Raw genomic sequence first — 57,671 nt, 5'->3', positions numbered from 1 at the left:
AGCATGGGGGCTTTCTAAATAGAAAACCCCATGCTTTTAATGTGAATGTTTATTCAAGCTTATACCCAATGCTTTCCGAAATTTTTATAGCTGCTTGTTTAATAGATTGGATCACTTCATTCAATCTTTCCTCATTTAATCTGAATTTTGGTGAAGCACAACTTATAGCAGCTACCGCTTTACCATGACGATTAAAAATGGGAGCAGCTATACATTTAAGGCCTATTTCAATTTCTTCATCATCAATCGAGTATCCTTGTTGACGAACAGATTGAATATGTTCTTTGATTTCCACTTTATCTGTCATTGTATACTGCGTAAATTTTTTTAAATCATTATTGGATAAAAGCCATTCAACATCTTCTTCCTCCTGAAAAGCAAGAATGGCTTTCCCAACTCCTGTACAATGAATCGGAGCTTTTTTCCCAATCTGAGAATAAATTCTTAATGCATGTGGACCATCCATTTTCTCAACGTAAATTACTTCCCCACGATCATAAAGAACTAAGTGGACGGTTTCTTTTAAATCTTCGACTAGTTTTTTAATAATTGGCCGAGCAATCTCTACAATATTAAACTGATTACTCACGACAGTTCCAAGTTCAAACAGTTTTATGCCTAATTTATATTTCAAATTATCAGGATTTTGTTTCAAGTAGCCTCTGTATTCTAGCGTTTTGATAATACCGTGCACCGTACTTTTCGAAAGTTCTAGCTTTTCACTTATTTCTTTCACGCTTAGTTCTCGATAGTTGTATAAAAATAATTCAAGGACATCGGCTGCTCTTTCAACCGATTGAATATACCGTTCAGCCATATTGATTATCCTTTCAAACGACATTATGTATGAGATTTAATATAATAGTATTTTTATCATACCGATAATTCAATTATCTTGTCAATTATACTTGATTTTATGGTGGTCCTCATTTGTCTGTAAGTAATATAACAGTTTAAAATAAAGCATATCAAAAACACTTTAGACACCTTCTCGATAGTTACTAAACGGTTAAAATTGCCGGTGGTAAGAAAGGGACAACAACTGTAAAACTTTCCTCAATAACTATTTCTTTTATCTTAGTTTCTTATTATTAATGATCCTAAACGTGTTACCTAAACTCTTATTAACATTTCTTCCTCTAATTCTTAAAGGGTAAATTCAGGGACATACTATAACCTTCACCATATTTCTTGAAAGCAATAATGAATTATATCGCAATGCCAATCTCCGCGACTGCATTCTTCACTGGCAATCAAAAATTTACGAATCGAGCTTTTCCAACAGATAGAAAAAAAGGCCAATTAGCAACGTGATATGCTAGTTAGCCTTTTTGCGCGCAAATCTTACGATTGTCCCCTATACAAACCGTTCCCCTTGTTCCTTAATTGCTGAAGAGTGTTGACATTTAGTAGTATTTAAAATGACTCCCTCCCTGTTCTGATAATTAAGAACGAATCGGTTTTAAATAATGTTATAGTTTATATCCTTGATATTTGAAAATTATGCTACAGGGTTAACTTCTAATTCCACTTTAATTTTGATGTCTTTCCCTACAAGTACGCCACCTGTTTCAAGTGCTGCGTTCCAAGTTAGACCAAATTCTTCACGGTTAATTTTAGCTTCTGCTTCAAATCCGTAAACTTCTACACCCCATGGGTTTGTACCTTTACCACCAAACTCAACATCAAAAGTTACTGATTTCGTTACGTCTTTAATCGTTAAGTCACCAGTTACTTTGTAATCATCTCCATCTTTTGTAATGTTAGTTGATTTAAAATCAATCGTTGAGTAATTTTCTACATCAAAGAAATCTCCTGATTTTAAGTGGTTATCACGATCTTCGCTACGTGTGTTGATGCTAGCAACGTCAAACTTGAATACTATTGAAGCTGTAGTAAGATCTGTTAACTCTGCCGCTTCTACTTCTGCTGTATACGTTTCAAAAGTCCCTTTTACTTTAGATACCATCATGTGTTTTACTTCAAATCCAATGCTTGAGTGTGATTGATCTACTGCCCATTTTGCCATTTTAAAATTCCTCCAATATGTTTTGTTTTTATCTCGAATTCGAGGTATTTACTCGAAAAATTGTTTACCCAGTCATTTCAAAAAAGTCCCAGGTAAACCAGTAGAGATATTGTTTATTAGATTAATATAGTTCTGAGATATATTTTGAATTAAGTTATCTTTAACTCGAGATAAATTTACCATATATCCATTTCGATTGTCAATGCTTTTTAGAAAAGTTTTTTTATAGTTATTTTATTCGTGCAAAAAGCCCATGGATTAGTGTTGTGTCTATGCTTTTTTTGTGCTTTCTAAAGATTTTATTCGGAACATTTTTTTAAGGGCACTGAATTCAATTTTTGCTAAAAAATCTAGTAAATGAGAAGCCCCTTAGCTAAATAGTGGAACACATCTATGATAAAATGCGAAATTACCATTTTTATTCAAATAACGGAATGTATGTCCGCTCCATGCCCTACTATGATATATTTGTTTAAGCGCTAAATATTAGAATAATAGCTACAATTTAAATTCATATATAGAAAGTAGATTTTGTATGAAACCATTTTATACTCGTATAGTGCGTTTACTATTTGGACTGTTTTTATATTCACTTGGAATCGTGGTTACCATGAATGCGAATATAGGATATGCCCCGTGGGATGTTTTGCACGTTGGATTGTCCAAAACGATTGGAATGAGCATCGGCACCGTTTCAATCATTGCTGGAATTGTAATTGGAATTATAACAGTAGTGTTAGGTGAAAAACTCGGACTCGGCACCCTGTTAAATATGGTGCTTATTGGATTGTTTCTAGACATGCTGATTGCTTTTGATATAATTCCCGTCGCTAGCAATTTCTTGCTTGGAGTGCTCATGGTCATCATTGGATTGTTCATTATTGCTATAGCATCGTATTTTTACATTGGCTCAGGATTCGGAGCTGGTCCAAGGGACAGTTTGATGGTGGCACTCACTAGAAAAACGGGCTTACCCGTTGGTGTCTGTCGTGGAACAATTGAGCTTTTGGCGGTCTTTGCCGGATGGAGACTCGGAGGAATGGTTGGGATTGGAACGATTATTTCTGCGTTAGTCATTGGATTTTGTGTTCAGTCAACCTTTAGATTGCTTAAGTTTGATGCAACAAAAGTAAAACACGAAACATTAGACCAAACAATTAAATTACTTATTGCCATTAAAAAAGAGCCATTGAAAAATACAGACCTACCTGGAAGTCATTAAGTTCTCAATGAAAAAGTGCACCACCATTTTGATACTAACCAAGATAACAAAGTACCTACGTTGGCACAGAACAATTTATAATCAGCATCTTCCATATTTAAGAAAAAACCCCTGTTCCAGGCCCCAATTCTACGATTGTCTTAGCCTTTTCAAAGTTTATCGACTCTATCCTATTTTTTGCTAATATCTCCGAGCTTGGTAGTCGTGCTCCTATGTATCTAGGTTGTTTAACAAATTCGTTTAGAAATGTGATTTAAAGGAATCAACTTAGGAGCATACGTATGAGAAAAACAATACTCTCGGTAATTTTCACAGCAATTATAGCACCAATTATTGTATATAGGGACGGTCCTCACGGTTCATTTTAAACAGGAGAACCGATCCCCTTCTTCATGGTTAAGTATGTTTCAAAGAAACCGTTAATGAGTTCTGCTTTGCTGGGTTTAGTTCCGTTTTTAATGAAATGGTGAGGCTTCATTATTGCTAAATTTTCCTGGTTTATTCAAACAGCTTAATGAAGACCTTGGCAATATTGAAAAGCACCACCCATTTTTGGATGATGCTCTTTTCGTTATAGATTTCTCTTTAATTCTTCAATTTCCTTTTGATCAAGCTTTGTAATTTTAGCGATTAGTTCTATATTTAATCCCTCTTTTAACATTTCAAGGGCTACCTGTCTTTTTTCTTGCATTTTGCCTTCTTTTAATCCTTCTTGTAATCCCTCTTTTAATCCCTTTTCACGCCATGAATTCGGTAGTTTAAAAATTTGATCTGATTCGTGTTGATCCAATTGTTTAATTTCTTCCATCAGCTTTTCCTCCTCATGTTTATTTAAGGATAAATATGTTTCAAAGAAGCCGTTAATGAGTTCTGCTTTTGCTGGGTTTAGTTCCATTTTTACTAACATCCGCAAAAATTCCTTTTTGACTTGGACTCTTTCCTTTTCAGTATATCCCATCTTACTAAGAAGCGCTGCAGCCACAGGATTACTCGTTTGAATATACGAACGCCAATTCATTTTCTTAAGTTCCAGCATTAAAAACTGAAAAATCAATACATGAAAAAAAGGAAATGAAACTGTAAATTGGTTCTGTTCATTCCGTTTTTGATCATACGAAAAGATAGCGATAGGTAAAACTGGTTTCCTATATCTATTATAGAGGAGACTGAAATAATGATACATTCTTTCATGAAAATTTGGTTGTCCATAGCTTTGTGGCTCAACATGGATGATAATAATTGTTTCCTGTTTTTTTAGCTTTGTTTCAATGATAATGTCAGCTCTTCGACTCTCGCCTTCAAGTAAATCGGTAAACATTTCTTCAGACAAAGGCTTCAGCGCTGAAAAATCGATTGATTTGTGGACCTCTGGAAAAAAAGCTTCTAAGAACTCTTCGAAAAAGGTCTGAATTAGCTGTTTAAATAATTGATCATGGTGGATATACGTGTTGGGAGTTTCACGGATATGCATTTCTTGTACAAGTGCCATTGTAACACATCCTTTTGAGGAATTAATGAATTGGGGAATTTTGCATCTGGGGGGCTGATTTCTTCTTTTATAATAACACATAAGGAACAAATGTTCTATATTTGTTTTCTACTATTACTTAGCATTAACAAGAAACGATACACCAATCCGAATTTTCGGATCACTCACGAAAGTATTTTGCCATGATTGCATTAATTACACTTCCTTTAGCTTAAAAGTGCTTTACTAAAGCTTCGAAATTTGAACAAAACTTCCGAGTGCTACCCTATGATCAAGTCCCCATGAATTCCTGGATTCCCCCTAAGAATCCCCATGAATTACACAAAACAAGACACCCCCCATAATGGTCGGTGTCTTACGCTTACCTATACTGTTTTGATAATCCCTACTACCCTACTTTTCGGAACGGTTGGGTCGTGTTGGACGACAAAGGCTCTCGAGAATTTATTCAGATAAGTTTCTTCATGTGATTTTGGCGTAAGAATGATTAGTTTCCTTCTCAATTCGTGGGCATATAATTCAAATACTTTTACTTTGCGATTCTCATCTAAAGCACTATCGAATTCATCCAAAACAATAAATCCTGGAGTGCTTTGCAGGTTTTGCAATAGGGCGAGCGCAAACAGCAAGGAACTCAGTGACTCCTCACCACCGGAAACTCCTTTACCGACTCGTCCACCTCGAGCTTTTGTGCTTACATCCTCCATTTTTCCCCGGTGACCTTCTTTTCGGGCTTTAATGAACAATTTAAACTGAGTACGCTTTTTTCTATCCTCATAGGACTCCCAGCTTATATCGCCTTCGAATTGAAATTGTCCCATGTAAGATTTAAATCGTTGCTGTAGCTCAAGGACACGCATATTGATCGTTGTTTCTAGTTGGTCCTTTAAGCCTTCCATTCGTTCCTTATCTTGATCAAGTAAAATTTTCGTCCGCTTGTAATCATTATCCAATCGCTCGTACTCTTGTTTTACCGTTTCGTAATTTTCCGGAGCAGCTGGGTCGATGCCGGTTTCGTTCCGAGCATGATCAAATCTCACTTTCCCGTTTTCGCAGGCCTGCTTTATGTTTGTTACAGAAGGTAGTTGTTCAATTGAGAAATTCATAGATACTTCATTGTAGAGAGTTGGAATCATTTGTTTCATCTCTTCCAAATCCTTAATGATTTGAACTAACTCCTGTTTTGCTCCATCTTGTTCTTCTATACTTGATCCCTTTTGCTTGTCTATCATTAATATTTTTCGATTAACCGCTGCAATCGCATCATCTAAATGATCAAGATTTCTATCAAGTTTATTTATAGTTTGTTTTATCTCGTCAAAATCAGTTTCTAGTTTTTCAACTTTAGTTTTTTGTAGCTTTAATTGTTCCTTCACTTCTAATAATTGCTCCTGTAACCGGTTCCGTTCCTCATACTTATCTTTCATTTTCCCAAGCTCAGCATATATGGCTTCTTCTTCTTCTAAAATTCCCCGATCTTGTTCCTGTTTCAATTGGAGCCGGACGAGCTTTTTCTCTTCCGCTTCCAAGTGTTGAATTTCATCCTCTATTTTCCCTTTTTCTACTTTTTCTTCAGCTAAATTCTTTTTCCTCAACATACGCTCATGCTCAATTGTCATGAACGCTTCCGATTCCTTCACCTGGTGAATGATACTATTTAGTTCTTGAATTTGCCTCGTATCCATTTCAATATCCTGCTCTATTTGGGATAGATCTTGACGAAGCGCAACCAGTACATTTTTAACTTCAAGTTTTCTTGCCATTAAAGCTTTGAAACTTAAAATATAACGATTTTTTTCCTGAGGACCTCGAAGCCCCATTGGATCCATTAAAATACCATTTTTAATGGAAACGGTGCCTTCAATGAAAAACTGTTCAACCCACCACAGTGCTTTCATACCATGAACTAATTCATTTTCTCCAAGGCCCTTTTTCACTTTTAAATGGAGATTTGGCAAACTGGTCATCATGCGTTCTGGAACAATCGACCTTAGCGGAACATGATATAAATCATTTGGTGGTAAAACAAACTTACCATCGAAAAATATCGTATATTTTATCGCATTAAAGAGCTGTTCCGCTTTAATCGATGCCTCTTCATCCAGTTCCAATAATTCACGAAGTGCATAAGCCTTCATTTGTTGAGCTCGGAAAAACTTCATTGATTCCAATTGGCGTAGTGATAAATCCCGATTTTCCTCCAACAGCACTAATTCCTCAGCCAATTCATTTTCTTTTCGATTTTTGACGAAGAGGTTTTCTCTATTTGCTGACACCTTCGCATTTAGAGCATCGATTGTTGATTGGACCGCATGGCTGCTTTGATATTGTCGTAACCGTTCTGAATGGAGGCTGTGGCCTTGTTCATCATTTTCGACTTGTAAATCTAACCGAGCGATTTGCTCTATTTTTTCCTGACGGTCATTTTCTCGAACCTTCAACAGCTGCTGATTCTTCTCCAACTCTGCATTGGCTATCTCTTCTTCTCCTGCTAACTTCACTAAAGCCGCTTTCACTTCTTCTTCCGTTCTCGAAATTTGATTTTTTCTTTTTGTAATCGCATCTAATTCTTGGTCAAGTTCTTCAATTCGTGCTTGAAGTTCCATTATTTTGAAACTCAGTTCATCACGTTTAATCGTGTTGGAGTCAATTTCATGATTCAATTGGTGCTGTTGTATTTTGTATTCTTCTAATTCCTCCAGGTTCCTCTCTTTTAAAGCAATTTTTAGTGTTAAATCATCTTTTGCCTCTTCCATATCGTCAATTAGTTGCGAGGTTAATTCACCTAATCTATCTTTTTCTTTTTTATAGTGCTCTTCTAATTGTAATAATGCTTGAATATAGAGCTTGCCGCCGTCATTAAGACGATTTTGATTATCTAAAAATCGATCTAACGACGTTTTTTTCATCGATAGCTCTTGCTTCATTATTTTTACATTCGACTCTGCACTCCGTAGTGACTCTTCTGTATCTTTTACTTTTTCCATACTTTCTTCCCAATCACGCTGGACTTTATCAATCCCATGCATTTCACTAAAAATCCGAAAACGCTCCTCGGGATACATGACGGCAAATTGGTTTACCTCTTGCTGGTACCAAATTAGATAATAAAGGTCAGGGTCCACCTTGTATTTATATTGGAGGTCTTTTTTATAGGTCGAAAAACTAAAAACCCTATCTCCTGATGTATACCTAACTGTATCTTCCCACTCATCGATCAAATCACCTGTAGCGATGATGAACTCTTTTTTCATCGGCTGTCCCGGATCTTGAGTGATTTTCAAAGTAAACTCAATAAACGACGGCGCATCAATTCTCATTATTCCTTCATTTTGAAACAGCAAGGAGATCTTAGCCTTCCAGGTTTGGTCAAGTGGCAGATTCCGAGATTTTAACCCTTCCACATCAACTTTGGATGAATACAAAACAGCTCCCATGCAAAAGGTAATCGTGGATTTGCCAGCTCCATTGGGTCCGGTAATCATCACATGCTCATCGGCACCTGACAAATCTAAAAGGGTAGGAGGATAATCCCGAATTCCGGAGAAAGTGAGTCTCAAAGGAATCATTCCGCTTCTCCTTTCTGATATAAGTTATACCGTTTAAAAAACTTCAGCACTTCCTCTTTATTTAATTGATTGGATTGACTAAATTCTGTCGTTCTTCTTAGGAAAGAATCAGAAAACATATGAACTCCAATTGCCGTTAACTGATATGCTTTTTCTTGAGAGTTTGTCTCATAGTCTTCAATGGCTCCAATTTTTCTAAGTGGATCAATATTGATTAAAATTCTTTGGTTGGCCTTCGTTGTTTCATGGCCAAATGCCTCAAGTATTTGATCAAATAACGTAAATTCATGCTGTAATACCTCTTGCTGATAAAACATATATAAAAGAATCGAAAGACTTTCTTTCGATAACGTACTTCGTGCAGCACGAGCTGGAACCCTCATCATCACGATGACTTGGTCACGGCGATCATCATAAATGACCTTCATATAGCGACTAACGGCTTGATTTACCCTTGTCATAAAAGAAAAGAATCTTTGATCATCGCCCTGAATTTGCAAAAGCTTCTCCACTTCTTTGCGGGAAAGCCCAAAATTCCCTGAGCGAATCGATGCCGAGGAGGAGAACAAAATATTCATAAATGCAAATTCCTCCGACTCAGTTAGCATCCCCTTTAAGGATTGCATCACATTAAGTGGATTAAAGTTTTCCTCAGCCTGCAGATCGTTTGGATTACTCACTTTGTTCTCTTCGTGCATTGCGTTTTCGGATAATGTTTTTTCCGTCATCTGAATTCATCCACTCCCAACTTCGTTCATATTTAGGGATATCTATCTTTTCTGTCGGATTAGATATGGTTATTTTTTTATTACCAACTAAAGCGGCAATGGCCGTCACCGCATTTACAGCATCACTCCATTTTGTGGAAGTGGCTTCGATCACGACTTGTTCCATCGGTGCAGCTTCATGTTCTTCTAAAAAAGCTTCAATCGCCGCGGTCTCAATCATGGATTTGGTCATTAGCCATTGTGATTCCCCCATAATTTCGTTCAGCTCTTGCTCCAAAATATGCTCAGATTCATACTCCACTTCCTCTTCGGGATCATCGAACGGCATAACCACTGGTTCATACGTTTCTAAGAAATTTACCGCTTCATCAATCGCGATTGGAGAGATTGGGGCAGCAAATTTTACCGGCATCCATAAACCATCTCTTGCTTCGTCTTCATATTGTCCTTGTTCCATAAAGCTAAACAGTTGATACACATTCGGAATATCCGAATCAAGGGGTGGATCAAACATTTTCACAATAAATTCACGAACCTTTTCCGGTTGAATAGTCGAAGATAAGGGGGTTTTTTGCATATGCGTAAACTTTAAATATTTATTAATCATGCCTAAACTTAAGTTTGTTCCTTCAGCAAGTGAAGCTGTGCCTTTTTGCATTAAATTGGAGAGAACAAGGCTCTCCTCCAATGTTTGGAATTGTCGGAAGCGTTCCTGTATTTTTTCCTCTAATTCTTGCATCAGCTGATGAATCAATTCGAGCTGTGGGAGAGCGTTTCGATCTGCGAGCATTTCCAATTCGCGTTCTTTCATTAACTGAATAGCATCCTCGACATTTCGAATCATGCTGGCAATCTTATTCCCACCGGAGATTCCACGATCATCGTATGCTTCACTTAAATCAGCATCTCGTCTCGCTTGAAAGAGGGAACGTCCAATATCATCGTTCATGTAATAAGCCATTGCATCATTGGCTAAACGAATTAACGCATCCATCATTCGTTTACCTGTATCACGCATTTTAATCTGCCTCGATTGTTTGGAGATCCAGTTATATTTCACCAGCACATTAATGACTTGTTCCACCCTTTTTTTCGAAGGTGGTTCTGGATCTCGGTAACGGTTTCGATAGCGATAATAGACGGTCTCAGCGTTATCAATCGGATCGTCTAAACCCAGGGCAGCCTCGTTTATTAACTGGATGATTTTTAAAAACCGAAGAATCTCTATCGGAGATTGAAATGAACTTTGCGAGCCTAGTTCACTTAAAACACCTGATAAAGTGGCGATATCCTTCATCGATTGAAGTAATTCAGGAGCCGATTCGGTTGCCTGAAAAATTGAAATTAATGACGGACCCATTTTTCCCAAACGTCAGCACCCCCTAATACTTCCTCTTGCTCCATCTTCTTTATTTTTAGAAAAGCTTGCATATATAGTTGGTAATCTTGCCAGGTTACAAGAACCTCCTGCTCGGCAGTGATCCACTTAGGTTGTAACTTGGTTTTCGTTTCAAATATTGTTTCGTATATTTCTTTTGAAATCTGTAGGCCATCAGGGTCATAATCAGTCCAAATAATGGCTTGCTGGATTGTACTATTTTTTAGTAGCTGAATGATGCATTGCTTATGTGATGACCGAAGATGCCCATCAATACAAAGCATTAATGAATGGGTATTGTGTAGAAACTGCTTTTGTGAGGCGATTCTTGTTAAGATCGCTCGATTTTCGACAAGCCACAAGGTTGTTGCGCTCGTGGAGTATTGCTCCTGGGAAATGGATAAGTCCGTCAACGCATGGACTGGTCCATAAGAATAGGAAGAAAAGTTGCCTGTTAATTGCCCGGAAAAATAAAGCGGAGTAATCTTACCAAGGCTAGTCAATCCAAGTAAAGCTGCCGGACATTGTGATTGTTCTTCTAAGATTTCAATAAAATCGTCTTTATTTTTATCAAACTCTTTTGATCCACCGATTTCTTTAAAATAGTTGGCACCGATTTCCTTCCAATCAAATTCCAATTTCTGAAGACAGATTTGAAGAAATGCCACGTTAAAATGAAGAAATTTTATATTCTTTATCATTGGCCAATGGATAGGAAAAAGATGTGAATTTTGTAACTTAGGGGCATCTTGGTTAAATAGTTCATTTATAACTGATATGCATGTTTTTATTCCATTTTCCCGTTGCTCTGAAATGGGAAAGGATGGTTTTTGATTTATTTGAATGAATTTACTTTTGATTCGATTTAGTTCTAGTTCCCATTCATTTTCTTTTGCCCGTTGTAAATCTTGCAGATATTGGTATAAACGATATCCCATTCGATAATGCTGTGAGTCCGGTGTTCTCCCATCCTTTTTGAAGCGGATTTCCTTCATGATCCAGCCTTGCTCAAACCATCTGATTGTGTTTGGATCATGATCATTCCAATGGATTTTCTTTGTCGGAGTTAAGTTAGCTTTTAGCAATTCGTCTTCTGCATGTCCCGATTTGTTACGATATTTCGAAAGGGTAAGGAGGCCAACGATCCTGAACGTCCTCTCTGTCTTTTTTACAATTTGTATATCCGTTAAATAGTTATTTGCAAGACTAGTTGGGATTGGGTTAAGTCGTTCACCACTTTTTAGAATATATTTTTCAATAAAGGATTGTTCTTCCAGATTCATCATGTTAATACCCCATTATTTTCTCAATATCTTTTATTTTAGCAAAATAATAGAGTATGGGGGATTGTGAATCAAAGGAAATTCCTTGATTGGAAAATAAATAGTAATTAATCAAAACCAAAAAACCAAGATGCTGAGGATGTTAGTAGGATGATTCACTCTCTGAAAATATCATTTATTCACTAATTACAGAAGAAAAGCCAATTTTCCAAAGTAGGAAGATTGGCTACACTCTTTTGATATCATTACATGCCATTATTTAATGGATTCTGGCTTCAAGTCGACACCTGCAATGACTTCATCAAAGTGCATCACATCAAATTTCATATAATCAATCATTTGTATTCACCCTGTTTCTAGTTTCATGATCTATTTATTTTCTACCTGTTTGCAAACCAAACTGCATAATCATATATAGCCTTTTTGCCCTCATCATTTAATTCAACAGCTTCTAATTCACATAATGGAAAAAGTATTTTCTTCCTACCTAATCTTGTGTTTGCAATAATTCCATACTTGTCATCAATATCATCTATTGCATGTACTTTTAATCGATCTCCTTGTTGAAAAATCGAATCATATTCTTGAACTTGAACTAATACAGCTACAAAAGGAAATATGACTACTTGCTGGATATGTGCCCTCCATGATTCTAAGATATCACCTTCATTTTCCAAATCCCCAATTATTTTTAAAATCCTTATATTTACTTCATTATCGTCATCCCAGATCATTAAATCTCCCCTTCCATTTTCATAATTTGCGTAAGCACCTTTATCATTCATACATTATTATACCTATCAAAAAAGCACCCACACAATTCTCTGTGCAGATGCAAACATTTAATATTTAATTTTCGCTAATTTACGATTAATCTCCACTTTATAAAAATCCTCTGAGTCAACTTTCGACCACCTGTTTCCTTTTCATTAATAACATCCGAAAAGTAGTTCCTAATGCGTTGGAAAGGGAATAGAGGAGTTGTTCGTGGCAACTCCACTTGTGTTAAGCGTTCAGTAATTGGGTCCGAACCCCCAACTTAAACGGTAAGATGAGTGGGGGAATATTATATAAATTGAATTGATCCAAACTCACCATGTGGATGATATTGTGATTTGAATTTCTTATAGTCAGAATCAAGTTTTAAAACCGATAGCTCATAAAGCTGCTTATCATCTTCTTTATATACATTAAAAAAAATAAGTTTATTTATTAGTTTTTGGCGTCTTTTTTCTTTCTTATTATTCATGTGAAACACTCCTTTAATCATTGAATGTTTATTATTTTATCGATTTACGAGCTCTTTCCGTTTAAGCTCCTTTATCTAGAACGACTTATATATTCATTGTTTGTTTTGTTATCCCTATTTTAAAACATATAATTCATATCTGTCAAGTATGAATTAAAATCAAACTGATAATTCAGCTTTTCAATTTGTTTGGTAAAGCGCTAGCAAAATGGTGTTATACAGGGACATATAAAGACGAATTCGCAAAGGAATTCGCCTTGTATTTTAAGTATTAGACCATTTACTGCACCAATTAGCAGGACTAATTACAACCGTTTTTGCTAGTTGTCAACGATCCCATCATTTTTATTTTTTAATGGCCTCATTAATCATACCTGCCAGCACCGTAGCTCCTTCGGATGTCAGGTGGACACCATCTGGAACAAAATAACCGGGCTGGTTTGCACTTGTTGTATACCAGTCCACCAGGGTCGTTTGTGGTGTGCTTAGTACAAAATTGGCGAGGATGTCATTAACCTCTGACTCCCACGGTCTAGGTACCCGTGTATTGACAAATATGACCTGTTTTGGATTTCCAAGAGATTGATACAGGGCTTGCAATTGATCCAAAGTAAACGGGCCATTGGTCCCAAGCTGAATAATAATCACATTCCCAAGGTTCCCATTCAACTTCAAATTGGATATTTCTGGAACCGTTTGAATCAATTGTCTTCCGACTCTTCCGTCTATGAAAATCCCCGGGATCAACTGTCTTAAATAGGGTTCTAAATTAATCATGACGGAATCACCAATGGCAGTGACTTTGGTTTCTTCAGTAATTTGCTCTAATGGAGGTTCCGGTGTTGGTTGAGCACGTGCCATAGCTGATAGTGATGGCGCTTCTGGAGGTTTGATACTCTTAGTCGCTTCTGTAGGGGGAGCTTTCAAATCGATTCCAACATTTGGATTAGGCAAAGCCAAAAAAAGAATTCCGACCAGGATCGCTATCGTACTTTTCACCATCACCGGACGGGAAATTGGACCATAACGAATCGGATTTTCAATCCAGCGATAGGATACAGCAGCCAACCCGATTGTCATAAGGACTTGGAAAGAGAATCGTGACCATTGAATTCCAGCAATATTACTGACAGGGCTACTCAGTATGATAACGGGAAAATGCCAGAGATAAATTCCGTAAGATCGTTCCCCTAACCACTGCAGCGGTTTCCATGAAAACAGTTTCCCTAACATACTCGTTGGTTGAGTAATGACGCCTATTAAAATTGCGGTTATGATCGAGATTAGAAAAAGTCCACCCTGAAACAAAAATGAGTTGTATTCATTCATTCCGAAGATAAAACCCAACAAAATAAGAAGACAAACGGTACCAAGTGCATCCAATAGCCATCTTTTCTTTTTAGAAAGAGGCGCTTTGAGTGTTTGACTTGGAAACAATATGGCCAAAGCACATCCAATTAACAATGCAAAAGCCCTTGTATCCGTTCCAAAATATACACGACTTGGATCCGCGCCTGGTTGGTAAAGCCCTGCCATCAAGGAAGCTGATCCGACAGCTATTCCTAAAGAAACCGCTAGAAGCCATTTGGAATTCGATATCCATCGTAGGCCAAACCACAGGAGCAAAGGAAACAACAAATAAAATTGTTCTTCTACAGCTAAGGACCAAAGATGTTCAAACGGTGAATTTAGACCAAAGCTCTGAAAATATGAAACCTCGTGAAAAATATACCACCAATTACTAACATAAAGGACTGCAGCCAAACTATCCTGCCGAATAACAGGAAGCTGATTTGGATGAAGGAAGTAAGACAATACAATGACAGCAATAAGCATAGTAAACAGTGCAGGCAAGAGGCGCTTGGCTCTTCGAATCCAAAAATCTTTAAAATCCAACCGATGCAACTCGTTCCATTGCCGCAGTAATATTCCTGTAATCAAATAACCCGATAGTACAAAAAACATCCCCACTCCAAGCAATCCCCCAGGTGCCCATGAGTAATGAAGGTGATAAATCATCACCACCGTCACCGCTAAGGTTCGAAGACCGTCAAGTCCATCTATGTATTGTCTACGTTGCAACTCATCTCCCCCTTTGCTTCATTTTATGTTCGATCGATATTGACCATGTACAAAAAAATTCACTCAAAAACTGCTTATATGGAATAATGTAAATCGTTCTTTGTTCTTATATTTAATAAGAGTTCTAGTACTTCTCGAATTTTTCTTTTCACAACCTAAAAATACCCCCATGCAGACCTTGAACGATCTGAATGGGGGTATTAATAATAAACGACAATTTTATTTTGGAAATCCTCATAAGATGCTAACATATCCATTATTTTAACGTTTTCAATTAACCATCGCTCTTGAAAAGCCCTATTATTTAAGAAGAAGCAGTCTCTTCAGCTATTTTCATCCATCTTTCGTGTTGCCTCATTTTTTTCTTTTCTTCATTATCAAAAAATAACCACTGCTGCTATGACCAAAAAAAAAAGAACCGGATAAAGTATATAGGTGAGATTATGTCGCGGAAAAGCTGCTCTTTATAAAATCCGTAAGTACAATTGAAAAAAAACAGGGATTCCAGCAGTCCTCATTTTTAACTTTCGCGCCCTATTCTTGAATGAACAAAAAGCTTATTTTCGCTGGTATTGTAGAACAGAGAAAAACATATTTATTTTCCTAATTCTATACAAAAAATGTGCAGGGATTAATAGATATTTCAATCTGAATTTTCCCTTGACCATATCCGGTTTAAAAAAGACAGATTTTTTTTAAAAATACACATTTAAATGATGCTCGAATACGCTAGGTAAATAATACAAATGATTCTTAAGCTTGGAATGAGGGTTAGTATGATACAACTATCGGGGATCCCTTTTCAACAAAGCGGTATGTGGCCACCTGGTTATATTGAAAGTGTAATCATTCTAAAAATGCATGAAGCTCCCGCCGTGTATTCTTATCAATCCATGGATGAATTATTGTTCGAACTCAAGTTACGAAAAAAAATCATAGAAAGTGCAAGATCCATGAGCCGAGGGCATGCGCGGTTTGCAAGCTTTGCCAAATCCCGTTGTAATCCCCGATTTTGGCATTTGACAAATACCGGAGGATTCTGGCTGAGGTATGATGTAAAACCATCTGATGCTATTCGGGACATTTATAAGAACAGTTCACTATATGCGTTTGAATGTGCCACAGCAAAAGTGATTATTTATTACGATGCTATTCTAAATAGTATTGATGAACATTTATTTAATCAATTATTCCAAAACCTCTATTTATACAGTTGGCATTTTGATCCTGATTTCGGAATACATTCTTTTTATTCTGATCATTTAATACCAGGAGATGTTGCCTATTTCAATAATCCAGACTTTAATCCCAAAACCCCTTGGTGGAAAGGAGAAAATGCCGTAGTTCTCGGAGATGGTAAATATTTTGGACATGGGTTAGGAATAAGGAACGCTGAACAAATGATACAAGCTCTGAATAAAAGGAGAAAGCCGGGGAGTAATCAATCAGCCTACCTGACAAATATAGTCACAAGCCTATCTTTTAAACAGTTGACGAATTTTTTGATGTTACAACAAAGGTTTTCCGATTATAAAATTAAGCATGCCGTTATACATCATAACGAAAGTTCGATTTCATTTGCTCGGTATCTGTTCTATTTAAATAAGGTGAACAATCGGATAACCTAATTTGTTTGTATTATTCTCCTTAACAGTTGTGTTTTTAACTAACTCTTTTATTCATTAATCAACTTTAGACAGCCCTCTTGCTGGAATTTCTTACTTACGTTAGTTTAAGTACGGACCTTTACGATAAGACACCATATATTACGAGTGTCTAGAATTTCTTAAACTGTATTCGATCATTATTGTTCTATCTTAATTAAAGCATTTATAACACTCACGCAGCTTTATTACCATTCTTTAATTGTTTTGCATCTACGTACCGGCCATAATAAGTTGCAATAATAATAATTAGACCTCCCATCCAACCAATTGCTGAAAGATGTTCGTTACCTATTAAAATAGCAAATAAAGCAGCAAATAATGGCTCTGTCCCCATTAATAACCCGACTCTTGTTGGAGATGTCTTACGGATCATTGTTAACTGAATATAAAATGCAAAAAGAGTGCTAAATATAGCTAAATAAGCAGTTAAAGACCAAAATAAAATGGAATTAGGTAAAGTAATTGAATGAATGCCATTGAATGATACTGCCATAATACCCAAACAAATAGTAGCAACACCTAATTGGATTGTGGTTAATGCACCTGAATCCATCTCTTTTTTATCTAGTGTTAATTTACTAGTAACTGTCATTTGAACAGCTCTTAAAATGGCTGCAAGTAATACAAGCATATCCCCAATATTAAATTGATATCCATGTTTTAAAGTAATCATTCCTGTGCCTACCATAGATAGAAAAACAGCTACAAGGATGCCTTTATTTAATCTATTTCTAGAAACAACAGAATCTATCAAAGGGGTAAAGACCACGGTTAAACTGATAATAAACCCTGCATTAGCAGCTGTAGTATAATTAACACCATAGGTTTCGGAAACAAAAATACCCACTAAAAATAAGCCAATAATAATTCCTGTAATCCAAGTGTTTTTAGACGCATTACGTAAATTCTTCCAAGTGAAAAGCAACATGACAACAACGGTTAATAAGAACCTTATAAATAAGAAGGAAAAAACATCATAGTCCTCTAATACAATTTTTGTAACTGCATAACTTGATCCCCAAACAATTGCAACCAACAGCAAAGAAAGGTCGGCTATTATTTCTTTTTTCTTATTTTTTCTTTCCAATAATAGATCCAAAATTTCGTGCACCTCTCTCTTCATGATTTAACTCAAGGTTTGATTAATACTATTAAAAATAAGGCTGTGTTAAAGCTCATTGTTGTTTTTTTGCACAATGTTGATTGGAGTGGAAGGCACGAAGACTCCTGCGGGAGCAGCGGGACAGGTGAGACCCCACAGGCGCTTAAGCGCCGAGGAGGCTCACCGCCCGCACCGCGGAAAGCGAGTGCCTGGAACGGAAATCAACATTCTAGTTTAACAGAGCCAAAAATAAAGAAAAGCTCATATACTATACCTAGTATATGGCTTTCTTTACCTTTAATTTTTTATACTATTCTTTAGTGAATGCTACAACTAATACATCTCTATAAGCTTCTTGTCCAGATGAATCCACTTGAATTGCCGTTGTACCGTGCATTGTTTCCTCATCATTTGCCAATATAACATCTAAAGGTTGATTGAGCGTAACCCTACCTATTTCTTTTTTCTCGTTATTATAAATTGTAGATTGGCCACCCACTATATTATTACGTCGAACCATCATTATTATAATGTAAGAAACACCATCACGATGAATTCCTTCGGGTGTTGGTAAGCCAGCAACACCTTCTTGAGCAAGAATCCGATATGGATGTATTTTGATGTTCCAATTTTGTCTTTTATTTTCAGTTTGATTAAAGACTTCTGCACACCATTTCAAAAATCCAGTAAAAAATTCATTCTCCACAACATATCCCTCAAGTGGATCAAATTGTCTTTCAATCCCACCATTAAGCGAGTTAATATATGTTGGCTGGCTATAAGGCTTATGAGGAAGAATGGAAAGGTCACCATTTTCTGATGTATAGAAAAATTCACTAAAGCGTCTATATCTATAGTTTCCATTATCACCCATGTAATTATCGAGTGTCAATGTATTCCAACTGCTAGAAAACTCATTCCAACTGTCCTTAGAAAAGAATTCTTGTTCCTTTAGTTTCACTCCATCAATAAAAACAGCACCATCAGTTTTAATCTGTTTAGAGGCCTCATTCTTCAGATGATTTTTATCAGTACTAATTAGAAGATTTTTTAGCGCTATACTCATTAATATTCCACCTATCTTTTTAATATTTTTTTATTAATATATTAAACTAATGAAGGAATTTTGATTCGTAGTCGATTTGCCTCTTCTTTTTCCCAATTGTCTCGATCCCGAATATAAATTGGTTTATTTGCACAGTAGGATATAATTTCTAAAGTATGCCAGTCTAAACGATAAGTTATAGTACCAGTAACCTTCTTAGATACATTCAATATAAACATTTCGGCTGCTTCCTTTAATGTTTCATACCATCTTCCTTCAATAGCTTCTCTTACCCAAATTTGTTCAACACTTAATTTCTCACGAATTGTCTCAGCGCCTATACATGCAGTTTCTAAATGGCGATATGCATCAAGAAGAATATGTGCTGCAGGCATTTCTCGAACTTCAAGAACTTTTTCACCACCTGCAAGATGCTCTAGTCCCGTAAAACGCCCCAATCCGTAAGCACCTACTTCTTTATTGAGGTATTCTATCATTTGCAATAAAGGCAGCTTAGTCTCATTTACACAGGTTGGAATTCCACCTTCAAAAGTAATAGATATTTGACTTGGTTCCTTAGTTGATTTTGATGAACTCCATCTATATAGTGTTTCAGGTGTTCTAAAATCCTCTGGATCATCCAAAAGACCTGACTCAAATTCTCTGCACCATAGATTTGAGTCCCCACTGTAGCTTCTTTTACTAAATGATTCAATACCGAATTTATTGAGATTTTGCGCTTTTTCCTTTCTGGAAAGAGCACTAAATTCATACGGGGTGCCATAATATCCATTAAAGTCTAATTGTTCAATTGCACCATTTAAGCGTCTTAAACTATTCTGTGATTGATTTGCTGTATGAAGAATTACATCACAATTTAAATGAGCTGCTAAATTCACCGCCTCTTTTGCAATAAGTGGGCGGGTAAGTGAAGAACTAATAGGGTGTACACCAAAATATATTGATTTTGAGGCAATAGCTGGAACAATAAAATCTTGAACAAACTCTTTTTTTCTATCCACTATAATTGACTCTGCACCTAACTTAGTTGCAAGATGTTTTATTTCTTCATAATCAAGGTCGTCTCCTAGATCAACTGATAGAGCAGTAATATTAGTGCATTTTTGTTGCGAAAGAAGATATAAAAGATAAGAACTGTCTAATCCCCCACTAAAAAGAGTCAGTACTCGAGATTCTGGAGTAATCACTTCACGTAAGTCTTCAATGCTACGTATTCTTTTATTTTTATTCAATTACCTCACCTGGTCCCTCGTTAAATTTTTTATAAACTGTCTTTTGAATTGAAGAATAATCCAGAACATTTCGTTTAATAATTTGCTCCTTTGAAAAAAAGACTGACTAATAAAACATAGGCCATTGGTAAAGAAACCCTTTTAGAGAATAGTTACAATGGAAAAACAAGAAAAAGTGACTCTTCTTTCAACACAAAAATTATAAACTAAACAACACCATCCTTTTACGTTTAGTTATTTTGGCTTTTAAAAAAATAATGTATATTTCCAATAGAATATAATATACACGACACGGAATAACAACCATATTTATACATTTTTACAATATTTTACTATAACTTCACAAAAAGTTTAAATTAACTAAATAGCACTGATAGAAAGTGGCTTATTCATATAAATTCTAAACGTACACCTTTAAGTTTAGTGACGCGTGTTTTTATCTGAAATTGAACTCTTCTCATTTTTAAATTAACTAAAAATTCACATAAAAGTTAATTGTTTTTTACAATCCTTCCTTATGCTTTAGGAGAAACCTGATAGCGGATTGGGAGGGAAAAGAAAGAGTGGGTGAAACTTTGAATAGGAACGCATTGAAAAAAGCAGTTACTGCTTTTGTTCTTACGACCACAATATCGGCGGGCTTTGTTATGGACTCCGGGAATTCGGAAACGCCAGGCGTACCCAAAAACACCAAGAATACTAAGAACCGTTTCATTCAAGTGCAAATACTCGGACTTAACGATTTCCATGGGCAATTGAACATAACTCGCAAATTTAACGGAAGGGAGTCAGGCAGAGTGGAATATCTCGCTGCCTATTTGAAGCAAAGGAAAGCGGAAAACAAAAACACACTTTTAGTTCATGTAGGTGACATGGTTGGCGGAAGCGCACCCGTATCTTCTCTTCTGCAAGATGAACCGACGATTGAAGTGTTGAACAAAATGGGCTTTAATTTAGGAACGTTAGGGAATCACGAATTTGATCAGGGTGTGAAAGAAATGATGCGGTTGATCAACGGTGGGACCAACCCGGAGGCTAGGCACTTTGAAGGTGCACAATTCCCTTATGTCTGTGCCAACGTAATTGACGAAAAGACAGGAAAACTGATTCTCCCTCCCTTTGAAATTAAAAAGTTTAATGGCATACCCATAGGAATTATCGGTGTTGTATTGAGCGATACACCCAAAATAGAGTCTCCGAATCAATTAGCTGGAGTAAAGTTCACAGATGAAGTGAAAGCAATTAATAGAGCGGTGGCAGAACTCAAAAAGCAAGGAGTAAAGGCTATCATTGTACTCGCCCACAATGGCGGCAGTCAGTCCACCCCAGAAGCAACCGCTACTGGAGAGATCGTTGATATGGCCAAAATGGTAGACGATGAAGTAGATGTGATGTTTGCCGGACATACCCACCAGTATCTAAATGCGGTAGTGGACGGAAAGCTGCTTGTTCAAGCTTATTCTTATGGAACTGCTTTCTCCGACGTCGACTTGGAGATTGATCCTGAAACTAAAGATATCGTGGCCAAAAAAGCTGAAATTGTGACCGTCTATCAGGACGCTATCAATCCAGATCCGGAAATCAAAGAAATGATAAAAAACTATGAAGCTAAAGTTGCCCCCGTCGTCAATAATGTAGTGGGAACGGCTGCAACCGACATTACAATCCCTCGAAACGAAAGCGGTGAATCCGCTTTGGGCAATCTGATTGCCGATTCGCAACGAACAGCCATGAACTCTGACTTCGCATTTATGAACCCTAGTGGAATTCGAGCTGACCTTCAAGCTGGAGAAGTCACTTGGGGAGAGCTTTTCACCATTCAACCCTTTAAAAACAACCTTGTCAAAAAGACGTTTACCGGCTATCAAATCCGCTGCCTCTTGAATCAGCAATGGCAGCAGCAGGGAATAGTGCGTATGTTGCAAATTTCCGGTTTAAAATACACGTGGGACGGAACAAAAGGAGATGGAGATAAAGTCATTGATATCTTCCGTGCTGATGGGACCCCTATTTACTCTGAAGCAAAATATACTGTTACAATAAACAGCTACCTGGCTAACGGCGGTGACAATTTCTCCGTTTTACTTGAAGGGACACACCAAGTAGATGGTCCGGTTGACCTCGATGTGTTTGAAAATTACCTGAAGCAGTTGAAGCAACCATTTTCTGCTTCGATAGACGGACGGATCCTTAAAATTCCTTAAAAAAATGCCTCTGTTAAAGCTCAACGTTGATTTTTCGCACAATGGTGATTGGAGTGGAAGGCGCGAAGACTCCTGCGGGAGCAGCGGGACAGGTGAGACCCCGCAGGAGCGTTAGCGACGAGGAGGCTCACCGCCCGCCCCGCGGAAAGCGAAGCGCCTGGAACGGAAATCAACATTCTATTTTAACAGAGCCAAAAAAATAACAAATAGATGAAAAAAGAGCCAATCCATAAAGAAATTGGCTCTTGATCATTTATTTTCAAATTGATATTTTATAAAAAACCTAATCTATCAGTCCTAAATTAAACAGTAGCTTGTACTTCTTTTTCTTCATCCAGCTGTTCACTTGAAGCATTTTCTACTCTTGAAGCTATTACCGTTACAATGACATCATCGTCACTATGGTTAATCGTAATATTGCTATAGTTTTTTCTAATTTCACCTATTTTAATAGCATGGTTGATCTTAATATTAGTGATATCAACCTCAATTGACTCAGGGATTTCTTTTGGCTTAGCAATTATATTTAATTCATGCAGAGCTTGCTGGAGAACTCCTCCATTTTCAACACTTTCCGAAGAACCCGTCAACATCACATGCACTTGCGCATGTACCTCAGTTGACAAATTGATATGTAAAAAATCCGCATGAATCACTGCTCGATTTATTGGATTCAATTGATAATCTGCCAGGATGACATTCTCCTTATTTCCGTTAACATCTAATGAAATAATTCCATTTCTTCCTACGTCCTTAATGACCTTTAAGAAATCCAAATTATTTACTGCAATTGACTTACTTTCTTCATGCCGTCCATAAACGACTGCCGGGATATTCCCCTTCTCTCTTAAGTGATGTAATGCTGACTTCCTTAAATCTGTCCGTTCCTTTGCAATTAACACATTGTTCATTGCAGTTCACCTTCCTGATACATTAGAATTTTAGACATAAGTATAAAATTTCTCTGTTATATAGGAATGTCTAAGCGTAAAAATTTCTTTTTACTTATCTAGTATAGAAACAGATTTTCAACTTTAGCAAACATTTAGACTTCCTCATTAAATATTGTTAGTTAAAAAGATAGAGTTGTCCAAAGGCAATGGAAAAGGTATGATGTTTGGACGATTTACGGAAAGAGCACATTTTTTAACCATTAATCCTTATTTTCCAAATCATATGATTATAGCCTTCGCCCCAATAACTCTTTAACAAATAATCTGGTTCTCCAAATTTCTTCTTCCAGATTTTCTGTGCATTTGTATATCCACTATCTAAACAAAATTCTTCTATACCCCTATTCTTTAGGGTAAGATACATCTCATTCAAAAGTAAATTCCCTACCCCTTGTCCTTGATATTCGGGAAGAACAAATACGGTTCCTACCTCGTTAAGGCCCTCAAACGCTCCATCTGTGCAACGAATAATCAGATCACTAACAGGGCCATATTCGATTGAACCGATTATTTTATCATCATCTAAAGCTATCAAAAAATACCGATTCTCCCCATTGCTATCGAGATCACTTTGCAAGTATTTTTTCTTTGTTTCAATTTCATTTTCAATATCATCGGTTCGTTCCGCTATACCTTCTTTAGCGTACGTGTCTGAAATTACAATCCTAAAAAATTGATTCAACTTCTCATTGTCTTCACTTGGTCTTCTTATATCAACACAATGCACTACGAACCCCACCTTGGTTTACGTTTTGCTGCCTTTTAATTATCTTTTTAACACAAACTTTGAAGAATGTGTATTAGTTTTTCTTCGTTATCCTACTCTTTTCTTTTCATTTATACTTGTCTGAGTTCTGATTAGCCTGGTTTTCATTGGCCTCCTCTTAAGAAAAACTTGTAACATCCATATAAATCGTGTAAGATTAAATCGTACGAGATTTATTTACATTACATTTTTTAGGAGGATACCAACAATGACAACAATCTATGATTTTACTGTGAAAATGACAAATGGTGACCAGAAATCACTTAAAGAATACGAAGGCAAGCCATTACTTATTGTCAATACAGCAAGTAAATGTGGTTTAACCCCCCAATTTAAAGGACTTCAGGAATTATATAATACGTACAAAGAACGTGGTTTCGAGATTCTAGGTTTTCCATGCGATCAATTTAACAATCAAGAATTTGAGAATATTGAAGAAACAACTGAGTTTTGCCAATTGAACTATGGGGTAACCTTCCCGATCTTTGCAAAAATTGATGTGAATGGTGAAAACGCAGATCCTTTATTCACCTTTTTAAAAGAGCAGAAAAAAGGCCTTCTTTCAAAAAATATTAAATGGAATTTCACGAAATTTCTAGTTGATAGTGAAGGTCGTGTTGTAGAACGCTATGCGCCCACCACTGTACCAAGTAAGATTGAGGAAGATTTATTAAAATTGTTTTCGTAAGGATTTATGAAGATCAGGGGTTAGCTTGCGAATGATAATGGTTAACGCTCTGCAAGGTTTATTTTAGGAAAGGAGAAGTTATGGAAAACTTTATGTTGTTAAAAAACCAACTATGTTTTGCGATTTATGAAACATCGAGTGAGTTCACTAAATTATATACGAATGTCCTCCGCCCGTTCGGTTTAACCTATCCTCAATACCTTGTCTTACTAGCGCTTTGGGAGAAGGATGGAGTATCGGCTAAGCAACTCGGAAAAACGCTGAATTTAGGTACAGGAACGTTGACACCGATGATCGCCCGGATGGAAGCAAACGGCTGGCTGCGAAAAGAAAGGTCAAAAGAGGATGAGCGTGTGGTTAATATTTACCTACAAATGAAGGCACAGGAAGCAAAACAGACGATCATCCAAAAGGTTGGCGAAGAGATCCAAACTTGTAAGATTGAAATTGAGGAATATGAACAACTATTGAAGCAATTGAATCAATTGAAAGTTAAGTTGAGGGAACGGTAATGATTTTCCATGTGAAAAACTCCTACTGTAGAAGAAAGCTTAACAGGATCTTTCTTCTGCATTAGGAGTTTTTAGTATTTGTAAAATATTTTAGCCTTTATAGTGTTTCGGTTTCTAGTCGGAATCCTTCCAAAACCACGTCCTCATCGATTTCAAGCAATAGACATCGTTTTCCCTGATACATAATATATTTTACTTTGTTTAGTTCCTTCGGGTTGATCGATACATCTGCTACGCTCGTATTGATTTTAATCTTTTTTGGAATTAGACTACTTGCTTTAAATTCATGTTTTTCATCATCTACGACCGCTTTAAAGGCATGTTCCACTTTGGCGGTGTCAACATTTTCGACCCCGCTTACCGTTAAGATGCGTTCAACGTCTTTATAATCTAACTTAGGAGGTTCGCTTTCTTCTTGTTCTTTATTGTCTTGTACCATCTTATCGATTTCCTCATAAACATTGGAAATGACTTTAGTATCCACTTCGTCTCCCATCACATTGATTAGGATTTGTTCGAAGCAGCCTTTATTTTCCATCGCGGTTATTATGCCTTCACAATTAAGAACGTCAAAGACAAATGTTTCATCCGGTTCATTGACTTTTCCAGCACAATAAAGAATATGGTTTACATCTGCAGCATTGTCGGTAATAGCAGGGAACAAAAAGCCTGACAAAGGCTGGGCTAAGTTAATGATTGGATCAAAGGCGTTATTAGGTTTGAATTCTTTCTCGATATAATCAAACAGCAAGGCCTTTTTCGGTTGGTCCGTTTTGTTTTGACTGCAAAGGATAAACTCATTGGAATAAACTGCATCATCCCCGCCTTCTTCAGATTCGGAGTTTCGTTTGCTCGTCGGTTTTCGAAGTTCTCCACGAATAAACGTAACCATTGTATCGAATTCATAAACAGTATGAGCATACATCTTCTCAACAATTTGAAGCATATTTTCAATCCAAGCCTCGGTTGTATCGAGATGTAGCCCTTCGTAAAGAATGGTTTGTGCGCTTTCATTAATATCCCGTTGAAATCTCAGCTCGAACAGTTTGGTATCAAGCTCACCTGTTAATACCTTTTTAAAATTTGTCAAAAATAATTCTTGTGACTCTTGTTCTAACATTTGAAATGGTTGACAAATATGATGGTAAATCTCACCAGATTCTTTCTTAACATAAACATTAAAGATTTCTCTAATTTTCATAATATGATCATTATCTAACTTAAATTGCTTCCGAATATTAGCGATGTCTTTTTTATTCATTCGACTCAACTCCCATCCCTGATTATACTGTTCAGAATGAAAAATAGTAATACTTGATATTTTTTCAATTTTGATAGCAGGAAGATTCAAAGTTTCTTCGATAAGAATACTAAAGTTTAATAGAATGTAAAACAGGTCTACGGATCACTAAAACATCACATTTAGCTGACCGAACAATGGCTTCAGATACGGAACCAGTCAAGAAACGTTCAACAGCATTCAGCCCCGTAGCACCGCACATTATTAAATCTGACCCCGTTGAGTCAGCAATCTCTCCAGTGATGATTGTCTTTGGAGACTGGGCGCTATAGCGCCTGTGGGGTCTCACCTGTCCCGCTGCTCCCGCAGGAGTCTCGCACCTTCCGCTACAATCAACTTCTTTATCAACGGTTTTCATTTCACAAAAACAATTTAAAAAACAACAATCTTTTTAGAAAGGTACCTTTACTTAAAAATGAATTGTCTATGAAATCAATTCGACCAAGTTGACTACTTTTTTGTATAGAAAAACCCCCGCTTCGTTAACTTGATTAACAAAACAGGGGTTTTCAATAATAGTGATTAATCTAATTTTTCCCAATCTAACTTTAGCAGATCTTTGAGGATATTTACTTCCTCTACACCTATTTTTTTTGCAATTTTTTTCTCAAGCTGCGCTTTTAGGGCCTCATTTTTTTTGTAGCATTCTTCTCCTAAAGCTGTTAACTGAATACATTTTTCTTTCTTGTTGTTTTCTGCATTTTTGATTTCGACTAAGCCTTTCTCAGAAAGCTTTTGGATAAACTTATGTATTGCCTGACGAGAAATTTCTACATTTTTTGTAACATACGAAATGCTCGGCTGTCTTTTATATATTCTTGCCATGATATACCATTCAGAATTAGAAATATATATATCGCTTTGATCGTTCCATGCTTTCTCTGAGATTTTTCGGACCAAACTGTGACGCTCACTTAATAGGTCTATCAGATCTAAATTTTGTAATTCAGAGTTTGAAATCAAAGAAACCACTCCAATCATAATCTTCGTCACTTACTATACAAAAACCACTATTGGATGTCAACTTGGTTAACAATATAATACACTTAGCATAAGTGAACCAGAGGAACCGTACTAGGAACTCACAAGAAATGGTAAAATAGATATATAAAAGTTGTCATCGGAAAGAGTGATTATATTGGAAGCTATTTCTTTTAAGGCGTTTGCGCTCACGAATGAAATTGATTTGAACAAGATTGCAATTTATTGCGGAATACCAAAAAAGTTCACCTGGGAACAGCCCTTGATCCTAAAGGGGCCTATTCTTCAATCTATTCTTAAACAGAATGTGGACGAGCTACAAATGGTGCTTGTTTTTTCGTTCGGAAGCATTGTCTTTATTAATCTCACGGACAACGATACAATTTCTGGTTTTTTTAACTATATCCGAGGATTCGAGCCCGAAATTGATATTAAAAATACTAACAGATATTCGGACGATTACAGTCTTCATATCAGTGATAAACAAATAATTGAGTTAACTGATGAATATGTGATTGTACCAGAATTTGAAGATTTTTACCCTGAAATCATTTCCACTGTGCTCGCCAAATCGGTGGCGCTCGAGAAGACAGAGGAGCACTTTGGTGGTATTTTAGACAAGCTTGAAACGATGATTGACAGGCTTGAGAAAGGTAAAATGAGGATTGGAAACAAAGAATTAGCTAGAACAACGGCGAAAATTGCCCGGCATCAGTATAATACACTCGCTTATATTATGATTCTTGATAAGCCTGATATCACTTGGACAAGCAACGATGCCAGCGAATTCCATGATAAAATGCTTGAATTTTTTGAGCTAAATGATCGGTATACGATTTTAAAAAGCAAAACGGAAATTTTGTATAACATTATGGATGGTTTTTCCACTATTAGTCATTCAATTAGGGGACTATTTGTAGATTGGATTATCGTGATTCTGATTGTTGTGGAGATTGCCCTGACTATTTTCCAAATAGCTGGATGGCTTCCATGACGGGTTACCTTTTAAGGTGCAAACATTGCTAATCACATCATATTTTTTTTCACTAATATCAATGGAATTCTCTGAGTAAATAACATCATTGAACTACCCCTCCTTAACACCCTTACGGGTTGTTTGAAGAAGTGGATTCCTAAGAACACTAGTGTATCCACCAGTTATTGATTAGGCGATCCCCGCAGTCCCTGCGGTTAGAAGTCTTAGGGCTTCATTTTTAAGATTGATTCCTGCGTTAATATCTCGATTATGATAGGTATGACATTTAGGGCATTCCCATTCACGTAATCCGAGATTTTTAACGTCTTTGTTTTTGTAGCCACAACTAGAACAAAGCTGACTACTAGCGAAGTTTTTTGAAACGGTTACCACTTGTCTGCTGCTCCATTTAGCTTTGTATTCGATCATACATTTGAATTGTGACCAAGATACTTCGCTGATTGCTTTAGCAAGATGGTGGTTCTTTAACATGTTCGATACGGACAAGTCTTCCATCCCAATAATGTCGTGGTTTTTGACAATCTTGGAAGAAATTTTGTCCAAATAATCTTTTCTTGCATTTACAATTTTTTCATGAATGCATGCGACTTTTCTTTTGGCTTTATACCAGTTCGCACCACCTATCGTTCTTCTGCTCATAACTTTTTGAGCATGAACTAATTTTTTTTCTAATGAACGAAAAAACTTCGGATTAGGGTAAATAGTTCCATCCGAAAGAATAGCGAAATCTTTCAGTCCTACATCAATACCAATTGCTGAATTGGTTTTAGGCAATACTTTTACTTCCGATTCAGTGGCTAAAGAAACATAATATTTACCAGAGGGGTTTCTTCTGATCGTGGCACTTATAATACGACCTTCGACTTCACGACTTTTTGCAAAACGGACGTACCCTAGTTTGGGGAGTTTGATGTGGTTGTCTATGACAGCTATATTTCCGTTTGTATATTTTGTTGTATACGATTGCACTGGATTCTTCTTTGACTTAAAGCGAGGTTGTTTATTTTGCTTTTTGTAGTAGCGATCATAGGAATCAGCTAAATTTTCTACTGATTTTTGTAAAGCAATACTATCGACTTCTTTCAAAAAAGAGTACTGTTTCTTCAGTTCAGGTAGCGATTTAACAGTTTCAAATTTGTTTAAGAATTTGCCTTTCCAGTTATTCGCTATGAGCTGACCGTTTTGTCTCATTTCTTCGACGATATACCAGTAAGCATCTTTTTCTTTTTGTTTACCAAGAAAGAAATTGAAAACAAATCTTGAACAGCCAATGGTTTTGTTAATCTGTTCAATTTGTTTTTTATTTGGGTAGATGCGGAACTTGTAAGCCTTGTTTACTAGCATATATTTCACCTCGCCATACAGGAACATTTGTTCCTATTATAACACAAGGAAGAAAGTTTTGGCTATCGCCAACCGACATTCATCCCCCCTCCCTACTCATTGGGCTTCGCCCTTCACATTCCTTGAGGGAGGGGTATTCTGTCGGAAGGATGATAAACGCATAGAAGGGATAGCTTAATGGCTATCCCTTAAATTCTCTATCGACTCCCGTTAGTTAAATAAATTTGTTGTCTGTTTTTATTGAGTGTCCTCATCGCTTTTGTACTCTAAAATATCACCCGGCTGACAATCCAAAGTCTTACATATCGCTTCTAATGTTGAAAAACGAACCGCTTTTGCTTTCTCATTTTTCAGAATGGAAAGATTCGCCATAGTAATTCCAACCCTCTCAGAAAGCTCCGTTACGCTCATTTTTCGTTTTGCTAACATCACATCAATATTAATAATAATTGCCATATACACCTCAGACAGTCAAATCATTTTCTGATTTTATGTTAATCGCTTCTTGTAGAAGCCGTTGGAGGATGGCAGCAAAAACGGCGATAACCAACGAAGCAAAAATGATGATGAGTCCCATTAATCCAATAGGAGGGTCAACTTTCTTCGCTATAAAACGAAAGAGTGGCAAACCTAATACATACAAACCACTGATTGTAATCGCACAGCATTTTATGTTCTTTAACGCCTTTACAGATAATTCCGAGAACGCTGTGTTCTCGTCAATGTACCGTAAAAGGTTCAAAGCCTGATAGAGAGCAAAGTAAAAAGGCACAGCCGCTCCATACATCACGATGAAAACGAGATATTTCATTGGGGCAATATTTGGATACAATTTTGCTGCGAAATTCGCCATATGGGGCACTAAAAATATACATAAAGCAAGAACCGGTAGTCCTATAATAAAAACAGCTATTTTTAAAAACAATGTTGTGACTTCTCTCAAAATAAACACCTCACATTTTTATTTCATTTTTTCTAGGAAATTTTTAATTGGTTTTTGAAGAACACTTACAAAAGTTGCAACGGTACTTGTCACTAAAATACCCATTAGACTTAGTGATATAGGACCTGCTGCGTCTTCTCCTGTGATTTTAGCAAGCACCATTAAGCTTACTATTCCTAACAGAATGAGGAAAATGACTGTAAAAGCACATTTTTTTATAACCTTCAAAGATTGAAGGGATAATTCAGAGAAAGCATTGTTCTTTTCGATGTAGGTTAATAGTTTATATGCTTGATACAACGCAACAGAAAACGCAATACAGAATCCGTATGCACATACTAAAAAGGGGATTAGGAAGTAAGCCGTGTCTGGATGTACCTTTGCATCCTTAATGGCTATCTCAGGCAACCAATAGATACATAAAGCAAGCATCGCAATTCCAATCAGAAAAATAATTACCTTTAAGAAAGTGGTTGAACCTCGTTTACCATTCATTTAAAACACCTCACTTATTTAATGACAACATGATTTTAGCACATTATTTATCGTTTTTCAATAAATTAATGTTGTTTTTTATTATATTATTATTGTTATGGAATATCCTTTTTATTTAAAGTCCTTAAAGTAAATAATATCGTTTAAATCAAATTCTTTATCAGTGATACCTAATCGTTGTGCGGGTGTTAACTTTTTGCTACCCATTTTCATTGGTCGGCAGAAGTTATAATATGTTCTCAAAATAGTTACCATATACTGAGCATATTTAGGCTTGAAATTAGCATAGATGTAACTCTTTTTATCCCCACGAGCTGTTGTTAAAGGCTGTTCTAGCAGCGAAATTCTCCTCCTGACAAGTTAAATAAAGCTGTTTGTTGAATGGTCATTTACATTTAGAAGCATCCAGTTTGCTCTGAAATTTCCCAGTTTTTGGCGTTTAGGCTTTTTGGCTCCATATATCAACAAAAAAAGACATACGAAATCATTTACGATTTCATATGTCTTTTCAAGTGATTTTTTATTGTTTGTACTCCAAAAGTGAACCACTTATATTGACTAGTTCCTAATTTTTATTAGCCAAAGCATTCAATTCACCTGTGCAGTCTACCTAGTTTACCTTGGAGTCAATATGGTCAAAATTATGCTACTTTTCCTATTCCTGCTTTCCTGTCTTTTTCCTTTTGGCTGGTTTCTGGGAAAGTAGCCACTAAGAAGATGTACAAACTTGATACGGCAATAAAGAAAATCATTGCTTTTCCATATCCCGAAGATCCTAAAATATAGCTCCAAACAATGGTAGCAATGGTTTGACCCGCATACGCTAAGGCCCAGAATAAACCGAACATAATCGTCAATCTTTGTGGAGTCATCCCTTTTAACTCATGAGGGAGATTCAAAAAGATAGGATACTGAATAAACATGGCGAATCCCGAAATAGAAATTAAAGTATATGAAAGAAGCGGGATAGTATTGGCAAAGACCAACGCCAGTGCAAAGGCTCCAACCATAACAATACCTGAAAGCACAAGGATGGGCTTTCTTTTAACTCCTTTATTCCCAATTCGAATCCCGAAAAAGGTTCCCAAAATTCCGAAACCAGAAATAAGTAGGTTGGTGACAGAACCATTTAATAACGTATATTGGTCAAAAATTGCTTTAAAACTCACAAGCGATAATACATATAAAGTTAAGAAAGATGCGAATGCCAAGCCATAACGCCATAGAAATGGATCCTTAAGAGCATCTTTATATCCATACGCCTCAGCTTGTCCACTATTGCTTACTTTGGTTTCAAAGTTTTCTGCTTTCCATAGCCAAGCCACAAAAAACAAGATTGTTAATGAGGCAAAAAATGTTAAAGTTAACCGCCAGTTTTCAACCATGTGCTTAGAAAATAGCGTAAACATAACGGCAACGATAAATGCTCCAACATTATAGGACACCGTATTAGCAGCATTAATGCGCAACTTTTCTTTTGAGTTTGTGATATAATGAGCAACTATAGGGTTCATATAGACAATAACCATCGATCCCCCCACGGCCATTACCATCCGTGCAGCTGTGTATGCCCAATAATTAGGAAGGTAAATGGCGACAAGCCCCATTGTTAAAAGCCCAATCGCTGTACCCGCAGCTTTTTTTGGACCCAATTTCATTAGGACCAACGCTGCTAAAATATTGGCAAAAACACGAGCTGTCGTAATTGAATAGTTTACCAGTTGAGAAATAACTGGATTTACCGGGCCACCAAAAAATGTTTGTGTTATTTGTGGTGTCAAAGAGGAGCCTGCAACCCAGTTCATTGCAAATGTCACATAGGCTAGCCACAAAACCGCCATCATAAAATACCCATTTTTTCTACTGTTTGTTTCCATTATGCCACCTCTATCATGGTAAATTTATTTTAAGATTAAATGATGAAATCTTAATAGGTATGATGTTTAATTCTCATCTGTGAAACAATTCACATATGCACTTAACGTAAGTTAGTATACCACCAGGATTAGAAATTTCTCACTTAGATTTGTGGACAAAATATGGATTTTATGACAGCGTTTTCGATTAATGGCAATTTCATTGCTCGATTAGCTATGGTGCCCGCTGAAAGGACGCCTGGGCGGAAATCAACATGCACGTCTAACACAGCCAAAAGAAAAAAGCAAACCCATTAAATGGTTTGCCTTTACGAATGATTGGCTTGATTCTTCCTCTTTTGAACGGATTATAGCTTCTCCCCATTTGTAGCGATGACATCCTTGTACCAATAGAACGATTGTTTCTTTTTACGATCAAGCGTTCCAGTCTCGTCATCCTGTTTGTCTACATAAATGAATCCATAACGCTTCGACATTTCACCCGTGGAATTACTTACTAAGTCAATGCAGCCCCATGATGTATAACCCATTAAGTCAACACCATCTTCTATTGCCTCTCCCATTGCTTTTATGTGCTCTCGTAAATAATCAATTCGATAATCATCATGGATGGAACCATCTTCTTCCACTTTATCGTAGGCACCTAGTCCATTTTCAACAACAAATAATGGTTTTTGATAGCGGTCGTATAATTGATTTAGTGAAATGCGAAGTCCGACAGGATCAATTTCCCAACCCCAATCACTTGCTGAAAGGAATGGATTTTTCACGCCACCCACAATATTCCCCTCACTTGCTACTTCATTTGTTTTTATTTTTTTCTCAGTTCGGGACATATAGTAGCTGAAACCAATATAATCGACCGTACCTTCTTTCATAATATCAAGGTCGCCTTCGGAAATCTCAAGTTGAATCTGATGTTCTTTAAAATAACGATGAATAAATGCTGGATATTCGCCTCGTGCCTGTACATCTCCACAAAAATAGTTCATTAATCGTTCTTCCTCTAATGCAAACATGACATTATCTGGGTTGCAATCATAAGAGTAAGTTGGCACATATAAAATCATTGCCCCAATTTTTGAGCCAGGAATAATTTCATGTCCAGCTTTCACTGCAAGTGCACTTGCAATAAATTGGTGGTGGTAGGCTTGGAAGGTTGCTTGATAGTTGTCCTCTTCCTTTTGAATCTTGAATCCTAGTCCATATATCGGCATAATCAGTCCACTGTTGATTTCATTAAAGGTCATCCAATTGGTTACTTTATTTTTATAACGATTAAACACAACCTTCGCATATCGTTCAAAAAACGTTATAAGCTTACGATTTCTCCAACCACCATATTCCTTTACAAGATGCAATGGCATTTCATAGTGAGAAATCGTCACCACTGGTTGAATTCCGTATTTGTGCAATTCGTCAAACACTCGGTCATAAAAAGCTAGTCCTTCTTCATTTGGCTCGAGTTCATCCCCATTAGGAAAAACACGTGACCAGGCGATTGACATTCGGTATACTTTAAAACCCATTTCCGCAAACAGGGCAATGTCTTCCTTATAGCGATGATAAAAATCGATTCCTTCTTGATTGGGGTAACTAAATTTCTCTCTATTTAATTCCAATTTAAAGTTTGGATCTGAAATAAGACTATGACGGATTTTACCACCTGGTAAAACATCTGGAACAGTTAAGCCTTTACCGCCTTCTTGATATGCACCTTCTAATTGGTTCGCAGCCGTAGCTCCTCCCCATAAAAAGCCTTCAGGGAATTGATATTTTTTCATAAGATTACCTCCTGATCTTTTTGGTAGTTGTCTTTAGAATTTACTTGTGGGTTCATTTGAATTCTTTTCTTGATAAGGAAATGACCATAAAGGAATCATAACGGAGGATAGTACGATAGTAAATCATTGTCGACCATCTTGTTTTTAATCACAATAGAAGTCATTTGTTTCATCAATGTAACACTGTGTAACTTTCTGATTTGTTATGCTAAAATCATATTATGAAGAATTATTTTTTGGCTGTGTTTATTTAGAAAGTTGATTTCCGCTCCAATCAACTTTGTGCAAAAAATCAACAATGAGCATAAACACTGCCTATTTTTTAAAGAAGGAGAAATCACCATTCATGTTTTCAAACGACGCAATTGCTTCTTTCAATGAGTTAGAAACTTCAATATACAACTATATTTCTCAAAATCTCGAAAAAGTTGCTTATATGCGTATTCGTGAACTAGCAGATGAAACCCATGTATCCTCCGCGACGATTTTACGTTTTTGTAGGAAACTAAATTGCGAGGGATTCTCCGAGTTTAAAGTAAAACTTAAAATGTATTTAGAAAAAAACAAAAGAACAGTAATTAGAAATTCTCACCATTCGATTGTAGAGTTTTTTGAGCGGACGTTAAAAGGGAATTTAGAAGAAAAAATTAAGGAAGCCGCCTGCCTAGTTCATAGCGCAGACCATGTTATTTTTATCGGGATTGGTAGCTCCGGTATTCTAGCGGAATATGGTGCTCGATATTTTTCAAGTTTAGGGAAATTTTCATTATATATTAAAGACCCACACTTTCCGATTCATTCAAAACTCCGCCATAACAGTGTAACAATTGCCTTGTCTGTCTCTGGAGAAAATAATTTTACCGTCTCTCACCTTCATCAACTTAAACAAGAAGGAAGTAAAATCATTAGTATCACTAGCAATAAACTATCGACGATTGCAAAAATCTCTGATTTAAATATTCCATACTATGTAACGGAGGAATTTATTGAAGAAACCAATATTACCACACAAGTGCCTGTTGTTTATATTTTGGAAACTTTGGCTCGTGAAATATATAAACTTCATCAATAATTGCGATCGTAAAAGAAATTGCACCTGAATAAAAACTGATTAATACAAGTACAGAAAAACGCCAAGAGAAAGAAATAGCTTTGATCGGTTCTATTTTCAATGGTAATGATTGCAAAACTCGTGCAAAAACAACAATCTTTTAGAAAACAGCCTTTTGAATAGAGCCTTTTTATTAAATTATTCAAGATAAGACCCCTATTTTTAATTTAGGTCATCTGATTTTTGGATATATGCTCGACTTTCGGGGTTTTATGCTCGACTTTCGGGGTGATATGCTCGACCTTAGATATGTTATGCTCGCCGTTACCGGGTTATGCTCGACTTTGCGGAGTTGTGCTCGATTTCGCGGAGTTATGCTCGACTTTTTCTTTGGCTGTATCAAAGCTCAATGTCGATTTTTTGCACAATGTTGATTGGAGTGGAAATCAACATTCTAGTTTAACAAACAGAGCCTTTCCTTTAAGAAAAGTGTCTATAAAAAAAAAGCAAACCCAATCAGGTTTGCCTTTAAGTATGATCATCATCATGATGATCTTCAATATTTAACAATGGTCCTTTTATGTCAATAAATTCCGTTGAGGAATGAGTAGCCATGATTCCATGGTAACTAATATCCAATCCAACTTCCTCTTGGTCCTCAGTAGAACGGATTGGCACCCAAATGTTAATGATTTTAAAACTAATCCAAGTCATGGAAAAACCCCATGCACATAATGCGATTAAGCCAATTACTTGTACCATTAATAAATGCCAGCTACCTTCAGTAAACAGGCCGCCCTCCGTTGCGAAAAGTCCTACAGCGATTGTGCCCCAAACTCCGGAAACTGCGTGAACTGGGAATGCCCCAACGGGATCATCAATTCTCCTTGCCTCTAACCAGTTTGTTGCAGCCATCATAAGTATACCTGCGATAGCCCCTATTAATATAGAAGCGATATCACTTACAAATGCGCAACCAGCTGTAATGGCAACAAGCCCAGCCAGAGAGCCATTTATAACAGATGGGGCATCCGAACGACCGTAACGAAATAAAGTGAAAAACATGGTAGCAGCTCCACCTGATGCTGCTGAAAGCATCGTTACGATCGCAATATGTCCAATCCTAACATCCGTTGCGGCTAGTGTACTTCCAGCATTAAAACCGAACCAACCAAACCATAATAAAAATGCGCCCACGGATGCCAAAGGCAGATTACTTGGTAAAGCAATTGAACTCGTTCCCAAGGAAGAAAATTTTCCTTTCCTTGGACCGATAAGTATAGCAGCGGCTAATGCAGCAAATCCACCCAACGCATGAATGACTGCTGATCCTGCAAAATCCTCCATACCTAAATCACTTAACCAACCACCACCCCATACCCAATGTCCAGCAATTGGATAAATAACTGAGGTCATTAACACGGCAAAAAGAAGATACGCACGAAAATTAATTCTTTCCGCTACTGCCCCAGAAACGATGGAAATAACGGCAATAACAAAGGCACACTGGAAAAGCCAGTAGGTGTCTAATGAAATGGTGAGGTCTATATGAGATAGATCTCCATTCAAAAAGAAACCACTTGCACCGAATAATCCTAGTCGATCAGAACCATACATAAGACCAAAGCCTAATATAAAATAGCAAAGTGTTCCAATGGTAATGTCAGCAAACACCTTCATGATTATATTCACGCTATTTTTCGCGCGAACAAATCCGGCCTCCAAAAGGGCAAATCCACCCTCCATTAATAAAATCATAGCAGCTGTTAATACGACCCAAATTGTATCCATTCCGGATTGCAAAGTCTCTATACTCACTTTTGGCGAACCTCCGCTTCTTTCCAAGCTTTGATTTCCTCAATCAAAAGCCCAGAGAGAAATATTTCTTCTTTGCTGGGCTCTGAATGGACTAAAGAAATTAGTTTATCCAAAACCGCAATATTTTGTTTGATTTTTTCAATACTATTAAATCTTTCTCGAACATAGACCATATATTCGACAGCTTGATGGTGACTTGGGGCGCGACTAGTAAATAATTTTTTTATTGGAGATAAAGACTGGTACATGGCGTCTTCCGATCTCCTTTTTTTCTCGTATTTATCAATTTTCCCCTTAATCATTCTAATTTCTGCTTCTTTATCGCTTTTGATGCTGTTTAAAGCTTCAATTATGTCTTCCGAATTCATCTGAAAAATATTTACTTCATTCACTTCATCGATTATCCTCATGTCAACTCTCCTAACATAACCGTGTGACTTCTTCTATCATTATATGGACATCCTTCTAAGGAGTCAATATTTTTTAAATATTTTTGTAGTATACTACTATTTATTATAATTCATCAAAAAAATAAGACCACTAATACCCTTTGGGCTTAGTGATCTTATTTTGCTTGGCATGAAAAATTAAAACAATCTTTATAAAAAAACTCCTTTCTTTCTGATTCCAGATAAAAAGAATCAAGCAAACCGAAATGTTTATTTTAAAGGACAAAACTGAATTTTAGAGAATATGTATAATGGCATATTTTCGTTTTAATTAATTTCCATTATTATGGAAATAGCAAAGACTCAGATTGCCAACTGCAGTTCAATAAATATATTTCATTGATGGGAGGAACGATTAGTGAGCCATAGAGCAATGCGAAGAATTTTAAAAGAAGTAAAAGATGAGGGTAGAATTAATGACTTGCTATCTAGCGAAAAGGTCGGATATTTGGGGTTAAACGACGATGAAGGCACCTACGTCGTTCCTTTAAATTTTGTGTGGAAGGATCAAAAAATTTATTTCCATGGTAGTGAACAAGGTCGTAAAGCCGATGCCATGCGAAACGGTAAACGAATTTGCTTCACTGTTTCTGAAGACAGGGGAACCATAGCTAATCCTGCTCCAGCAAATATCGGAACCGCTTATACCAGTGTAATGGTATTTGGTTATGTCAAAAAATTAGATGACCTCGATGAATCTACAGATGCTTTGCAAGCAATGCTAGAAAAGTTTGTTCCTGGTTATTTTGAGAGAAAGCTTTCGCAAAAATACGTAGATTCTTATCGATCTTCACTCGGAAGTAAAACTATTATTTATTGTGTTGAACCCGATCAAATCACTGCTAAAGAAGCGGTTGCTGATCAGGATTTATTATTTTTTCCTGGCAGAAAGCAAACGAATGATTTAAAAAAGGATAGATAAAAAAACGAAGAGGCGATTCCTTCTTGCTAGCTTCCAAAAGGAACAAGGGAACCGCCACTTTGAGTTAAATTATGTTCAGTTCTTTTCCGACTAAATGAAATGTCCTTAACAAATACTCTATTTCATCTAAACTGTGGTCAGCAGTGACTGTTAATCGAATACAACTTTCTCCTCCTGAGACAAGCGGTGGTCGAATAGAAGATGCAAATACTCCCTCTTCCTGTAGCCTTTTTGTAAATAGATCAGTATTATGAGGTTCTCCAACGATAACAGGAATAATTGGTGTTTCGTCCCCTTTCACAAAAAAGCCCATTTCTCCCAAACTAGTTTTTATATAATGAGCCTTTTTAAGCAACTGATGACGTTTTTCTTTACTATGCGCAATTATCTCCAACGCTACATATGAAGCAGCACAAATGGCTGGTGGAATAGTTGTTTGAAAGATAAAGGTTCTAGCATGATTTCTCAAAAAATCAGTTAAGACCTGTGATCCACAAACAAATCCGCCCTCTGCACCAACGGCTTTACTAAGAGTTCCGATCACAATATCTGGTTTAACATTGAATAATTCGCTTGTTCCTCTACCATTCTCGCCCAAAACACCGAATGCATGGGCATCATCCACAATAACGTAAGATTGATATTGTTTTGCTAGTGACATCATTTTATCAAGAGGTGTAATAGTACCATCGATATTAAACACGCCTTCTGTAACAATAAAACGGCGCTGATAAGCTTCTGTTTCTACTAACTTATCCTCAAGATCTGCCATATCAATATGGTTATAAACAACTGTATCAGCCTCTGATAATCGACAGCCGTCGATAATACTGGCATGGTTTAATTCGTCAATTAAAATGACATCTCCTTTTTCAGGTACTGAAGATATCACCCCAACCCGAGCCAAAGAGCAACTAGAAAAGACAATTGCACTTTCCGTTTGTGTAAAATCCGCTATTTTTTCTTCAAGCTTTTGATGCCATTTTGTATAACCAGTCGATATTCCGCATCCACTGCTTCCAACTCCAAACTCATGGAGTATCGTTTCTGCTGCATAAATCAAGTTTTTATCATTAGCCAGACCCAGATAATTATTTGATGAAAAAACCAGTTGTTTTTGGCCATCAATTAACATTTTAGGACTAGGTGCGGTATTCATTGTTCGTAATGTCCGATATAACCCAGATTCCTTTGTCTTATTTAACCGTTCATTTAACCACCCATCAAACCCCATTAATAAACCCTATCCCCTCAATCTGTAATTTCTCCCCACGACTACCATATATGTCTTTCAACCGTTATTCAAGAGCACATCCTTTTGAGGTTTCAAACTCACATTTTATTAATGTAAACTCTTTAACAAATATAGTTAACAATTAAACTATAAATTTGTTGCCTTTATATGTCAATGAGTTTAAAACTAAATTTTCAATTAATTAGCAATGTCAGTTGGTATTTACAAAAAAAAGAAGCTATTCCCTTTCTTATCCAACACAACTTCTATATTAATAACGTCCATTATTTTTTTATTGGGATATTGGTCTAAATCCAAGGTTATTTTTATATTTTATATGGAGGATACACGATAGTAAATTTACGTAACACATCCTATATGAAATAGGTGAGACCAAAATGTTTGTTGTCTATTTTTTAGAAAATAAGAATCTGTTATTAAGCCAATTCCTTAGAAATGTACCAGCATTAAATGAGGAATTAAAAATTAAAGGTCGTAAAGGAAAGGTTTCAAGTGTTAACCATATCGATGAGAAAATTGTTCATGTGCAAGTGATCTTAGAAGAAGTGAAGAAACATAATCTCATTGTTGATAATTCAAAAAAGAAAAAGAGAAAGTAAAAGAACGCATATCAAATGATCATGTGCGTTCTTTTACTGCTAGTTCCTTAATAAGGATGCATTAGGAGTTCTAGCACGTCTATTTATTAATTAAGTCTGTACCATAGGAGTTGTCAATTTCACAAAGCCATTCACCTTGTGAATTTTTCTTAAACACATATGTCGCTCTTCTATCCATGGAATAGGCCGACTCCTGTTTATTTGCATCAAGTAACGTTTGGGAAATGACAAGAGCAGTTTCCCCAGCTTCTAATATAATCATTTCACCTTGTGTTGGTGCCAGACTGTTATTGAAATATTTTGCAATAGCAATAAATGCTTTTTTGATTTCCTCTTTGCCTCTTGCAATCATTCCTGGCTTTACAACTAATATTGCATCATCGGTATAGTAATTCATCAAGGAATCAAAATCCTCCTGTTTTATTGCATGATCGCATTTCTTGATAACCTCTTTTAATTCATGTTCCACAAAACATTCCTCCCAAGGTAAAATCATCAATGTAAGCCATTCTTAAAATCCATGTGCCAATTATTAAATTATAAGCTACTAAATTATTACGCACTTTTTTTATATCAATCTGGCCCTTTTTAAAGTGCCACTTTTTCAAATATTTTCATTTGGTCCTCAGCACCAAACACGATGATCAGGTCATGAGCTTGTATTTGCTCATCTGCTTTAGGGTTACTTATAACATGATTATTCCGTTTAATAGCTACGATACTAACCCCAAATATTTCTCTTATTTTGGATTCTTTTAATGAGGAATTTACCAATGGCGAACTGGATGAAATTTTGATTTCTTCTAAACTATATGCTTCATCATTGTTATGTAAGAGAGTGTCCACATATTCAACACTATGTGGTTTAAGAACAGACATCGCCATCCGTTTCCCACCAATATTGGACGTATTAATCACTGTATCTACCCCTGCTTGATAAAGAATTTTTTCAGAGTGATTGTTTTCTGCTCTTGAAATTGTTTGAATACTTGAATTAATCCCTTTTGCGGTTAAAGTAATAAATAAATTGTCTGCATCATCAGGTAAAGTTAGAATGATAGAACTAGCTTTATCGATCCCTGCATCAAACAATGTTTGTTCTTCTTTTGCATCTCCAAAAATATAAAGGCAATAGTCCGGAAATGAATCTATTACATCAACATTTTTTTCTATTATGACAAATGATTTATTTTCATTCTGTAGCTGTGAGACAACTTGTCGCCCTACTCTACCATACCCGCAAATAATAATATGATTTTTTAATTTATTAATTTTCTTATCCATCATTCTTTTTTTCACCTCTCTTGCTAAATTGCCATCAATTATTGAACTAGCAAACTGCGCTAGTATATAGGTAACTAATCCAATCGCTACTGGTATGATAATAAGCGTGAAAATTTTACCGTACAGAGTCACAGGTGCAATATCACCGTACCCAATTGTAAGAATAGAAACAGCCGATAGCCATATAGAATCAAATAAACTTAATTTTTCAGTCCACATAAATCCAAGGGTACCGGTAATAATCGTAAGCAATAGGAAAAGGACAGGAACAACCAGTTTTCTAATATACATCCATTACCACCTTAGTTACTTTTGACATGAAAATGACCATGATTTTTCACTATAATGGACATTCTTTCTATAGCCTACTACTAAATTGTTAATGTTGGAAACTGAATATAAACTAAAAACAGTAGTAGTATTTAAGTTTTTTCCCCTTCATTTATAGTCGAAATCACGATCATTTCGATTGAAGCGCTATTTTTCGAATGATTTTTTCATGTTGAGGATACTCTTTCAGCAACTCTTCCTGATCAAACAACTCAAAGTCTTCAAAATCGAATCCTGGTGATACCATACAACCAACAAGAGAAAAGGTCCCCTCCTCCATTACTGATGAACCAAAAATTGAATTTTTAGGAACCAATACTTGGGGTTCTTCCCCCTGTTCTATGTTTAATCCTAATTTTAGTTCGCTATATTCACCACGCTCATCAATCACATGAACCGTTAAAGAACTACCGCCGTGGTAATACCATAACTCATCCGATTTCAGTCTATGAAAATGAGATATATCTTCTGACCTTAGCAGAAAATATATGCTTGTATATAACTTACGTTTTTTTCCTATATCAACCATATCACTATCCGAAAAAATAGAATTTGAATCATATGTACTTTTATAATAGCCGCCTTCTGGATGCGGAATTAAGCCAAGGTTTTTTATCCAATACTCTGAGTTCTTTTCGTTCATGTCGATATCTCCTCTAGTTAAAGTGAGTAAGTTTTCACTCCTGTTTATTTTTTAACTGTCCACGTATCGATTCTAATTGTTTCAAAGACAGTTCACCCAGAGATCGTTTTATTTCTTCCTCAATCTGTTTTCTGTTGCTTTCTCGATATTGATCCCACCATTCACGAAGACCTTCTGTATTAGTAAGAAGAAATTCGATATCAATCTCCTCTATCTCTTCATCTGATAAGTAATTCAATACAGCCGCTAACATGCGATTAAGGTTATCAATTTGATTTTTATCTTTTTCGATACTGGGTAATAAATCATCAGTTTCATTATCCGTCACTTCGATAATTGGAGCAACCTTTCTTGGCATAGTATTCCTCCTAGCTATTTTTGAATATGTCTTTTAGTATTTCCAAAAACGATATTGAAAAGTGAATAAATATTGGTTTTTCGCCATTTTTCCATTATTTCACAAAAACTTTAACTATCTTTCATAGGTTTCTCACAATGTTAGTCTAGACTAAAAATCAATCAAAGACTTAACAAATGGGGGATAGACAAATGAAAAGGAAAATTAGAAATTCAATTGTAGCAATTATTCTTTTTATTTCAACAATTGCAATTGTATTGGGAGCAGGAATCTATAAAAATACTGTATCCGCGGAAAGAGCTCAGTTCCAAGCGGAGATTCCTAAAAAAAGTAATCCTCCCATCGTGCTTGACTTGGATCAACAAAGTTTGCCAAAAAAGCTCGTTCAGCCTGGGCTTGTGCAAATCTATACAGGTCACGGGCCAATGGGGGTTACGAATAGAAGTAATGAAGAATTGCTTGTTCAAGTTTCTTTAAGAGGTTTTCCAGGAAAAGTTGAGCTAGTCATGCCGGAGGTGGACTATGACGAAAAAACCTTTGCTTTAACCAATGCTCTTAAGCCTGGAAAACTATTTAAAATGGAGCTTGCAGTTGAGGTTCCAAAAGAATACAGAAATAAACTCGTAGGTTTTTCCGGTGAAATTCAATTTATTAACCAAAAGGACAAATCTTTGTTAAGTAGTATTCCAGTCCATATTGTGAACTCAAAATACGGTGATCCTTATAAAAAACTTAACATAAAGCCCAGTATTGGTAACGGAAGTTGGGGCGGAAAACCCGGTGGAAACGGGAAACCAAATGGAAGCGAAAAACCTGAGGGTAACGAAAAAAACAATGGAAGCGATAAAGAGAAATGTCACTAAGGAGGAAATGCAAGATGAAATGGTTTACTTTTAAAAGCAAGAAATTAAGTAAAGTTCAAAAGCGTTCACGTAATTTTATATTTCGTCGTGGTGCTTGGTATTTATTCGGACTTATCTTATTTTATGCACCTTTTGCCTTATTTAATAGAGGGTTGAACTGGTTATTAGGAAACGGGACAGACGGAAGTATTCATGATACATGTTTGCGAATGCCCATAACAGATTTATTGAGTGGGAAAGGGATGGATCTGCTAACCATCAAAGGAATAAGTTTATTACTGCTTTTAGTGTCTGCGTTTCTTATCGGACCGTTTTTCTGCGGAAGACTATGTGCTGTAGGAGCTTTTACAGAATATTTAAGCCGTCTGTGGCCTGATAAATGGAAACTTGACTGGTCGAAAATAGTAAACCCTACTCCAATCCGCTATGGCTTTTTGGCTGGATTTATTATTGCACCTTTAATGGCAGGTTCGATTGCATGCGCTTATTGCGGTTATGGTTTCTTTCAACGTCTGCTAGATGGTGGGTTTTGGGGAGACATCGGGGTATTGGGATCAACAACGATTATTACTGCCTTCCTTTGGTTTATAGTGTTCGGGGTTTTTACAAAAGGAGGACGGGGATATTGTAATTTCATGTGTCCAGTCGGGGCAACTCAAAGTCTCCTTCATAGTTTAGGAGCAAAATTTGGTTTTACTTATAAATTAAAATTTGATCATGGAAAATGTGTTTCGTGCCAGTCCTGTGTAAAAGCATGTCCAATGAGTGCTCTTAAAAAAGAAGACGATACTATTAAATACAATATCCATAGTTGCATTACTTGTCGTCAATGTACGGCAGCTTGTCCTACAAATGCTATTTTGTATGGCACTGGTGAGCGAGGTTGGGACAGCAATATCGTCCCTTTAGAAAAACGTCCTTCAGAAAAAGGAGCTTAACATGATGAAAAAAACAATATCAAATACAAAGAAAAAAATCACGACAATCTCAACTGGAGTAGGTGCTGCCGGTTTAACAGTTGGTACTTCTTTAACTGGATCAGCAAGCACATTATGTACGGGTACTTGTGGATCTTGCGGACTTGGATGTGGTTCTTTACTAACAATTGCCGCTGCTGGACTTGTGTTAGCCCTGGGTCGAAAAAAATTAAGAAAACAGAGTGAAGAAACGATTTGATTCAAAAAAAGGTTTGGCTGCATGATAAAGCGGGTCTCCTTAGGAGTACCCGCAATTTGTAGTTTCTTCTATAAAAGAAGCAAACTCGAAAAGGCATAATTCAAAATCTGGTTGATCCAGCTGACATCCTCACTATACGTAGATAGAGGAATACGCGTTTCCCGGTCATTACATTTCAAAGAGGAGATAGCCGAAGGAATCAAACACATATGCATCTTTGCAAGTGAATACAATGTATTAAATCAAATTCACTTGGGGTGAGAAGATGCCTAATCACATAAATAATCAATTACTGACTCCACTTATGATTGACATTATTAAAAATGGGCTAAAAAAGTCGCAAGTCCCCAAACATATTATTGTTGTCGGGGCAGGCTTAGCAGGACTGGTTGCTGCTTCTCTATTAAAGGAGGCCGGGCATAAAGTCGTAATTATCGAAGCGAACAATAGGGTGGGAGGACGTGTCTACACCATCCGATCCCCCTTTAGCAATGGGCTTTATTTTAACGTAGGTCCTATGCGGATTCCTGATAGTCATTTTTTAACATTAGAGTATATTAAAAAATTTGGTCTATCCATCAACCTATTTATAAACAGATCCCCATTGGATATTCTTTATTTCAATGGAATCAAAACACAGCTCAGCACTTTTGAACGTTATCCAAGTGTTCTAAACTTTCCGGTTGCCCCGAATGAACGCGGTAAAAGCGCAGAGGAGCTGTGGAAATTAGCTATTCAGCCAATTATGGACTTTGTAAACCAAAACCCGACGAGAAATTGGTTCCACGTAGAAAAAGAATTTAAAAACTACTCTCTTGGTTCTTTTTTAAAATCTTACCATTATCAATATGGCACGACTTTTTCAGATGGCGCAGTTGATATGATCGGTGCTCTTCTTGATTTAGAAGCATATATGGGAATTTCTTTTATTGAAGCTCTGCGAGAAGAGATATATTTTAGATCAAATCGTTTCTATGAGATAACTGGAGGTATGGATCTGCTGCCAAGGGCCTTTCTCCCTCAATTAAATGAAATAATAATGTTCAATCAAAGGATGACAAAAATTGTGCAACATAACAACAGCGTCACCATCCATTCTACCCATCAGGACACCCTCGAGCAATCCACTATAACTGGAGATCTTGCCATCATAACCATACCCTTTTCAGTGTTAAGATTTGTGAAAATTGAACCATACCAGTCTTTTTCCTACTATAAACGAAGAGCAATTCGAGAACTGAACTACATGGCTGCAACCAAAATCGGGATCGAGTTTAAAAGCAGATTTTGGGAAAGATATGATCAGTTTGGTGGTAAATCCATAACTGACCTGCCCATTCGATTCACCTATTACCCAAGTCAAGGGATTGGTACAAAAGGACCTGCTTTGGTTTTGGCAAGTTACACATGGGCAGATGAGGCAATGACATGGAATGGTCTGTCAAACGAAGAACGCGTTCAATATGCTTTAAATAACTTAGCTGAAATTTATGGTGACCAAGTCTATTCCGAGTTTGTAACCGGAACATCTTATAGTTGGGTAGATAATCCATATTCTGCTGGTGCTTTCACCGCTTTTGAACCCGGTCAGGAAACTGAACTGTATCCTTATATTTTTATTCCTGAAGGAAGAGTGCACTTTGCTGGTGAACACACTACTCTTACCCATGCTTGGATGCAGGGTGCGATTGAATCCGGAATCCGGGTTGCTTTAGAAGTGACCGACTTGCCATAATAATATGATTTGTCAAGGACTACTTATTTGGGAAGTCCTTCCACAACCACCCTCCAGAAAAAAAGGTCCAGAGAAGATAAATTATAGCTTTTCTAATTCCTTGATCTTTTTTGTAAGTTCATTAAATCTTTGATCGAGTTCTTTATACTCAGGGCTTTTTGGTGATATAAAGCTCAATTTCCCTAATACTTCTTGTCGCTCTGTTTCTAGCGTTAAGCGTTGTTCGGCTAATGAATCTACTTTTTCACTTTCTTGAATTAATCTCTTTTGAATCCGCTGATTTTCAAAAATCAACTGAACTGAAGTCGTTTTACTTAGGAAATATTGATCGTGGGAAACAACGACCAACGTACCGCTATAGTCAGCTAACGTTATTTCCAATTGCTCTCTCGAAGGCAAATCTAAATGGTTGGTCGGTTCATCTAAAATAAGGACATCTTTATCTTCCAATATATATAGCATAAGCTTACACTTCACACGCTCGCCCATACTCATCTGTTCAATTGGTTCAGACCATTGGCTGGCAGTAAATCCTAAATGCTTCATTAAATTCTGTACCTTGCCCCGCTCTTTAAAGGTTTCACGTGTAAATAATTGTTCAGGCGTTTGTTCTAGAGGTAAGTCAAATACTTGCTGCGTTAAATAACCAATATTCGCAGATGGTGAAACCCAAATGTCTCCCCCACAAACCTCCTCATTTCCCATTACAATATTTAAAAATGTCGTTTTCCCACTACCATTCGGACCAATAAGCGCGACTTTTTCCCCATGCTGAATGGTAAAATTCGTCTTTTCAAATAAGATTCGTTCTCCAAACAGCTTTTTTAAATTTTTTACCTCTAGAAATCTTTTGCCAACCTTCGTATTTGTATCTAACGAAAAATTAACAGGATGATCTTCCTCAACTCGTTCAGCCTTCGTCTTCTCCAGTTCCTTCTCAAGACGTTTCCGCTTCGATTTTACTTGAGCATCCATTCGTTTCGCTTTTACACGGTAAAATTCTTTAAAAGCTTCTTGCTTCGTCGATTGTGCATGCGCCTTTTGCGACCACGATGTCAGTTCGTTTATTTGATTTTCAACCAGTTCAATTTTTCTTTGTTGTTTTTCAAACTCTCTTGCCTGAGTTAATCTTCTTTGTTCCCGAATCTTTATATAAAGTGTATAGTTTCCCTTTTGCTCAATCAATTTCTTATTTTCAATAGACCAAATTTTGGTCGCTACTAGGTCCAAAAAATATCTGTCATGTGATACAACAATAATTGTACCAGGATAATGTTTTATTTGATCAACTAACAATTGTGTACTTTCTATATCTAGATGGTTTGTCGGTTCATCTAATAAGAGTAGAGATGGGGCTAAGGCAAAACCTTTTGCAAGTCGAATTTTGAGCTTTTCTCCTCCACTTAACCATTCGTAGGGAACATCAGGAATATTCCATTTTGCCATTAGGGCTGCTTCTTCTTGTGTAACCTGCTCAGATAAATATGTTTGTTTCTCTTGATCCACTAAAAATACATCGGTATGGTGATTTTTCCATTCAACCTGTCCCTCAAGTAGGTTTAACTGTCCAAGTAGGATTTTTAAGAGCGTGGACTTACCGCTTCCATTGCGGCCAATTAGACCAATCACTTCTCCACGACTAATAGTTGCGTTCATATCTTTAAAAATAATACGATCGATCATTTCTAAACTAATATGATGTAATTTTACGATTTCTGTCATCGAATCGCCCCTTCTTTTTTCAGGGAGAAAAAAATCCTCCCAAATAAATTTGGAAGGATTAGTTGCTTTTTTCATAATGAAAATAAGCTATCGAATGAATAGCTTTAAATTACATATGGAAAATGGGCAGACTAATCCTTTTCTTGAATTTGAAAAATGATTTTCAAATGTTTGAAATAAGATTAGTTAATCATCGGCCACCCATCATCCCTTCTACTTTGATTAAATTTATATTACCCACAAAATCAACAAAAGTCCAGACAAACTCAATATGACAACTAAACTGATGATTGTAGAAAATACTTAATTTAATTATATTTTGCCTGTGTTAAAGCACAGTGTTGATTTTTTGCACCATGTTGATTGGAGTGGAAGGCGCGAAGACTCCTGCGGGAGAAGCGGGACAGGTGAGACCCCACAGGCGCTTTAGCGCCGAGGAGGCTCACCGCCCGCCCCGCGGAAAGCGAAGCGCCTGGAACGGAAATCAACATTCTAGTTTAATCACAGCCTATAATTTAAATAAAATTAAATACAGGTCTACCGCACATTTAGTCGTTTAGATGCTATCAATTTATTGTAAGATTTCCATTTTGAATGTATCGGTATCGAATTTATTATATTCCTTGGTCGAAATAGCAAGCATGATTAATGGTAGTTCCTCTTCGTTTTTAAAAGCATGCACTACATTTGGCAGGACTTTTAAAATAAAATTATCACTTGATGAAATATAGATTTCTTCAAATGTTCCTGTATCCAAATTCCTCATTGCAACTTTTGCTTTCCCACTAACAATCACAAAATACTCTAAAGTTTTTTTATGATAGTGGTTCCCCCTGACACTTCCTTGTTCAGAATATAGCAAGTATGCCTCTTCGATTTGATCATTTTCCTTAAGTTGGCTTTTCATTAAGATTTTTTTTAGACTTCCACGCTTATCCTCAAAAGGTTGAACAGAAATCAATTCAAACCCTTTCTGCATAATAACAGCTCCTTCTCACCAATTACAGGTTTACTTATCTCCCTGTTCCTATAAATTGATCTTTATTTCTCGTATACCAATCAATGGTTCTTTCTATACCATTAAGGTGGCTTATCTTAGGTTCCCAATTTAAAAGGTTCTTAATTTTTGTGGTATCAGGCTGTTGGCTCCATACCTCATTTTCCCTATATGATAGTGCACCATAATTTGGCTTTTTATTTAGACCCATTTCCTTGTAAATCATGTCAACATAGTACTTTAGCTTATATATACTACCACTGCCGATATTGAATATTTCGTTTTTAATTGTTTCGTTTTGAGCAGCTAAAACAAATCCATCAACAATATTTTCTATATAACAATAATCCCGGTATTGTTCACAAGGGGTTAAATTAACTTCTTTGTCTTCTAAAATAGATAAAATAATATAGGGAAAGAATTTATGGCTTCCCTCTTTCTCACCAAATACACCAAATGGTCTTAGGGTTACAATATCTATGTTATTCTCTGAAGCAATTTGGTGGGCAATGATTGCAGCCGAAGCTTTTGTACTTCCGTATATACTGTCGGGCTCTAAATGTGAGTTCTCCCCGATAATTTCCTTTTTATCGCCGTACTCCATACAAGTTCCTACATTAATAAATTTCTTGCACCCTAAATCTTTTAGCGGATTTAACATATTCATTGTCCCAATAACATTTGTGTTAACTGCAGTGAAATAATCCTTTTGTCTAGAATCTACACCATACGCACCAACATGAAAAATATAATCTGGCTTAATCTGCTTTATGCAATTGTCAACTGATACGGAATCTCTCAAATCAATCCGATGGATATCAATATCCTTTTTTAATTCTTCAATTCTCCATAAGTCGGACGATTCCCTTACAAAAACTGACACTTGCGCTTGTTCTTCTACCATTTTTCGGGTCACGTGAGAACCGATGAAACCATTTGCTCCGGTAATTAGAACCTTTTGATTATTAAAATAATTAACCTCCGCCATAATCTCCTCCATATGTTAAACCATTTTTTCTAATTATCCATGCACTTCTCGGAAAACATTGTATAGACGCTTACAAGTTACAGATAAAGGACTGTAACCCTACTAGAAAAATTGTTAGGCTACTGTTAACCTGTTCTTTAAATGAAAAGTTGGATGGCAAACTTCTTTAGTTTGTAATGCTACGTTTATGGTGTATTGTTATTTTTTAGGATTAGCAGTTCTACCGGGGCTCTCCATGACTTTTACACCTGAAAACAGTTGTGGCCATTGTTCTAAATACCTTTGATCTAACCAACGATCTTCTTCTACTTTATTAAAACACCAATTAATACAATCTTTCTTCCATTTGTACAGACATTCTAGTGAGGTGTCATCCCTGTTAAATCCAATAAGTCCAGCGTCATACACACCGTACTTTTTTTCTTCTTCAGTGGAAACAGATCGCTTGAAAATTAAGAGAGAGGTATCTTGTTTCAGTTCATCAATTAAGTTATTAAAATCTGGGGAAAAGGTCATATCAACATCGGTATAAACCATAGAATCTACATGAAAATTGTTTTTAAATATATATGAAATAAATGATGGTTTTAATGTTCGCAAGTATTCATCCGGATTTCGAGTGTCTTTGATGCTTAATAACTCTTTGCCCTCAAGATTTTTCAAATTAATAAGAATGGCATGATCTAAATTCATTTTTTTTATCAAGGAATAGGCCATCTCATCTGTACAGCAAATCCAAAGTTGAAAATTCGGAGTGTGTTTCATTAGGGAGTTATAAAGCGCTAAGCCTTGCTCTAAGCAGTCTTTGTTTATTATTGTACAAAGGTTAACTTTTTCGTTTTCAGCGGACAAATTTACTTTAAAGTTAAAATAATTTCTTATATGGGAATCCTTAATGTTTCGTTCTGGGGTAAAGTTGCTGTCAACTGTTTTGATTTTATCCGTTATTTCTTTTGAGGCATGTAAATAGGGAAGGTAAATATCCTTAATGACGACATCTCTACAATTCATTACATAATTACAAATATCAAAGACATTACCATCATAATATTTAAAACCATAAAAATGGAAAAACACTAATTTTTCATTATTAATAAAGATATCATTGTCCGTCTTCTTAACTGTACCTTCTTTTAATCTGTAATTTATTATATACGGAGTAAGATTTACTCCTATATTTTCTAATATGCCAACATTTTGAAACCTGTCAGGCCAATCATTTGCATATACTTGGTCGCTCCAAAGGCCTTTTTCCCACCTATCAAAACACCATTCTATCAACTTCTGTCTAAACCAGTGGAGGCATTCCATCGAATGTTCATCTCTTTTAAAACCCATAAAACCCGTATTGTAGATGCCGTTCGTTTCACCTAATATACTATGTTCATCAAGCCATTTTTCAGATGTCAGCATAACAGAGAACTTTCCCCATTCAGTGAATATAGATTCTGGATCTGAGAAAAAGTATGTGTCCCCGTCTAGCCATATAATATGATCTATTTTTACAAAATTTTTAAATAGATATAGACATACTGACGCTTTAGATGTCCAAATATATTCCTTAACGTTCCGAGAGCTTTTTACCGAAAGTAATTCGCTATCTTCATTTTCGATGTTTTCCATACTTATTATCGTTGCATGAGCTAGGTTCATTTTCTCAAATAATTTCTTTGCTTCATCATGAAGGCAAATCATAAAAAATTGAAAATCTTTATCATGCTGTTCGATTGAGTTGTATAACAATAAACCTTTATAGGCGTATTCCTTGCTAAACGTTGAGCAGTAATAATGTTTCACCTGTTCAAACTCCTCTCAAATCAATCTTTAGCTGCGGCAGCTTAGCGTATCTCAAACTCGTTAACTAATTGTAAATATAACGATAATCGAAAACATTCTTTTTCTTTATCGATTCTTTATTTTTAATAAATTCATCCCAGGATGTTAAAATAACAACATGATTTACTCTCGACAGAAGTGCTTTCAAGGTAGGAGAATATTCAATAGGAAGACCATACACCTCTTTAAACTCTTCGTTTGCCATTGGATCATACGCAATGATGTTTTTGTATCCTTTTTGCAGCAATCCTTGAATGATTGCTTTTGACGGTGTATCCCTAATGTCATTTGAATTTGGCTTAAATGCTAACCCCAAGATTCCTATATTCTCATTTACGTCTACTTTTTTAGCTACATCACTGACAACAAATTCTTTAATGGTTTCATTTACTTTTAGGGCACTTTTTAATAGTTCTGGAGTGTAGGAGTTCTTTAAGGACTGACTAACTAAAGCCATCGTATCTTTAGGCAGGCAGTAGCCGCCAAAACCACAACCAGGGAAAACATAAGAAGTCATATTTGCTGGAGCGCCAATCCATCTTCTATCGAGATGCAAAACTTGAAATGCTTTTTTTATATCAATATTTCCGATGGACTTTGCGATTAGTGACTGTTCATTTGCAAAACTGATAAGAGTTGCCAGCATCGTGTTAGATAAATATTTAATAAATTCAGCAGTATTCAAAGTAACCCTATATATCGGGGCATTAAAGGCTTGATAAATGGTTTCGACTACTTGCCCGCTTTTTTCTTCTTCCTGACCGATAACAACCCGATCTGGATTCATAAAATCTTCCCAAGCATATCCTTCTCTTAAAAATTCGGGATTATTTGCTAATCCAATATCAACGCCAACCTTAAAACCTAAACTTTCAATATATGTTTTAATCCTTTCACTTGTTGTAGATGGTGGAATAGTCGATTTAAGTACTAACACTTTAAATTCAGGCTTTTTTATATAGCCAACCACACTTTTAATGGCATTTAAGATATAACCTAAATCTGCACTACCATCCGTTTTGCTCGGAGTTCCTACACAAAGAAAGATAACTTCACTGTTGTTTACAGCTTCCTGTAAATCATCCGTAATCGTAAAACCTTTGTTTAGGTGCTTATTTAATTTTTCATTTAGAAAGGGTTCATAAAAGGGAATCATCCCCTTACTTAACTGCTCTTTCTTTTTTTGATCAATATCACAACCGTAAACATGATAACCTTTTTCGCTAAATCCTAAAGCTGTTGTCAATCCCACAAATCCAAGACCAATCACGGTAATCAATGAATTTCACCCTCTTCCTTCAAAAAGGTTAGAAAGCGTTGCACACCTTCAACGATTGAAATAGAAGGGGAATAATTTAAAAGTTTTCTAGCCTTTGAAATATCCGGGCATCTTCTCATTGGATTATCTGTTAAATAGCTTTTTTCTTCCGATTCTCTAAATTCAATAGTTTGATTAAAATCAAAAATTGCTGAACCCGTATCTTTATAAATTTTAGCTAATTCGCTAATTGAGATTTCAGGTTGGTCTATTCCTATATTAAAGTAGTCAAATGGTTCATATAGTAGAGCCTTTATATAACCAGTGATAGCATCTGTCACATAACAAAATGTTCGAGTTGGTTTTCCATCAGAATGCATAATTAGTTTTTTATTCTCAATAATTGCTTTTGCAAAATCAGATGGTACCCTCTTATCATTTAGTCTCATTCCTGGCCCATAATTGTTAAATGGTCTAACAATAGAAATTGGTACTCCAAATTTCTCGGCATATAAATAACATAGGGTCTCACCGAATCGTTTTGCTTCATCATAGCAGGCACGTGGTCCAATCATAGCCACATTTCCTCTATACTCCTCCGAAGTCGGAATGAAATCCGGAAATGGATCACCATAAACCTCACTGCTAGAGAAAAACAAAAACCCCTTAATGTTTTTATCCTTATAAAAATCTAACAAAGCTCTTAACCCTAATACATTAGCATCAACGGTTTCAAGCGGATATTTTCTATAAAAGGTTGGCGAGGCAATTGAAGCCATATGGATAATAAAATCAACATCATTAATTTTCTCAGTATCAAATAATGAAAATTGAGTTATATCAAAAGTGTAAAGTTCAACCTTTGGGTTTAAATTGCTTAAGTCCGTAATCCATTTAGGTTTACCGAGTTTAAAATTATCAATACCAATAATCCTCTTTATACCAAGCCGTACTGCATGCTCAGATAAAAATGACATAAAATAATAGCCTAAGAATCCGGCGCAGCCCGTTATTAGTATCGATGAATCCTTAAGTTTTTTTATTTCATACTGTTCAAGATTGTTATATACATATTGAAGATCCGAATGATAAATTGTATTGTTTTTTAATATTTCCATTTTATCCACCCCCACATTCATTCTATTTACAAAAATAATTACATCAGATCCATTTGCATCCAATAAGAACTTATCTTTTAATTATTTTTATCCCATATTTTCCAGGGGGCTTTATTGGACTCCCACATTTCTTGTAAATATCTCTTATCCCGTAAAGTATCCATTGGATGCCAAAAACCATTATGTTTAAATGCCATTAATTGACCAGCCTTAGCAAGATTTTCTAATGGTTCTTTTTCAAATATCGTTTGTTCGCCGTTGTTCAGATAAGTAAAAACTTCTGGCTCCAAAACAAAAAAGCCAGCATTTATCCAACCGCTATCCCCTTGTATTTTCTCTTGAAACTTTTCTACTTTTTGATCAGAGGACAAGGACAAAACTCCAAACCTACCTTCAGGCTGTGTGGTTGTTAATGTAGCCAGCTTTCCATGAGAGCGATGAAATTCTACTAATTCTTTAATATTTACATCACTAACACCGTCACCATATGTCAACATAAACGGCTCATCCCCAACATATTCCTGCACTCTTTTGATCCGACCACCCGTCATTGTGTTTAAACCTGTATCAACTAAGGTAACCTTCCATGGTTCAACGGAATGATGGTGGATAATACATTCATTCCCTTTTTTGAAATCAAAGGTTAAATCGGAATTATTCGGGAAATAATTAGAGAAGTACTCTTTGATAATATGACTCTTATACCCTAAACAGATAATAAAGTCGTTAAAACCATAGCTAGAGTAAAGTTTCATAATATGCCATAAGATTGGCTTATCACCTATCTCTATCATAGGTTTCGGTTTTAAATGAGTTTCTTCACTTATTCTTGTGCCAAACCCACCCGCTAAAATTAAGATCTTCACAGCTTCTCTCCTTTTTTGACATCAGCATCTGTGTAGGAACTTGTAATATTCTGCTATCAGCCAAATTTCTCATAGTATAGTCTTTATGTTTTACAAGTACGGCCATAGAGCCTTTCAACTTTTCCATTTAATAACATATTCCCTTCTTTTAAAATTGTGTAGGCTTAATCAGCACTTCAAAATCACATTTAAGAAAAAAAATTTATAAGCTTCGCTATTATTACTTTGGCTCAGTTAAAATAGAATGTTGATTTCCGTTCCAGTCACTCGCGCACCTTAGGGGCAGGCGGTGAGCCTCCTCGGCGCTTAAGCGGCTGTGGGTTCTCACCTGTCCCGCTGCTCCCGCAGGAGTCTTCGTGCCTTCCACTCCAATCAACATTGTTCAAAAAATCGTTAGAGACAAAATTGGTCAAAACGACTTTTTAAATCATTAATAATTTCCAACGGTTGTTTGTTCGTTATGTCATAGAGATAGTTTTTGTTTGGAGAAAATTTTTCGAGTTTGTCTAATAAATATATAGAGCCTTCTATTAAATAACCATCTCCTCTTTTATTTAACCGACTGATAAGTATATCTTCATCTGCCCGTAATACTACATAATGAATTTTCACATTCAATTCCACAATGTTTTTGTAAAACCACTCCAATTCACTTTCAACAACATAATCGATTATTACATTAATATTGTTTTCAATGAAATTCTGCGTTAAGGAAAGAATGTTTTTCCAAATTATTGACAATTGTTCTTCCCACGGTGGTTGCTCTTTTTCTCCGAACATTAATTTGATTTGGTCACCTTCTATTAATGCAACTTGTTCCATGTCCTGGGCAAGTGCCTTTGTAACTGTAGTTTTACCAACTCCATATGGACCGGAAATGATGTATATTGAACTATTGGCCCTCTGATTCATATTAAGTTTCCTTTCTAGAGATGGATAAAATATTCCTCCTCTTTTTCTATAAAGAATATGCGAATACCTATTTTCTTGTGATTATAAAATTGAAGACTAGCATTTAGTGAAGAAATTCGTAAAATTGAACGGGAAGAATACGAGCAATTAATGAGGCAATTAAGCAATTAAAACTTAAGTTGAGGGACAGAAATGATTTTCTTTTAGGAATGACTAAGAGAGGTTTTAGTTTTCAATTCTTAAATAAATGTAAAAAAAGCATGAATAAACATCATTCATGCTTTTTTGTGTGATATTTTTTATAAGTTTGGCTCTGTTAAACTAGAATGTTGATTTCCGTTCCAGGCGCTTCGCTTTCCGCGGGGCGGGCGGTGAGCCTCCTCGGCGCTAAAGCGCCTGCGGGGAAGTTTAAATAATTCGTGTTGTAACGATGCCATCGATTCTATTGATTTTTTCGACTAAACCAGAGATGATATCGCTGTTTATTTGGTTGTCAATGTCAACCATCGTATAAGCGTATCCTCCTCTGCTTCTGTTAATCATGTCAGCGA

Annotated in this window: 52 protein-coding genes and 3 pseudogenes (1 of these 55 only partly in view); 13 read left to right on the top strand and 42 right to left on the bottom strand. The window is 36.2% G+C overall.

Annotation, left to right across the window (positions count from 1 at the left end; genetic code table 11):
• Positions 1 to 49: 49 nt before the first annotated feature.
• Together B1NLA3E_RS09655 and B1NLA3E_RS09650 are read right to left on the bottom strand one after the other, a co-directional pair.
• Positions 50 to 817 carry an IclR family transcriptional regulator gene (locus tag B1NLA3E_RS09655; RefSeq protein ID WP_015593658.1) on the bottom strand — a complete coding sequence of 256 codons (768 nt, stop codon included), beginning with the start codon at positions 815 to 817 and terminating at the stop codon, positions 50 to 52.
• Between the two features lie 684 nt (positions 818 to 1,501).
• Entirely contained in the window at positions 1,502 to 2,029 is a 528-nt protein-coding gene (locus tag B1NLA3E_RS09650) for a YceI family protein (RefSeq protein WP_015593657.1), read from the bottom strand.
• A 535-nt stretch (positions 2,030 to 2,564) separates the two neighbouring features.
• Between B1NLA3E_RS09650 and B1NLA3E_RS09645 the strand changes: the two genes are divergently transcribed.
• Positions 2,565 to 3,251 (top strand): YczE/YyaS/YitT family protein, encoded by a 687-nt coding sequence (locus B1NLA3E_RS09645; RefSeq protein ID WP_015593656.1) that lies wholly within the window; start codon positions 2,565 to 2,567, stop codon positions 3,249 to 3,251.
• 100 nt (positions 3,252 to 3,351) lie between these two features.
• Here B1NLA3E_RS09645 and B1NLA3E_RS25990 read toward each other — a convergent pair.
• From B1NLA3E_RS25990 to B1NLA3E_RS09605, 9 genes and pseudogenes are all read right to left on the bottom strand, one after another.
• A pseudogene (locus B1NLA3E_RS25990) lies at positions 3,352 to 3,504 on the bottom strand (SAM-dependent methyltransferase); the annotation flags it as partial.
• A gap of 318 nt (positions 3,505 to 3,822) precedes the next feature.
• Positions 3,823 to 4,740 (bottom strand): transposase, encoded by a 918-nt coding sequence (locus B1NLA3E_RS09640; protein ID WP_015593655.1) that lies wholly within the window; start codon positions 4,738 to 4,740, stop codon positions 3,823 to 3,825.
• A 365-nt stretch (positions 4,741 to 5,105) separates the two neighbouring features.
• Positions 5,106 to 8,309, bottom strand: a complete 3,204-nt coding sequence (locus tag B1NLA3E_RS09635; protein ID WP_015593654.1) for a chromosome segregation protein SMC — start codon at positions 8,307 to 8,309, stop codon at positions 5,106 to 5,108.
• Positions 8,306 to 9,007, bottom strand: coding sequence for a hypothetical protein (locus tag B1NLA3E_RS09630; RefSeq protein WP_015593653.1), 702 nt, complete (start codon positions 9,005 to 9,007; stop codon positions 8,306 to 8,308). Before B1NLA3E_RS09630 ends, B1NLA3E_RS09635 begins: the two co-directional genes overlap by 4 nt.
• On the bottom strand, positions 8,982 to 10,397 hold the full coding sequence (locus tag B1NLA3E_RS09625; protein WP_015593652.1) for a hypothetical protein: 1,416 nt from the start codon (positions 10,395 to 10,397) through the stop codon (positions 8,982 to 8,984). Before B1NLA3E_RS09625 ends, B1NLA3E_RS09630 begins: the two co-directional genes overlap by 26 nt.
• Positions 10,382 to 11,701: a DUF2399 domain-containing protein gene (locus tag B1NLA3E_RS09620; protein WP_015593651.1), complete on the bottom strand. Its 1,320-nt coding sequence runs from the start codon at positions 11,699 to 11,701 to the stop codon at positions 10,382 to 10,384. The genes B1NLA3E_RS09625 and B1NLA3E_RS09620 overlap by 16 nt, the downstream gene beginning before the upstream one ends.
• Positions 11,702 to 12,078: 377 nt before the next feature.
• Positions 12,079 to 12,483, bottom strand: coding sequence for a calcium-binding protein (locus tag B1NLA3E_RS09615; RefSeq protein ID WP_015593650.1), 405 nt, complete (start codon positions 12,481 to 12,483; stop codon positions 12,079 to 12,081).
• A gap of 281 nt (positions 12,484 to 12,764) precedes the next feature.
• A complete protein-coding gene (locus B1NLA3E_RS09610) occupies positions 12,765 to 12,947 on the bottom strand; it encodes a Fur-regulated basic protein FbpA (protein WP_015593649.1) in 183 nt (60 codons plus the stop codon).
• Between the two features lie 345 nt (positions 12,948 to 13,292).
• Positions 13,293 to 15,029 (bottom strand): acyltransferase family protein, encoded by a 1,737-nt coding sequence (locus tag B1NLA3E_RS09605; RefSeq protein ID WP_015593648.1) that lies wholly within the window; start codon positions 15,027 to 15,029, stop codon positions 13,293 to 13,295.
• Positions 15,030 to 15,805: 776 nt separating this feature from the next.
• Here B1NLA3E_RS09605 and B1NLA3E_RS09600 point away from each other — a divergent pair.
• On the top strand, positions 15,806 to 16,657 hold the full coding sequence (locus B1NLA3E_RS09600; protein WP_015593647.1) for a protein-glutamine gamma-glutamyltransferase: 852 nt from the start codon (positions 15,806 to 15,808) through the stop codon (positions 16,655 to 16,657).
• A 211-nt stretch (positions 16,658 to 16,868) separates the two neighbouring features.
• Here B1NLA3E_RS09600 and B1NLA3E_RS09595 read toward each other — a convergent pair whose 3' ends face one another.
• From B1NLA3E_RS09595 to B1NLA3E_RS09585, 3 genes are all read right to left on the bottom strand, one after another.
• The gene (locus tag B1NLA3E_RS09595) at positions 16,869 to 17,795 is read right to left on the bottom strand and encodes a DMT family transporter (protein WP_236619622.1); all 927 of its coding nucleotides are present in this window, start codon (positions 17,793 to 17,795) and stop codon (positions 16,869 to 16,871) included.
• A 313-nt stretch (positions 17,796 to 18,108) separates the two neighbouring features.
• A complete protein-coding gene (locus B1NLA3E_RS09590) occupies positions 18,109 to 18,864 on the bottom strand; it encodes a 2OG-Fe dioxygenase family protein (protein WP_015593645.1) in 756 nt (251 codons plus the stop codon).
• Between the two features lie 41 nt (positions 18,865 to 18,905).
• Complete coding sequence (locus B1NLA3E_RS09585; RefSeq protein WP_015593644.1) at positions 18,906 to 20,096, bottom strand: argininosuccinate synthase-related protein; 1,191 nt, start codon at positions 20,094 to 20,096, stop codon at positions 18,906 to 18,908.
• A 647-nt stretch (positions 20,097 to 20,743) separates the two neighbouring features.
• On the opposite strand from B1NLA3E_RS09585, the gene B1NLA3E_RS09580 reads away from it, so the two are divergent.
• Entirely contained in the window at positions 20,744 to 22,300 is a 1,557-nt protein-coding gene (locus B1NLA3E_RS09580; protein ID WP_083935180.1) for a bifunctional metallophosphatase/5'-nucleotidase, read from the top strand.
• A 302-nt stretch (positions 22,301 to 22,602) separates the two neighbouring features.
• On the opposite strand, the gene B1NLA3E_RS09575 is transcribed toward B1NLA3E_RS09580, so the two are convergent.
• Positions 22,603 to 23,211 (bottom strand): 50S ribosomal protein L25/general stress protein Ctc, encoded by a 609-nt coding sequence (locus B1NLA3E_RS09575; protein WP_015593642.1) that lies wholly within the window; start codon positions 23,209 to 23,211, stop codon positions 22,603 to 22,605.
• 235 nt (positions 23,212 to 23,446) lie between these two features.
• Positions 23,447 to 23,980, bottom strand: coding sequence for a GNAT family N-acetyltransferase (locus B1NLA3E_RS09570; protein WP_041580428.1), 534 nt, complete (start codon positions 23,978 to 23,980; stop codon positions 23,447 to 23,449).
• Between the two features lie 247 nt (positions 23,981 to 24,227).
• Here B1NLA3E_RS09570 and B1NLA3E_RS09565 point away from each other — a divergent pair, with 247 nt between their 5' ends.
• Complete coding sequence (locus B1NLA3E_RS09565; protein ID WP_015593640.1) at positions 24,228 to 24,707, top strand: glutathione peroxidase; 480 nt, start codon at positions 24,228 to 24,230, stop codon at positions 24,705 to 24,707.
• Positions 24,708 to 24,787: 80 nt separating this feature from the next.
• Positions 24,788 to 25,219 (top strand): MarR family winged helix-turn-helix transcriptional regulator, encoded by a 432-nt coding sequence (locus tag B1NLA3E_RS09560; protein WP_015593639.1) that lies wholly within the window; start codon positions 24,788 to 24,790, stop codon positions 25,217 to 25,219.
• A 97-nt stretch (positions 25,220 to 25,316) separates the two neighbouring features.
• Here the strand turns inward: B1NLA3E_RS09560 and B1NLA3E_RS09555 are convergent, their stop codons facing one another.
• The 3 genes and pseudogenes from B1NLA3E_RS09555 to B1NLA3E_RS09550 all read right to left on the bottom strand — a co-directional run bounded on the left by B1NLA3E_RS09555 (position 25,317) and on the right by B1NLA3E_RS09550 (position 27,500).
• Entirely contained in the window at positions 25,317 to 26,480 is a 1,164-nt protein-coding gene (locus B1NLA3E_RS09555; RefSeq protein ID WP_015593638.1) for a DUF4317 domain-containing protein, read from the bottom strand.
• Between the two features lie 109 nt (positions 26,481 to 26,589).
• Positions 26,590 to 26,778 (bottom strand): annotated as a pseudogene (locus tag B1NLA3E_RS23845) (universal stress protein); the annotation flags it as partial.
• Positions 26,779 to 27,041: 263 nt separating this feature from the next.
• Positions 27,042 to 27,500 carry a MarR family winged helix-turn-helix transcriptional regulator gene (locus B1NLA3E_RS09550; protein WP_041580427.1) on the bottom strand — a complete coding sequence of 153 codons (459 nt, stop codon included), beginning with the start codon at positions 27,498 to 27,500 and terminating at the stop codon, positions 27,042 to 27,044.
• 148 nt (positions 27,501 to 27,648) lie between these two features.
• Here B1NLA3E_RS09550 and B1NLA3E_RS09545 point away from each other — a divergent pair, with 148 nt between their 5' ends.
• Positions 27,649 to 28,494: an RMD1 family protein gene (locus B1NLA3E_RS09545; protein ID WP_015593636.1), complete on the top strand. Its 846-nt coding sequence runs from the start codon at positions 27,649 to 27,651 to the stop codon at positions 28,492 to 28,494.
• Positions 28,495 to 28,665: 171 nt separating this feature from the next.
• Here B1NLA3E_RS09545 and tnpB read toward each other — a convergent pair whose 3' ends face one another.
• The 7 genes and pseudogenes from tnpB to B1NLA3E_RS09515 form a co-directional block, all read right to left on the bottom strand.
• Complete coding sequence (gene tnpB, locus B1NLA3E_RS09540; protein WP_015593635.1) at positions 28,666 to 29,841, bottom strand: IS200/IS605 family element RNA-guided endonuclease TnpB; 1,176 nt, start codon at positions 29,839 to 29,841, stop codon at positions 28,666 to 28,668.
• 237 nt (positions 29,842 to 30,078) lie between these two features.
• A complete protein-coding gene (locus B1NLA3E_RS09535) occupies positions 30,079 to 30,297 on the bottom strand; it encodes a helix-turn-helix domain-containing protein (protein ID WP_015593634.1) in 219 nt (72 codons plus the stop codon).
• A 7-nt stretch (positions 30,298 to 30,304) separates the two neighbouring features.
• On the bottom strand, positions 30,305 to 30,784 hold the full coding sequence (locus B1NLA3E_RS09530; protein WP_015593633.1) for a DUF2975 domain-containing protein: 480 nt from the start codon (positions 30,782 to 30,784) through the stop codon (positions 30,305 to 30,307).
• Positions 30,785 to 30,802: 18 nt separating this feature from the next.
• Positions 30,803 to 31,279 (bottom strand): DUF2975 domain-containing protein, encoded by a 477-nt coding sequence (locus tag B1NLA3E_RS09525; protein ID WP_015593632.1) that lies wholly within the window; start codon positions 31,277 to 31,279, stop codon positions 30,803 to 30,805.
• A 111-nt stretch (positions 31,280 to 31,390) separates the two neighbouring features.
• Positions 31,391 to 31,684: pseudogene (locus B1NLA3E_RS23840) on the bottom strand (insertion element protein); the annotation flags it as partial.
• Positions 31,685 to 31,920: 236 nt separating this feature from the next.
• Positions 31,921 to 33,156: an MFS transporter gene (locus tag B1NLA3E_RS09520; RefSeq protein WP_015593631.1), complete on the bottom strand. Its 1,236-nt coding sequence runs from the start codon at positions 33,154 to 33,156 to the stop codon at positions 31,921 to 31,923.
• Positions 33,157 to 33,503: 347 nt separating this feature from the next.
• On the bottom strand, positions 33,504 to 34,940 hold the full coding sequence (locus B1NLA3E_RS09515; RefSeq protein ID WP_015593630.1) for a glycoside hydrolase family 1 protein: 1,437 nt from the start codon (positions 34,938 to 34,940) through the stop codon (positions 33,504 to 33,506).
• Positions 34,941 to 35,286: 346 nt separating this feature from the next.
• On the opposite strand from B1NLA3E_RS09515, the gene B1NLA3E_RS09510 reads away from it, so the two are divergent.
• A complete protein-coding gene (locus B1NLA3E_RS09510) occupies positions 35,287 to 36,012 on the top strand; it encodes a MurR/RpiR family transcriptional regulator (RefSeq protein ID WP_015593629.1) in 726 nt (241 codons plus the stop codon).
• Between the two features lie 507 nt (positions 36,013 to 36,519).
• Here the strand turns inward: B1NLA3E_RS09510 and B1NLA3E_RS09505 are convergent.
• Both B1NLA3E_RS09505 and B1NLA3E_RS09500 read right to left on the bottom strand, forming a co-directional pair.
• Positions 36,520 to 37,809, bottom strand: a complete 1,290-nt coding sequence (locus B1NLA3E_RS09505; RefSeq protein ID WP_015593628.1) for an ammonium transporter — start codon at positions 37,807 to 37,809, stop codon at positions 36,520 to 36,522.
• Positions 37,806 to 38,201, bottom strand: a complete 396-nt coding sequence (locus B1NLA3E_RS09500) for a hypothetical protein (RefSeq protein ID WP_144061449.1) — start codon at positions 38,199 to 38,201, stop codon at positions 37,806 to 37,808. The genes B1NLA3E_RS09505 and B1NLA3E_RS09500 overlap by 4 nt, the downstream gene beginning before the upstream one ends.
• A 415-nt stretch (positions 38,202 to 38,616) precedes the next feature.
• Here B1NLA3E_RS09500 and B1NLA3E_RS09495 point away from each other — a divergent pair, with 415 nt between their 5' ends.
• Positions 38,617 to 39,180: a pyridoxamine 5'-phosphate oxidase family protein gene (locus B1NLA3E_RS09495; RefSeq protein ID WP_236619621.1), complete on the top strand. Its 564-nt coding sequence runs from the start codon at positions 38,617 to 38,619 to the stop codon at positions 39,178 to 39,180.
• A 64-nt stretch (positions 39,181 to 39,244) separates the two neighbouring features.
• Here the strand turns inward: B1NLA3E_RS09495 and bioF are convergent, their stop codons facing one another.
• Positions 39,245 to 40,414: an 8-amino-7-oxononanoate synthase gene (bioF, locus tag B1NLA3E_RS09490; RefSeq protein WP_015593625.1), complete on the bottom strand. Its 1,170-nt coding sequence runs from the start codon at positions 40,412 to 40,414 to the stop codon at positions 39,245 to 39,247.
• A 398-nt stretch (positions 40,415 to 40,812) separates the two neighbouring features.
• On the opposite strand from bioF, the gene B1NLA3E_RS09485 reads away from it, so the two are divergent.
• Positions 40,813 to 41,034: a hypothetical protein gene (locus B1NLA3E_RS09485; protein WP_015593624.1), complete on the top strand. Its 222-nt coding sequence runs from the start codon at positions 40,813 to 40,815 to the stop codon at positions 41,032 to 41,034.
• Positions 41,035 to 41,113: 79 nt separating this feature from the next.
• Here B1NLA3E_RS09485 and B1NLA3E_RS09480 read toward each other — a convergent pair whose 3' ends face one another.
• The 4 genes from B1NLA3E_RS09480 to B1NLA3E_RS09465 all read right to left on the bottom strand — a co-directional run bounded on the left by B1NLA3E_RS09480 (position 41,114) and on the right by B1NLA3E_RS09465 (position 43,649).
• Complete coding sequence (locus B1NLA3E_RS09480) at positions 41,114 to 41,503, bottom strand: YybH family protein (protein ID WP_015593623.1); 390 nt, start codon at positions 41,501 to 41,503, stop codon at positions 41,114 to 41,116.
• Between the two features lie 119 nt (positions 41,504 to 41,622).
• Complete coding sequence (locus B1NLA3E_RS09475) at positions 41,623 to 42,609, bottom strand: potassium channel family protein (protein WP_015593622.1); 987 nt, start codon at positions 42,607 to 42,609, stop codon at positions 41,623 to 41,625.
• A gap of 169 nt (positions 42,610 to 42,778) precedes the next feature.
• The gene (locus tag B1NLA3E_RS09470; protein ID WP_015593621.1) at positions 42,779 to 43,291 is read right to left on the bottom strand and encodes a cupin domain-containing protein; all 513 of its coding nucleotides are present in this window, start codon (positions 43,289 to 43,291) and stop codon (positions 42,779 to 42,781) included.
• 34 nt (positions 43,292 to 43,325) lie between these two features.
• Positions 43,326 to 43,649: a hypothetical protein gene (locus B1NLA3E_RS09465; protein ID WP_015593620.1), complete on the bottom strand. Its 324-nt coding sequence runs from the start codon at positions 43,647 to 43,649 to the stop codon at positions 43,326 to 43,328.
• A 191-nt stretch (positions 43,650 to 43,840) separates the two neighbouring features.
• On the opposite strand from B1NLA3E_RS09465, the gene B1NLA3E_RS09460 reads away from it, so the two are divergent.
• The 4 genes from B1NLA3E_RS09460 to B1NLA3E_RS09445 all read left to right on the top strand — a co-directional run bounded on the left by B1NLA3E_RS09460 (position 43,841) and on the right by B1NLA3E_RS09445 (position 47,423).
• Entirely contained in the window at positions 43,841 to 44,512 is a 672-nt protein-coding gene (locus tag B1NLA3E_RS09460; RefSeq protein WP_015593619.1) for a hypothetical protein, read from the top strand.
• Between the two features lie 14 nt (positions 44,513 to 44,526).
• A complete protein-coding gene (locus tag B1NLA3E_RS09455; RefSeq protein ID WP_015593618.1) occupies positions 44,527 to 45,450 on the top strand; it encodes a 4Fe-4S binding protein in 924 nt (307 codons plus the stop codon).
• 1 nt (position 45,451) lies between these two features.
• A complete protein-coding gene (locus B1NLA3E_RS09450) occupies positions 45,452 to 45,688 on the top strand; it encodes a hypothetical protein (RefSeq protein ID WP_051120138.1) in 237 nt (78 codons plus the stop codon).
• Between the two features lie 265 nt (positions 45,689 to 45,953).
• Complete coding sequence (locus tag B1NLA3E_RS09445) at positions 45,954 to 47,423, top strand: flavin monoamine oxidase family protein (protein WP_015593617.1); 1,470 nt, start codon at positions 45,954 to 45,956, stop codon at positions 47,421 to 47,423.
• 81 nt (positions 47,424 to 47,504) lie between these two features.
• Here B1NLA3E_RS09445 and abc-f read toward each other — a convergent pair whose 3' ends face one another.
• The 9 genes from abc-f to B1NLA3E_RS09400 all read right to left on the bottom strand — a co-directional run.
• Positions 47,505 to 49,145: a ribosomal protection-like ABC-F family protein gene (gene abc-f, locus B1NLA3E_RS09440; RefSeq protein WP_015593616.1), complete on the bottom strand. Its 1,641-nt coding sequence runs from the start codon at positions 49,143 to 49,145 to the stop codon at positions 47,505 to 47,507.
• Positions 49,146 to 49,716: 571 nt separating this feature from the next.
• Positions 49,717 to 50,124 (bottom strand): polysaccharide biosynthesis C-terminal domain-containing protein, encoded by a 408-nt coding sequence (locus tag B1NLA3E_RS09435; protein ID WP_015593615.1) that lies wholly within the window; start codon positions 50,122 to 50,124, stop codon positions 49,717 to 49,719.
• A 34-nt stretch (positions 50,125 to 50,158) separates the two neighbouring features.
• Complete coding sequence (locus B1NLA3E_RS09430) at positions 50,159 to 51,130, bottom strand: NAD-dependent epimerase/dehydratase family protein (protein ID WP_041580425.1); 972 nt, start codon at positions 51,128 to 51,130, stop codon at positions 50,159 to 50,161.
• 198 nt (positions 51,131 to 51,328) lie between these two features.
• Entirely contained in the window at positions 51,329 to 52,927 is a 1,599-nt protein-coding gene (locus B1NLA3E_RS09425; protein ID WP_015593613.1) for a glycosyl transferase, read from the bottom strand.
• 64 nt (positions 52,928 to 52,991) lie between these two features.
• Positions 52,992 to 54,236: a UDP-glucose dehydrogenase family protein gene (locus B1NLA3E_RS09420; RefSeq protein ID WP_236619655.1), complete on the bottom strand. Its 1,245-nt coding sequence runs from the start codon at positions 54,234 to 54,236 to the stop codon at positions 52,992 to 52,994.
• 5 nt (positions 54,237 to 54,241) lie between these two features.
• Entirely contained in the window at positions 54,242 to 55,342 is a 1,101-nt protein-coding gene (locus tag B1NLA3E_RS09415; RefSeq protein WP_041580424.1) for an NAD-dependent epimerase/dehydratase family protein, read from the bottom strand.
• Between the two features lie 77 nt (positions 55,343 to 55,419).
• A complete protein-coding gene (gene rfbF, locus B1NLA3E_RS09410; protein ID WP_015593610.1) occupies positions 55,420 to 56,208 on the bottom strand; it encodes a glucose-1-phosphate cytidylyltransferase in 789 nt (262 codons plus the stop codon).
• A gap of 393 nt (positions 56,209 to 56,601) precedes the next feature.
• Positions 56,602 to 57,120 (bottom strand): AAA family ATPase, encoded by a 519-nt coding sequence (locus tag B1NLA3E_RS09405; RefSeq protein ID WP_015593609.1) that lies wholly within the window; start codon positions 57,118 to 57,120, stop codon positions 56,602 to 56,604.
• A 408-nt stretch (positions 57,121 to 57,528) separates the two neighbouring features.
• On the bottom strand, positions 57,529 to 57,671 hold the 3' portion of the coding sequence (locus B1NLA3E_RS09400; RefSeq protein WP_041580423.1) for a phosphoglycerate dehydrogenase. The gene runs 1,057 nt beyond the window's last position; only the last 143 of its 1,200 coding nucleotides appear in the window; its start codon lies beyond the right edge, outside the window; the stop codon is at positions 57,529 to 57,531.

The sequence above is a fragment of the Bacillus sp. 1NLA3E genome (genome assembly GCF_000242895.2).
Lineage (GTDB): Bacteria > Bacillota > Bacilli > Bacillales > Cytobacillaceae > Bacillus_BU.
This window is presented reverse-complemented; position numbering and strand designations above follow the sequence as displayed.

Excerpts from the sequence above, each read along its gene's own strand:
- B1NLA3E_RS09655 (WP_015593658.1), bottom strand. The coding sequence starts at position 817 with ATGGCTGAACGGTATATTCAATCGGTTGAAAGAGCAGCCGATGTCCTT.
- B1NLA3E_RS09650 (WP_015593657.1), bottom strand. The coding sequence starts at position 2,029 with ATGGCAAAATGGGCAGTAGATCAATCACACTCAAGCATTGGATTTGAA.
- B1NLA3E_RS09645 (WP_015593656.1), top strand. The coding sequence starts at position 2,565 with ATGAAACCATTTTATACTCGTATAGTGCGTTTACTATTTGGACTGTTT.
- B1NLA3E_RS09640 (WP_015593655.1), bottom strand. The coding sequence starts at position 4,740 with ATGGCACTTGTACAAGAAATGCATATCCGTGAAACTCCCAACACGTAT.
- B1NLA3E_RS09635 (WP_015593654.1), bottom strand. The coding sequence starts at position 8,309 with ATGATTCCTTTGAGACTCACTTTCTCCGGAATTCGGGATTATCCTCCT.
- B1NLA3E_RS09630 (WP_015593653.1), bottom strand. The coding sequence starts at position 9,007 with ATGCACGAAGAGAACAAAGTGAGTAATCCAAACGATCTGCAGGCTGAG.
- B1NLA3E_RS09625 (WP_015593652.1), bottom strand. The coding sequence starts at position 10,397 with ATGGGTCCGTCATTAATTTCAATTTTTCAGGCAACCGAATCGGCTCCT.
- B1NLA3E_RS09620 (WP_015593651.1), bottom strand. The coding sequence starts at position 11,701 with ATGATGAATCTGGAAGAACAATCCTTTATTGAAAAATATATTCTAAAA.
- B1NLA3E_RS09615 (WP_015593650.1), bottom strand. The coding sequence starts at position 12,483 with ATGAATGATAAAGGTGCTTACGCAAATTATGAAAATGGAAGGGGAGAT.
- B1NLA3E_RS09610 (WP_015593649.1), bottom strand. The coding sequence starts at position 12,947 with ATGAATAATAAGAAAGAAAAAAGACGCCAAAAACTAATAAATAAACTT.
- B1NLA3E_RS09600 (WP_015593647.1), top strand. The coding sequence starts at position 15,806 with ATGATACAACTATCGGGGATCCCTTTTCAACAAAGCGGTATGTGGCCA.
- B1NLA3E_RS09590 (WP_015593645.1), bottom strand. The coding sequence starts at position 18,864 with ATGAGTATAGCGCTAAAAAATCTTCTAATTAGTACTGATAAAAATCAT.
- B1NLA3E_RS09580 (WP_083935180.1), top strand. The coding sequence starts at position 20,744 with ATGGACTCCGGGAATTCGGAAACGCCAGGCGTACCCAAAAACACCAAG.
- B1NLA3E_RS09575 (WP_015593642.1), bottom strand. The coding sequence starts at position 23,211 with ATGAACAATGTGTTAATTGCAAAGGAACGGACAGATTTAAGGAAGTCA.
- B1NLA3E_RS09565 (WP_015593640.1), top strand. The coding sequence starts at position 24,228 with ATGACAACAATCTATGATTTTACTGTGAAAATGACAAATGGTGACCAG.
- B1NLA3E_RS09560 (WP_015593639.1), top strand. The coding sequence starts at position 24,788 with ATGGAAAACTTTATGTTGTTAAAAAACCAACTATGTTTTGCGATTTAT.
- B1NLA3E_RS09555 (WP_015593638.1), bottom strand. The coding sequence starts at position 26,480 with ATGAATAAAAAAGACATCGCTAATATTCGGAAGCAATTTAAGTTAGAT.
- B1NLA3E_RS09550 (WP_041580427.1), bottom strand. The coding sequence starts at position 27,500 with ATGATTGGAGTGGTTTCTTTGATTTCAAACTCTGAATTACAAAATTTA.
- tnpB (WP_015593635.1), bottom strand. The coding sequence starts at position 29,841 with ATGCTAGTAAACAAGGCTTACAAGTTCCGCATCTACCCAAATAAAAAA.
- B1NLA3E_RS09535 (WP_015593634.1), bottom strand. The coding sequence starts at position 30,297 with ATGGCAATTATTATTAATATTGATGTGATGTTAGCAAAACGAAAAATG.
- B1NLA3E_RS09525 (WP_015593632.1), bottom strand. The coding sequence starts at position 31,279 with ATGAATGGTAAACGAGGTTCAACCACTTTCTTAAAGGTAATTATTTTT.
- B1NLA3E_RS09520 (WP_015593631.1), bottom strand. The coding sequence starts at position 33,156 with ATGGAAACAAACAGTAGAAAAAATGGGTATTTTATGATGGCGGTTTTG.
- B1NLA3E_RS09515 (WP_015593630.1), bottom strand. The coding sequence starts at position 34,940 with ATGAAAAAATATCAATTCCCTGAAGGCTTTTTATGGGGAGGAGCTACG.
- B1NLA3E_RS09510 (WP_015593629.1), top strand. The coding sequence starts at position 35,287 with ATGTTTTCAAACGACGCAATTGCTTCTTTCAATGAGTTAGAAACTTCA.
- bioF (WP_015593625.1), bottom strand. The coding sequence starts at position 40,414 with ATGGGGTTTGATGGGTGGTTAAATGAACGGTTAAATAAGACAAAGGAA.
- B1NLA3E_RS09485 (WP_015593624.1), top strand. The coding sequence starts at position 40,813 with ATGTTTGTTGTCTATTTTTTAGAAAATAAGAATCTGTTATTAAGCCAA.
- B1NLA3E_RS09475 (WP_015593622.1), bottom strand. The coding sequence starts at position 42,609 with ATGTATATTAGAAAACTGGTTGTTCCTGTCCTTTTCCTATTGCTTACG.
- B1NLA3E_RS09470 (WP_015593621.1), bottom strand. The coding sequence starts at position 43,291 with ATGAACGAAAAGAACTCAGAGTATTGGATAAAAAACCTTGGCTTAATT.
- B1NLA3E_RS09465 (WP_015593620.1), bottom strand. The coding sequence starts at position 43,649 with ATGCCAAGAAAGGTTGCTCCAATTATCGAAGTGACGGATAATGAAACT.
- B1NLA3E_RS09460 (WP_015593619.1), top strand. The coding sequence starts at position 43,841 with ATGAAAAGGAAAATTAGAAATTCAATTGTAGCAATTATTCTTTTTATT.
- B1NLA3E_RS09455 (WP_015593618.1), top strand. The coding sequence starts at position 44,527 with ATGAAATGGTTTACTTTTAAAAGCAAGAAATTAAGTAAAGTTCAAAAG.
- B1NLA3E_RS09450 (WP_051120138.1), top strand. The coding sequence starts at position 45,452 with ATGATGAAAAAAACAATATCAAATACAAAGAAAAAAATCACGACAATC.
- B1NLA3E_RS09445 (WP_015593617.1), top strand. The coding sequence starts at position 45,954 with ATGCCTAATCACATAAATAATCAATTACTGACTCCACTTATGATTGAC.
- abc-f (WP_015593616.1), bottom strand. The coding sequence starts at position 49,145 with ATGACAGAAATCGTAAAATTACATCATATTAGTTTAGAAATGATCGAT.
- B1NLA3E_RS09435 (WP_015593615.1), bottom strand. The coding sequence starts at position 50,124 with ATGCAGAAAGGGTTTGAATTGATTTCTGTTCAACCTTTTGAGGATAAG.
- B1NLA3E_RS09430 (WP_041580425.1), bottom strand. The coding sequence starts at position 51,130 with ATGGCGGAGGTTAATTATTTTAATAATCAAAAGGTTCTAATTACCGGA.
- B1NLA3E_RS09415 (WP_041580424.1), bottom strand. The coding sequence starts at position 55,342 with ATGGAAATATTAAAAAACAATACAATTTATCATTCGGATCTTCAATAT.
- B1NLA3E_RS09405 (WP_015593609.1), bottom strand. The coding sequence starts at position 57,120 with ATGAATCAGAGGGCCAATAGTTCAATATACATCATTTCCGGTCCATAT.